52 protein-coding genes, 1 tRNA gene and 1 riboswitch are annotated in these 56621 nt (G+C 70.2%); of the genes, 38 read left to right on the top strand and 15 right to left on the bottom strand.

Going from position 1 to position 56621, the window contains the following annotated elements; translation table 11 throughout:
- Window positions 1-202: 202 nt before the first annotated feature.
- From OKJ99_RS26060 to OKJ99_RS25995, 14 genes are all read left to right on the top strand, one after another.
- Window positions 203-820 (top strand): hypothetical protein, encoded by a 618-nt coding sequence (locus OKJ99_RS26060; RefSeq protein WP_326019966.1) that lies wholly within the window; start codon window positions 203-205, stop codon window positions 818-820.
- 62 nt (window positions 821-882) lie between these two features.
- On the top strand, window positions 883-2361 hold the full coding sequence (locus OKJ99_RS26055; protein WP_326019985.1) for a serine/threonine-protein kinase: 1479 nt from the start codon (window positions 883-885) through the stop codon (window positions 2359-2361).
- A gap of 145 nt (window positions 2362-2506) precedes the next feature.
- Window positions 2507-3166, top strand: coding sequence for a SurA N-terminal domain-containing protein (locus tag OKJ99_RS26050; RefSeq protein WP_326019965.1), 660 nt, complete (start codon window positions 2507-2509; stop codon window positions 3164-3166).
- 46 nt (window positions 3167-3212) lie between these two features.
- A complete protein-coding gene (locus tag OKJ99_RS26045; protein WP_326019964.1) occupies window positions 3213-4214 on the top strand; it encodes a nucleoside triphosphate pyrophosphohydrolase in 1002 nt (333 codons plus the stop codon).
- Window positions 4215-4241: 27 nt separating this feature from the next.
- On the top strand, window positions 4242-5486 hold the full coding sequence (locus OKJ99_RS26040; RefSeq protein WP_326019963.1) for a cytochrome P450 family protein: 1245 nt from the start codon (window positions 4242-4244) through the stop codon (window positions 5484-5486).
- A gap of 191 nt (window positions 5487-5677) precedes the next feature.
- On the top strand, window positions 5678-7645 hold the full coding sequence (locus OKJ99_RS26035) for a recombinase family protein (protein WP_326019962.1): 1968 nt from the start codon (window positions 5678-5680) through the stop codon (window positions 7643-7645).
- Window positions 7646-7884: 239 nt separating this feature from the next.
- Entirely contained in the window at window positions 7885-8931 is a 1047-nt protein-coding gene (locus OKJ99_RS26030) for a transglycosylase family protein (protein WP_326019961.1), read from the top strand.
- Between the two features lie 180 nt (window positions 8932-9111).
- Window positions 9112-9270: riboswitch (cyclic di-AMP (ydaO/yuaA leader) on the top strand.
- A 4-nt stretch (window positions 9271-9274) separates the two neighbouring features.
- Window positions 9275-9994, top strand: coding sequence for a transglycosylase family protein (locus OKJ99_RS26025; protein ID WP_326019960.1), 720 nt, complete (start codon window positions 9275-9277; stop codon window positions 9992-9994).
- Window positions 9995-10471: 477 nt separating this feature from the next.
- Complete coding sequence (gene eno, locus OKJ99_RS26020) at window positions 10472-11752, top strand: phosphopyruvate hydratase (RefSeq protein WP_326019959.1); 1281 nt, start codon at window positions 10472-10474, stop codon at window positions 11750-11752.
- A 93-nt stretch (window positions 11753-11845) separates the two neighbouring features.
- On the top strand, window positions 11846-12337 hold the full coding sequence (locus OKJ99_RS26015) for an FtsB family cell division protein (RefSeq protein ID WP_326019958.1): 492 nt from the start codon (window positions 11846-11848) through the stop codon (window positions 12335-12337).
- 26 nt (window positions 12338-12363) lie between these two features.
- On the top strand, window positions 12364-12906 hold the full coding sequence (locus OKJ99_RS26010; protein ID WP_326019957.1) for a DUF501 domain-containing protein: 543 nt from the start codon (window positions 12364-12366) through the stop codon (window positions 12904-12906).
- Window positions 12903-13847, top strand: a complete 945-nt coding sequence (locus OKJ99_RS26005) for a Ppx/GppA phosphatase family protein (RefSeq protein ID WP_326019956.1) — start codon at window positions 12903-12905, stop codon at window positions 13845-13847. The genes OKJ99_RS26010 and OKJ99_RS26005 overlap by 4 nt, the downstream gene beginning before the upstream one ends.
- 425 nt (window positions 13848-14272) lie before the next feature.
- Window positions 14273-15685: an NAD(P)/FAD-dependent oxidoreductase gene (locus tag OKJ99_RS26000; protein ID WP_326019955.1), complete on the top strand. Its 1413-nt coding sequence runs from the start codon at window positions 14273-14275 to the stop codon at window positions 15683-15685.
- Window positions 15686-15895: 210 nt separating this feature from the next.
- Entirely contained in the window at window positions 15896-17215 is a 1320-nt protein-coding gene (locus tag OKJ99_RS25995; protein WP_326019954.1) for a cyclopropane-fatty-acyl-phospholipid synthase family protein, read from the top strand.
- A gap of 70 nt (window positions 17216-17285) precedes the next feature.
- Here OKJ99_RS25995 and OKJ99_RS25990 read toward each other — a convergent pair whose 3' ends face one another.
- Both OKJ99_RS25990 and OKJ99_RS25985 read right to left on the bottom strand, forming a co-directional pair.
- On the bottom strand, window positions 17286-19826 hold the full coding sequence (locus tag OKJ99_RS25990; protein ID WP_326019953.1) for an ABC transporter permease: 2541 nt from the start codon (window positions 19824-19826) through the stop codon (window positions 17286-17288).
- A 58-nt stretch (window positions 19827-19884) separates the two neighbouring features.
- The gene (locus tag OKJ99_RS25985; protein WP_326019952.1) at window positions 19885-20658 is read right to left on the bottom strand and encodes an ABC transporter ATP-binding protein; all 774 of its coding nucleotides are present in this window, start codon (window positions 20656-20658) and stop codon (window positions 19885-19887) included.
- A 379-nt stretch (window positions 20659-21037) separates the two neighbouring features.
- On the opposite strand from OKJ99_RS25985, the gene OKJ99_RS25980 reads away from it, so the two are divergent.
- The 3 genes from OKJ99_RS25980 to OKJ99_RS25970 all read left to right on the top strand — a co-directional run bounded on the left by OKJ99_RS25980 (window position 21038) and on the right by OKJ99_RS25970 (window position 23612).
- Window positions 21038-21120, top strand: a tRNA-Leu gene (locus OKJ99_RS25980).
- A 265-nt stretch (window positions 21121-21385) separates the two neighbouring features.
- Window positions 21386-22561, top strand: a complete 1176-nt coding sequence (locus OKJ99_RS25975) for a 4-hydroxybenzoate 3-monooxygenase (protein WP_326019951.1) — start codon at window positions 21386-21388, stop codon at window positions 22559-22561.
- A gap of 145 nt (window positions 22562-22706) precedes the next feature.
- Window positions 22707-23612: a Bax inhibitor-1/YccA family protein gene (locus tag OKJ99_RS25970; RefSeq protein ID WP_326019950.1), complete on the top strand. Its 906-nt coding sequence runs from the start codon at window positions 22707-22709 to the stop codon at window positions 23610-23612.
- Between the two features lie 98 nt (window positions 23613-23710).
- Here the strand turns inward: OKJ99_RS25970 and OKJ99_RS25965 are convergent, their stop codons facing one another.
- Window positions 23711-23941: a DUF4287 domain-containing protein gene (locus tag OKJ99_RS25965; RefSeq protein ID WP_326019949.1), complete on the bottom strand. Its 231-nt coding sequence runs from the start codon at window positions 23939-23941 to the stop codon at window positions 23711-23713.
- An 87-nt stretch (window positions 23942-24028) separates the two neighbouring features.
- On the opposite strand from OKJ99_RS25965, the gene OKJ99_RS25960 reads away from it, so the two are divergent.
- Entirely contained in the window at window positions 24029-24340 is a 312-nt protein-coding gene (locus OKJ99_RS25960; RefSeq protein ID WP_326019948.1) for a hypothetical protein, read from the top strand.
- Between the two features lie 98 nt (window positions 24341-24438).
- Here OKJ99_RS25960 and OKJ99_RS25955 read toward each other — a convergent pair whose 3' ends face one another.
- The 3 genes from OKJ99_RS25955 to OKJ99_RS25945 form a co-directional block, all read right to left on the bottom strand.
- Window positions 24439-25266, bottom strand: coding sequence for a hypothetical protein (locus OKJ99_RS25955; RefSeq protein ID WP_407700761.1), 828 nt, complete (start codon window positions 25264-25266; stop codon window positions 24439-24441).
- Between the two features lie 234 nt (window positions 25267-25500).
- Window positions 25501-26721 carry an acetyl-CoA C-acetyltransferase gene (locus OKJ99_RS25950; protein ID WP_326019947.1) on the bottom strand — a complete coding sequence of 407 codons (1221 nt, stop codon included), beginning with the start codon at window positions 26719-26721 and terminating at the stop codon, window positions 25501-25503.
- Window positions 26722-26962: 241 nt separating this feature from the next.
- Window positions 26963-27985: an SGNH/GDSL hydrolase family protein gene (locus OKJ99_RS25945; protein WP_326019946.1), complete on the bottom strand. Its 1023-nt coding sequence runs from the start codon at window positions 27983-27985 to the stop codon at window positions 26963-26965.
- Between the two features lie 157 nt (window positions 27986-28142).
- Between OKJ99_RS25945 and OKJ99_RS25940 the strand changes: the two genes are divergently transcribed.
- Window positions 28143-29534, top strand: coding sequence for a cystathionine beta-synthase (locus OKJ99_RS25940; protein ID WP_326019945.1), 1392 nt, complete (start codon window positions 28143-28145; stop codon window positions 29532-29534).
- A gap of 302 nt (window positions 29535-29836) precedes the next feature.
- Here the strand turns inward: OKJ99_RS25940 and OKJ99_RS25935 are convergent, their stop codons facing one another.
- Both OKJ99_RS25935 and OKJ99_RS25930 read right to left on the bottom strand, forming a co-directional pair.
- Window positions 29837-30718: a MurR/RpiR family transcriptional regulator gene (locus OKJ99_RS25935; protein ID WP_326019944.1), complete on the bottom strand. Its 882-nt coding sequence runs from the start codon at window positions 30716-30718 to the stop codon at window positions 29837-29839.
- A 97-nt stretch (window positions 30719-30815) separates the two neighbouring features.
- Entirely contained in the window at window positions 30816-32279 is a 1464-nt protein-coding gene (locus OKJ99_RS25930; RefSeq protein ID WP_326019943.1) for an aromatic amino acid ammonia-lyase, read from the bottom strand.
- Window positions 32280-32458: 179 nt separating this feature from the next.
- On the opposite strand from OKJ99_RS25930, the gene OKJ99_RS25925 reads away from it, so the two are divergent.
- From OKJ99_RS25925 to OKJ99_RS25900, 6 genes are read left to right on the top strand one after another with little or no spacing between them, the layout of a single operon-like run.
- Window positions 32459-33553, top strand: a complete 1095-nt coding sequence (locus OKJ99_RS25925) for an ABC transporter ATP-binding protein (protein WP_326019942.1) — start codon at window positions 32459-32461, stop codon at window positions 33551-33553.
- On the top strand, window positions 33550-34206 hold the full coding sequence (locus OKJ99_RS25920; protein WP_326019941.1) for an ABC transporter permease: 657 nt from the start codon (window positions 33550-33552) through the stop codon (window positions 34204-34206). The genes OKJ99_RS25925 and OKJ99_RS25920 overlap by 4 nt, the downstream gene beginning before the upstream one ends.
- Before the next feature lie 6 nt (window positions 34207-34212).
- Window positions 34213-34890, top strand: coding sequence for an ABC transporter permease (locus OKJ99_RS25915; RefSeq protein WP_326019940.1), 678 nt, complete (start codon window positions 34213-34215; stop codon window positions 34888-34890).
- 20 nt (window positions 34891-34910) lie between these two features.
- Complete coding sequence (locus OKJ99_RS25910) at window positions 34911-35846, top strand: ABC transporter substrate-binding protein (protein ID WP_326019983.1); 936 nt, start codon at window positions 34911-34913, stop codon at window positions 35844-35846.
- Window positions 35847-35858: 12 nt separating this feature from the next.
- Complete coding sequence (locus OKJ99_RS25905; RefSeq protein WP_326019939.1) at window positions 35859-37274, top strand: purine-cytosine permease family protein; 1416 nt, start codon at window positions 35859-35861, stop codon at window positions 37272-37274.
- A gap of 11 nt (window positions 37275-37285) precedes the next feature.
- Window positions 37286-37717 carry a hypothetical protein gene (locus OKJ99_RS25900; RefSeq protein ID WP_326019938.1) on the top strand — a complete coding sequence of 144 codons (432 nt, stop codon included), beginning with the start codon at window positions 37286-37288 and terminating at the stop codon, window positions 37715-37717.
- Window positions 37718-37764: 47 nt separating this feature from the next.
- Here the strand turns inward: OKJ99_RS25900 and OKJ99_RS25895 are convergent, their stop codons facing one another.
- Genes OKJ99_RS25895 through OKJ99_RS25880 form a run of 4 tightly spaced genes read right to left on the bottom strand, consistent with a single transcriptional unit; the run spans window position 37765 to window position 39899 of the window.
- A complete protein-coding gene (locus tag OKJ99_RS25895) occupies window positions 37765-38139 on the bottom strand; it encodes a roadblock/LC7 domain-containing protein (RefSeq protein ID WP_326019937.1) in 375 nt (124 codons plus the stop codon).
- Between the two features lie 43 nt (window positions 38140-38182).
- Window positions 38183-38686 carry a roadblock/LC7 domain-containing protein gene (locus OKJ99_RS25890; protein ID WP_326019936.1) on the bottom strand — a complete coding sequence of 168 codons (504 nt, stop codon included), beginning with the start codon at window positions 38684-38686 and terminating at the stop codon, window positions 38183-38185.
- A gap of 44 nt (window positions 38687-38730) precedes the next feature.
- On the bottom strand, window positions 38731-39489 hold the full coding sequence (locus tag OKJ99_RS25885; RefSeq protein ID WP_326019935.1) for a transcriptional regulator: 759 nt from the start codon (window positions 39487-39489) through the stop codon (window positions 38731-38733).
- Window positions 39486-39899 (bottom strand): hypothetical protein, encoded by a 414-nt coding sequence (locus OKJ99_RS25880; RefSeq protein ID WP_326019934.1) that lies wholly within the window; start codon window positions 39897-39899, stop codon window positions 39486-39488. Before OKJ99_RS25880 ends, OKJ99_RS25885 begins: the two co-directional genes overlap by 4 nt.
- A 284-nt stretch (window positions 39900-40183) precedes the next feature.
- On the opposite strand from OKJ99_RS25880, the gene hutU reads away from it, so the two are divergent.
- The 4 genes from hutU to hutI all read left to right on the top strand — a co-directional run bounded on the left by hutU (window position 40184) and on the right by hutI (window position 45757).
- The gene (gene hutU, locus OKJ99_RS25875) at window positions 40184-41842 is read left to right on the top strand and encodes a urocanate hydratase (protein ID WP_326019933.1); all 1659 of its coding nucleotides are present in this window, start codon (window positions 40184-40186) and stop codon (window positions 41840-41842) included.
- Window positions 41843-41904: 62 nt separating this feature from the next.
- Complete coding sequence (locus tag OKJ99_RS25870) at window positions 41905-43116, top strand: allantoate amidohydrolase (protein ID WP_326019932.1); 1212 nt, start codon at window positions 41905-41907, stop codon at window positions 43114-43116.
- Window positions 43113-44468, top strand: coding sequence for a formimidoylglutamate deiminase (locus OKJ99_RS25865; RefSeq protein WP_326019931.1), 1356 nt, complete (start codon window positions 43113-43115; stop codon window positions 44466-44468). Before OKJ99_RS25870 ends, OKJ99_RS25865 begins: the two co-directional genes overlap by 4 nt.
- 113 nt (window positions 44469-44581) lie before the next feature.
- Entirely contained in the window at window positions 44582-45757 is a 1176-nt protein-coding gene (gene hutI / locus OKJ99_RS25860; RefSeq protein WP_326019930.1) for an imidazolonepropionase, read from the top strand.
- A 97-nt stretch (window positions 45758-45854) separates the two neighbouring features.
- Here the strand turns inward: hutI and OKJ99_RS25855 are convergent, their stop codons facing one another.
- Window positions 45855-46259 carry an ATP-binding protein gene (locus tag OKJ99_RS25855; RefSeq protein ID WP_326019929.1) on the bottom strand — a complete coding sequence of 135 codons (405 nt, stop codon included), beginning with the start codon at window positions 46257-46259 and terminating at the stop codon, window positions 45855-45857.
- 83 nt (window positions 46260-46342) lie between these two features.
- On the opposite strand from OKJ99_RS25855, the gene OKJ99_RS25850 reads away from it, so the two are divergent.
- The 3 genes from OKJ99_RS25850 to OKJ99_RS25840 all read left to right on the top strand — a co-directional run bounded on the left by OKJ99_RS25850 (window position 46343) and on the right by OKJ99_RS25840 (window position 48304).
- Complete coding sequence (locus OKJ99_RS25850) at window positions 46343-47155, top strand: helix-turn-helix domain-containing protein (RefSeq protein WP_326019928.1); 813 nt, start codon at window positions 46343-46345, stop codon at window positions 47153-47155.
- Complete coding sequence (locus OKJ99_RS25845) at window positions 47152-47352, top strand: DUF397 domain-containing protein (RefSeq protein ID WP_326019927.1); 201 nt, start codon at window positions 47152-47154, stop codon at window positions 47350-47352. The genes OKJ99_RS25850 and OKJ99_RS25845 overlap by 4 nt, the downstream gene beginning before the upstream one ends.
- 211 nt (window positions 47353-47563) lie before the next feature.
- On the top strand, window positions 47564-48304 hold the full coding sequence (locus OKJ99_RS25840) for a hypothetical protein (protein ID WP_326019926.1): 741 nt from the start codon (window positions 47564-47566) through the stop codon (window positions 48302-48304).
- Between the two features lie 3 nt (window positions 48305-48307).
- Here the strand turns inward: OKJ99_RS25840 and OKJ99_RS25835 are convergent, their stop codons facing one another.
- Together OKJ99_RS25835 and OKJ99_RS25830 are read right to left on the bottom strand one after the other, a co-directional pair.
- On the bottom strand, window positions 48308-49924 hold the full coding sequence (locus tag OKJ99_RS25835) for an RICIN domain-containing protein (RefSeq protein WP_326019925.1): 1617 nt from the start codon (window positions 49922-49924) through the stop codon (window positions 48308-48310).
- Between the two features lie 200 nt (window positions 49925-50124).
- Window positions 50125-51036, bottom strand: a complete 912-nt coding sequence (locus OKJ99_RS25830; protein WP_326019924.1) for an RNA polymerase sigma factor SigF — start codon at window positions 51034-51036, stop codon at window positions 50125-50127.
- A 243-nt stretch (window positions 51037-51279) separates the two neighbouring features.
- Here OKJ99_RS25830 and OKJ99_RS25825 point away from each other — a divergent pair, with 243 nt between their 5' ends.
- From OKJ99_RS25825 to OKJ99_RS25800, 6 genes are all read left to right on the top strand, one after another.
- Window positions 51280-51663 carry an STAS domain-containing protein gene (locus OKJ99_RS25825; protein WP_326019923.1) on the top strand — a complete coding sequence of 128 codons (384 nt, stop codon included), beginning with the start codon at window positions 51280-51282 and terminating at the stop codon, window positions 51661-51663.
- A gap of 283 nt (window positions 51664-51946) precedes the next feature.
- A complete protein-coding gene (locus tag OKJ99_RS25820) occupies window positions 51947-52438 on the top strand; it encodes an ATP-binding protein (protein WP_326019922.1) in 492 nt (163 codons plus the stop codon).
- A 156-nt stretch (window positions 52439-52594) separates the two neighbouring features.
- Window positions 52595-53287, top strand: coding sequence for an LPXTG cell wall anchor domain-containing protein (locus tag OKJ99_RS25815; protein WP_326019921.1), 693 nt, complete (start codon window positions 52595-52597; stop codon window positions 53285-53287).
- 114 nt (window positions 53288-53401) lie between these two features.
- Window positions 53402-54262: a COG1470 family protein gene (locus OKJ99_RS25810; RefSeq protein WP_326019920.1), complete on the top strand. Its 861-nt coding sequence runs from the start codon at window positions 53402-53404 to the stop codon at window positions 54260-54262.
- Window positions 54259-55404, top strand: coding sequence for a hypothetical protein (locus tag OKJ99_RS25805; RefSeq protein ID WP_326019919.1), 1146 nt, complete (start codon window positions 54259-54261; stop codon window positions 55402-55404). Before OKJ99_RS25810 ends, OKJ99_RS25805 begins: the two co-directional genes overlap by 4 nt.
- 38 nt (window positions 55405-55442) lie before the next feature.
- Window positions 55443-56621 (top strand): hypothetical protein (locus OKJ99_RS25800; protein ID WP_326019982.1); only part of this gene is annotated, 1179 nt, incomplete at its 3' end.

The raw sequence follows: 56621 nt of genomic DNA, 5'->3' as shown, positions 1-56621 counted from the left end.
CAGCGGGGTCCGGGGCAGAGCCCCGTGGCGTAGGAACGGACCGGCGACACCCGGAGGCAACCGTTCCGCCGAACCGGGTGTGAGCGGAGCGACATCCGTTCCGTACAACCCCGGGCCCGTTGTCCGAGTCCGCCTATACGCTCGAAGGAACCGGCATCGCCTTGCCGTGTGTTCTACCCCGGACAAGTGACCAGGAGCTGCCATGTACGGGCCCGGCGCGGTGCCGCCCCGACGCGATAGCGACGGAGCGGCCATCACCCTGAGGGTGCTGTTCCCCGCGCTGTCCGTGCTGACGTGCGGCCTGCTCTCCTGCGCGCCGCTGTTCCGCATCGCGGCGCTGCGGCGCAGGCCGCTCGACTGGGCCCTGGCCATCGCCTCGCTGCCGGTCAGCATCACGCTGTTCGCCATCGTCGGCTCGCTGCCGGAGGAGGACACGCGCACCGACGTCGCCCTCGCCCTGCTGCTGCTCCTCGCGCTGGGCAGCGCCGTGTACTTCCTCGTCTACGACATACGCAGGCTGCCCACCGGACCCCCGCCGAGCGGGTACGCGCCGAGGGCACCGTCCGGGCCGTCCGCCTACGGACACCCGCAACCACAACCGCGGCAGCCCTGGCCCACCGCACCGCCGCAACCCCACGCGATGCCCACACAGACCATGGGCACGCCGACACCCGCGCCCCCGCCCACACCCGCGCCCACACCCGCCCCGCCGCCCGCGCCGCCGCAGAACCAGGCCCCGCCGCCGCACCGCATCGACCAGGTCCGCGCCGAGCTCGACGAGCTGAGCGACTACCTGCGCAAGCAGGACGGCGGCCAGTGACCGGGCCCGCTCCCTCCTCGGCGGAGGGCGGCCGCGTCGTCGCCGAGCGCTACGAACTGTCCATGCTCATCGGCCAGGGCGGCATGGGCCAGGTCTGGACGGCGTACGACCAGCGCCTCGACCGCCGCGTCGCCGTGAAGCTCGTGCGCCCCGACCGCGTCGCCGGCGCCGAGGCCGACGAACTGCGCCGCCGCTTCCTGCGCGAATGCCGGGTCACGGCACAGGTCGACCACCCCGGCCTCGTCACCGTGCACGACGCGGGCGCCGAGGGCGAAGAGCTCTACCTCGTCATGCAGTACATCGACGGGGCCGACCTCGCCGACCACCTCGCCGAGCACAGCCCCTTCCCCTGGCCCTGGGCGGTCGCGGTCGCCGCGCAACTGTGCGCCGTGCTCTCCGCCGTGCACGCGGTGCCGATCGTGCACCGCGACCTCAAGCCACGGAACGTCATGGTCAAGCAGGACGGCACGCTCACCGTCCTCGACCTCGGCGTCGCCTCCGTCCTCGACACCGACACCACCCGCCTCACCCACACCGGATCACCCATCGGCACCCCCGCCTACATGGCGCCCGAACAGGCGATGGGCGGCGCCGTCGGCCCGCACACCGACCTGTACGCGCTCGGCGTGCTGCTGCACGAACTCCTCAGCGGCGACGTCCCGTTCGCGGGCAGCACCGCCCTCGGCATCCTCCACCGCCACCTCTACGAGGCCCCCGTCCCGGTCCGCCAACTGCGCCCCGAAGTACCGCAGGCCCTGGAACACCTGGTGCTGCGCCTGCTCGCCAAGGACCCGCAGGACCGCCCCGCCTCCGCCCAGCAGACGTACGAGGAACTGCTCCCGCTGCTGCCCGCGCGCGGCGTGCCCACCGGACATCCGCTCGACCCCACCCGCCCCTTCCTGCGCCCGCACGCCCCCTGGCCCGACCGCGCCGTCACCCCGGCACCGCAGCCCGCCGGAACCGACCTCCAGGGCGACCGCCCCGACGTGGCACGCGCCGTCGACGAGGTGAAGGTGCTGCTCGGCGAGGGCCGCATCACGCAAGCCGTCGACATCCTCGGCGCGATCCTGCCCGCCGCGGCCGCCCAGCACGGCGAGCACTCACCCGTCGTCCGCACCCTGCGCAAGCAGTACGCGGCCACCCTCATGGACGACGGCCAGTACCGGCGCGCCCTGCCCGAACTGCGCCGACTCGCCGACGAACGCGCCGCCGAGGCCGGCCACGCCGATCCGCAGTCCCTCCAGTTCCGCTACGAGGCCGCGCAATGCCTGGAAGCCCTCGGCGAACCCGCCGCGGCGCTCGCCGAATACCGCTCCCTCCTCCCGTACTACGAGAACCAGTACGCGACCACGGACCTCAGGCTCGCCCTCGAAGTACGGCGCCGCATCGGCCAGTTGCTGCTCTCCGTAGGCGACCGGGGCGCGGCCCACGAGACGCTGACCCGGCTGCTGCACGACGCCGAACGACTGCACGGACCCGGCCACCCGTTCCCCGCGGAAGTGCGCCGCACACTGCAGTGGCTGGGACAGGTCAGAGGCTGATCCGCCGCGGCTTCCCGTACGTCCGGTACCTCAACTCATGGCGAATCGTTGTCGAAACGGTGGCCGCGCAAGCGGTCACTGCCTAACATCGATCATCGCCGGACTTTGTGCACCGACGCACAAACTCTTCGCAGGGAGGCCCACCTTGCACCGCCGCACCGTAGTTGCCCTTTCAGCCGCCGCCATCGCCGCCGTCCCCGCCCTCACCGCCTGCGGCAACGAAGCGCACCCCGGTGCCGCGGCCGTCGTCGGCGGCCAGCGGATCACCGTCTCCCAACTGGAGAACCGGGTGAACGAGGTGCGGGACGCGCAACAGACCGCCACCAAGGACACCGCCCAGTACGAACAGGCCATCGCCAAGACCGGCGGCCTCACCCGCAACACGCTGCACACGATGGTCCTCGACCGGGTCCTGCACCGCGCCGCCACCGACGCGGGCATCTCCGTCACCCGCAAGGAGATGCAGAGCATGCGCTCCGGCCTGGAGCAACAGGCAGGCGGCACCAAGGAGTTGGAGGTCGCCTGGCTGCAGCAGTACAACATCCCGCCGCAGCGGCTCACCGAGAGCCTGCGCACCGAGATCGAGGCACAGAAGCTGTCGACCGCGCTCGGCGCCGACATGCAGACCCCCCAGGGCAAGGCCGTCTTCTGGAAGGCCCTCTCCAGCGCCTCCAAGGAACTGAACGTCGACCTCAACCCCCGCTACGGGACCTGGGACGTCACCAAGAACAGCCGGGTCGACGCGAAGACGCCGTGGCTGAAGCAGATCACCAAGGAAGCCCCGGCCGAGCAGCAGACCACGTAGGCCCGGGGGAGGCGGGGTTGTCAGTGGCTTGGGTTACGTTCGAGGGGTGAACGAACCCGAGGCGCACGACCCCCACGCCCCCGCCGACACCGCCGGCCGCGTCGTCCTGCTCACCACCAGCCACCGGGTCGCCCCCGGCCTCCTCTCCTGGCAGGCATGGCAGGCGCTGCGCACGGCCGACGAGGTGCTGTGCGCCGAGGCCGCGCACCCGCAGCTGCCGTATGTGAAGGACGCGGGAGTCCAGGTCACGGTCGCCTCGCCCACCGCCCGTGAGCTCGTCGACCGCTGCGCCGACGGCGGGCGCACGCTCGTCGTCCTCGCCACGGCCGAGGGCGACCGGCAGCTCACGGACGGCCTGGCGCGCCTCGCGGGCTCGGGCCGCGAACAGATGCCGAACCTCGAACTGCTCCCCGGCTCCTACGACCTGCCCGGCGCCCGCCTCCTCGACCTCGTCCAGGTCATGGACCGCATCCGCCGCGAATGCCCCTGGTCGAAGCAGCGCACCCACGAGGACCTCGCCAAGTACACGATCGAGGAGGCGTACGAGCTCGTCGAGGCCATCGAGACGGATGACCGGGACGAGCTGCGCGAGGAGCTCGGCGACGTACTCCTCCAGGTCGTCTTCCACGCGCGCATCGCCGAGGAGGACGCCGACGAGCCGTTCTCGGTGGACGACGTGGCGGGCGGCATCGTCGACAAGCTCATCCACCGCCACCCGCACGTCTTCGGCGACGACACCGCCACGACGCCCGAAGAGGTCAAGGAACACTGGCTGCGCACCAAGGCGGAGGAGAAGCGCCGCGCCTCGGTCACGGACGGCGTCCCGGTCGGCCAGCCGGGCCTCGCCCTCGCCGCCAAGCTCGGCTCCCGGGTGCGCACGGCGGGCCTGGACGTACCGGTCCCCACCGGAGAGGGCATCGGCTACGAACTCCTGACCCTCGCCCTGCGCGCCGAGTCCGAGGGCGTCGACCCGGAGGCGGCACTCAGAGCCGCCGCCCGCGCCTACCGGGACGCGGTGCGGACCACCGAGGGGCTCACCGACGAGTAGGGGCCCGGGGCCGGTTACGGTCAGGTGGTGACCGAGAGCCCCACCCCCTCCAGCGCCCCCGAACTCTTCAGCTGGGAGTTCGCCAGCAACCCGTACCCCGCCTACGCCTGGCTGCGCGAGCACGCCCCCGTGCACCGCACCACGCTGCCGAGCGGCGTCGAGGCCTGGCTGGTCACCCGGTACGCCGACGCCCGCCAGGCGCTCGCCGACCCACGGCTCAGCAAGAACGCGGACCACCACGACGAGCCGAGCCACGCCAAGGGCAAGACGGGCATCCCCGGCGAACGCAAGGCCGAGCTGACGACCCACCTCCTCAACATCGACCCGCCGGACCACACCCGCCTGCGCCGCCTCGTCTCGAAGGCGTTCACCCCGCGCCGGGTCGCCGAATTCGCACCACGCGTCCAGCAGTTGACGGACGACCTCATCGACGCCTTCGCGACCAAGGGCGAAGCCGACCTGATCCACGACTTCGCCTTCCCCCTCCCCATCTACGCCATCTGCGACCTGCTCGGCGTCCCCCGCGAGGACCAGGACGACTTCCGCGAGTGGGCGGGCATGATGATCCGCCACGGCGGCGGACCGCGCGGCGGGGTGGGGCGGGCGGTGAAGCGGATCCGCGCGTACCTGGTGGACCTGATCCACCGCAAGCGCGGCGCCCTCACCGACGACCTGATCTCCGACCTGATCCGCGCCTCCGACCACGGCGAACACCTCACGGAGAACGAGGTGGCGGCGATGTGTTTCGTGCTTCTGCTGGCTGGGTTTGAAACCACGGTCAACCTGATCGGCAACGGCACGCATGCCCTGCTGAGAGACCAAGAGCAGATGCGGAAATTCCGGGCGGCGGCCGCCCAGGGAGATACTTCGGTCCTGGATGCGGCGGTCGAGGAACTGCTGCGCTATGACGGCCCAGTGGAATTCGCCACCTGGCGCTTCGCGACCCAGCCCTTGGAGATCGGCGGGCAGCGCATCGCGACGGGGGAGCCTGTACTGGTGGTATTGGCTGCGGCCAACCGTGATCCAGCTCGCTTCGAGCACCCGGACGTACTGGATTTGGACCGGCGCACCAATCCCCACCTCGGCTACGGCCATGGCATCCACTATTGCCTCGGCGCCCCGCTCGCCCGCCTCGAAGCGCGCACCGCCTTGGCGACCCTCATGGACCGCTTCCCCGACCTGAAACTCGCCGCGGACCCCGCGGAGCTGCGCTGGCGCGGAGGCCTGATCATGCGTGGGCTCAGAAGTCTGCCGGTGTCCTTCACTCCGTAACAGGGTCATATGGGGTGAAGTGGCCGGACCAAAAGGGGAGTTGGGGGTAATTCCCGATCCCACCACATGTGTGCACGACGTCACGTAGCGTGAGCGACGTGAACCGGCCCCGGAGTGAGCACTCCGGGGCCGGACAGATCCCGGCGGTGTCCTACCACCCCGAGATTGGAACAGTCGCGAGAGGACTGCACATGGCCATTGTGGCATCCCTGTTTTCCGCCGGTGAAGAACGATTGAGGGTGGTCACGTACCGCCGTGTGTCCACACCGGGCCAGTTGGAAGGGTCCGGCCTGGAGGAGCAGGGCGGACACTGTAAAGCCTGGCTCGCCGCCCATCCGGATGCCGATGTTTTCGGTGAGTACACGGACGAAGCCGCGTCCGGCGTGCAGCGACTTCGGCCGGGCCTGGAGCAGTTGGTGCGCGATGCCCGCTCCGGCAACTTCAATCGGGTCCTCGTCTCGAGCGTGGATCGGGTGGGAAGGACGGCCCGAGCTGCTTATCAGTGGGCCTGGGACATGGCGGACCTGGGCGTCCACGTCGTATCGGTTCTGGAGGAGATTGATACGAGCACCGAAGCGGGGTGGGCCGAGTTCCGTCGGCACGTCTCCTACTCGGACATGGAATGGCGCCGGATCCGGCAACGCACCGTAGCGGGCCGTGAGTCGACGATCTCCTACGGAGGCTGGCCCGGCGGGCCGGCGCCCTACGGGTACCGGATCGCCTCCGATGTGGTGGACGTCGACGGTGGGCGCAGGGCTCTGTCCGTTCTCGTCACGGACGAACGGGAGTCGGCGGTGATCAGCGTCGCGGCCGCGCTGCTGATCGACCAAGGCATGAACTGTGGTCAGGCCGCAGCCGAGCTCAACGAAAGAGGAATGCCGACGCGGAGCGGTCGGCCCTGGGAAGCGGCGAACCTCCGTGCCCGGCTGAGCGGCGAGACCATCCACCAGGGATACGTGGTGTATCGGAAGACGAGCCGCGGGGCCTCGCGCAGCAACACCCGGCGGACGGAGAGCGGCGATCCGCTGCACGGCACCCCGGTCAGGATCGGGGTGCCGCCCATCCTGACGCAGAAGCGGGCGCGACAACTGATGGAGGCGCTCCGGAGGACAGGTTTCCAGAACGGCCGCCGCAGCAACCGCGCCTACCCCCTTTCCGGTCGGCTCCACGGGGAGTGCGGTGAGACGTACTTCGGCGCGACCGAGGGGGACCGCCGGGTGTACCGGTGCCGAGGGCGGCTGACGGGGCTGTGCTGCGAACCCAATCTTCGGGCCGACGAAATCGAAGCAGCTGTCCTGGGTGGGTTGTTCGGTCTGCTCCGCGACAAAGAGTGTCTGGCTGGCGGCGCGATCCGGGACCGGTATGCGGCTGCGTCCGGTGACCGTGTGCAGTACGAGCGACGGATGCGAGAGATCGACCAGGCAGTCGCGTGCCACGAGGAGCTACTGCTGCGCGAGATGCCGGAGTACGTTGCGGCAGGAGTCGCTCCGGTCGTCCTGCAGGCGGCTGCTGAGCGCATGCAGGAGGAACTCGACGATCTGCGCCGCCAGCGGGTCGTGGCAGCAGAGTGGCTTGCCGGGCGGGAAGCGCACGACGCGCGGCGTGACGAGCTGCTGGACACCATCGCAATCGGAGCCTCCTGTATCGCGGCCCTAGGGCCTGTACAAGTACGTGAGCTGTTCGAGGCGTTCGATGTCGAAGTGCACTGCTCGACGCGCGAGGATCTCTACAAGAAGGGATCCAGATGCCCAGTCGGCGCGTGGCACGAAGAGACCGGCACGCTGGTGCCGCCGGATCCCACGGATGAGGAATGGCTGGAGGTTCTCGCAGCGCTCCGCCCCTTCTTCACCAAGCGCCACTTCACGAGCAAGTACGACATCCGCCAGCAGTTCAACGGCATGTTGCACCGGCTGCGGAACGGGCTGAGCTGGACGGACCTGCCGCCTACCTGGGGGCCGACGTGTGCGATCCGGGAGCGTCAGCTGTCCTGGTGGAAGAAGGGGGCGTGGCCTGCGGTCATGGCGGTGCTCCACGCGGCGGAGCGGGGCGAACCGGTGTACAGGCGTTCCGTTGTGCCTCCCTTCCGGATCATCACCAGCGTCGGTGAGGGCGGTACGGATTCCTCCGGTATGCGGGTCGGTGGTGGGGCGGCCGCCTGAAAGCGGGTGGCCTGGATTGCCGCGAACTGTGTGGATTCGTCGCACAGTTCGCGGGGTGCAGAACATTCCGGAACTGACGGACCGTCAACAATGTGACTTTCACGTGATCTACGCTGCATCGACTTGTGACAGGAGTTCGAGTGCCGCTACGTTCACGGATCATCGCGACACATGCACAACCCGCACCACTTGCACCACCCGTCGCGCGTAGCAGCATCAGTCTCGCGAAAGGCAACCGCATGCTCTCCGGGAACGGTCGACACCGTCGCCCCCGTCAGGCCCCTGCTCTCGTCGTCGCCGCCGGAGTCGCCGGCAGCGCCATCGCGATCCCGCTGTTCGCCGCGAGCGGCGCGAGCGCCGCGACCACGCAGGCGTGGGACAAGCTCGCCGAGTGCGAGAGCGGTGGGCAGTGGAGCCTGGACGCCGGTAACGGCTACTACGGCGGTCTCCAGTTCACGCAGGAGAGATGGGAGCAGTACGGAGGGCTCGACTACGCCCCGCGTGCCGACCAGGCCAGCCGCTCGCAGCAGATATCCGTCGCCGAGAAGGTCCTCGACGCCAAGGGCGTGAGCGCCTGGCCGATGTGCTCGCTCACGTCGGGTCTTACCAACGACGACGACTCGGCGAACGTCGACCCGGGTGTGTCCGCGTCGCCGCAGCCTTCCGAGTCGTCGTCCGACACCGATGCCGGCGACAAGGCGGACGAGGGTGTCGACGAGAGCGCCGACAACACCGGCTCCACGGACGCGACGGATTCGGCGGATTCGGCGAACCCGGAGGACTCGACGGATTCCGCGGATTCGGGAGACAAGGGTCACGACGACCCCGAGGGCTCCGACCCGTCGGACGCCCCCTCGGCGGGCGAGTCGGGCGATACCTCCGGTAACCAGGGCGAGGACTCTCCGAGCCCGTCAAGTGACAAGTCCCACGCGCCTTCTGACGACGCCGCCTCCGAGACGGCCTCGCCGTCCGCCTCCCCCTCCGGTGAGGCCCCGGACGACGCCACGTCCGGCCGTCACCGCGGCGATCGCGCCGCCGACGACGACGGTGGCGGCTCCGACTCCCGTACGGGAGAGGGCCGTCACGCCTCGCGCGACGACAAGCGCGCCGGCGACACGTACGAGGTCCACGCCGGCGACAGCCTCTGGGGCATCGCGAAGGCCCAGGACGTGCACGGCGGATGGGACGCGCTCTATGAGCGGAACAAGGAGACGGTCGGTACCGACCCAGACCTCATCCTTCCTGGTCAGAGCCTGGATCTTGGGGACGGATCGGACAAAAGGTAGCGGGAGTTCGGGCCGGTTCGAGGGGCTTTGTCCGATGTCGAGCGAGTGAGACATGGGTCTCAAAGCCCCTGATCGACTTTGAAATCGGACGGATCGACCGCTTACGTTCGTGACCGCTCGCTTCAGCGGGCCCCGATGGACGTCACGCCGAATCCTGCCAACGTCCGTACGGGAACAGTCGACGCGTAAGCGCCGTAGGCAGGAGCGGGGGACCCAGGTAAGCCGCCTTTCCGGGAGACCGGACGGGCTTGGGGTTAAGCAGCGCACAAGGATGCGTCTGCCGGGCACTCACTGGTCCGAACCCGACAGCTCACCTCGCAGGCGTCGGTGAGGAGATATCTCCATGCTGTTTTCCGGCAAGAACAAGCACCGCCGCCCGTCCAAGGCCGTTCGCGTCGCCACGCTCGGCGGAGTCGCCGCTGCCGCCGTCGCCGTGCCGCTGATGGGTGCCACGTCCGCCTCCGCCGCGACCACGTCCGAGTGGGACCAGGTCGCGCAGTGCGAGTCCGGTGGCAACTGGTCCACCAACACCGGCAACGGTTTCTACGGTGGCCTGCAGTTCTCGTCCTCCACCTGGTCCGCCTACGGCGGCGACCAGTACGCCTCCACCGCCGACCAGGCCTCCAAGGCGCAGCAGATAGCCGTCGGCGAGAAGGTTCTCGCCTCGCAGGGCAGCGGTGCCTGGCCGAACTGCGGCTCCGGCCTGTCCTCCACCCCGAACGAGGGTGGCGCGGACGACTCGTCCTCGCAGCAGCAGGACACCCAGCAGCGTGCGGACCGCTCCGAGCAGCGCGAGCAGCCGCAGCAGCAGGAGGCCCCGAAGCAGGAGGCCCCCAAGCAGGAGGCTCCGAAGCAGGAGGCTCCGAAGCAGGACACCGTCACCACCCCGACCGGTAACAAGGTCGAGAAGGGCGACGGCGAGTACAAGGTCGAGTCCGGTGACACCCTCAGCAAGATCGCCGAGGCGCACGACACGACCTGGCAGCAGCTGTTCGAGAAGAACAAGGACATCGTCAAGGACGCCAACCTGATCTACCCGGGTCAGCAGCTGCACCTCAGCTAAGCGTCCGGTCCGCGCAGGACCGACCCAGGCACGGGCTCGGCATCGGCGGACGCCGAGCCCCGCCTCCGGGCCCTTCTGACGGATCCTGCCGGAGTCGCGTGGTCTGGCACGCGCATCTGCTGCGTTGTCGTTGGTTGCCGACGCTCCGCGTCGTCGCCCTCCTCCGCCTTGCAGCTGCACGTACCAGACCCCGCTCGCGGAGCCGACCGGACACGGCACTCCGAGTCCGGCCTGATCCGTCAGAAGGGCCCGCCCCCCGTCCCCACGGGCCGCTCACTTCGGCGACCTCCTTTCCGGCACAGCCGGGACGGAGGTCGCTGTTTTTGTTCCGTTAAGGAACATTTCGCTCAGGGCGTTGTCCACGAGGCGGGCGTTCGGATGGCCGATGCCCGCGAGCCGGTTACGCTCAGGGGTGCGGGCCCACGTATCCAAGCAGCCGCCCGCATAGCCTGCGTCACATCCCAGAAGGAGATGCTCGTGCCGTCCATCGACGTCGTCGTAGCCCGGGAAATCCTGGACTCCCGAGGCAACCCCACGGTCGAGGTCGAGGTCGGCCTCGACGACGGGAGCACCGGCCGCGCGGCCGTCCCGTCGGGTGCCTCCACCGGTGCCTTCGAGGCCATCGAACTCCGCGACGGTGACCCGAACCGTTACCAGGGCAAGGGCGTCGAGAAGGCCGTCCTCGCCGTCATCGAGCAGATCGGCCCGGAGCTCGTCGGTTACGACGCCACCGAGCAGCGCCTGATCGACCAGGCGATGTTCGACCTGGACGCGACCGACAACAAGGGCTCGCTCGGCGCCAACGCGATCCTCGGCGTCTCGCTCGCCGTGGCCCACGCCGCCTCCGAGGCCTCCGACCTGCCGCTGTTCCGCTACCTCGGTGGCCCGAACGCGCACCTGCTGCCGGTCCCGATGATGAACATCCTGAACGGTGGGTCCCACGCGGACTCCAACGTGGACATCCAGGAGTTCATGATCGCCCCGATCGGCGCGGAGTCCTTCTCCGAGGCCCTGCGCTGGGGCGCCGAGGTCTACCACACGCTGAAGAAGGTCCTGAAGAGCAAGGGCCTGGCCACCGGCCTGGGCGACGAGGGCGGCTTCGCCCCGAACCTGGGCTCGAACCGTGAGGCCCTCGACCTGATCCTCGAGGCCATCAAGGAGGCCGGTTACGTTCCCGGCCAGCAGATCGCCCTCGCGCTCGACGTCGCCGCCTCCGAGTTCTACAAGGACGGCAAGTACCAGTTCGAGGGCAAGGAGCGCTCCGCCGCCGAGATGACGGAGTACTACGAGGAGCTCGTCTCCGCGTACCCGCTCGTCTCCATCGAGGACCCGCTGTACGAGGACGACTGGGCCGGCTGGAACGTCCTCACCGAGAAGCTCGGCGACAAGGTGCAGATCGTCGGCGACGACCTGTTCGTCACCAACCCGGAGCGCCTGGCCCGCGGCATCGAGGAGAACTCGGCGAACGCCCTGCTCGTGAAGGTGAACCAGATCGGTTCGCTGACCGAGACCCTGGACGCCGTCGAGCTCGCGCAGCGCAACGGCTTCAAGTGCATGATGTCCCACCGCTCCGGCGAGACCGAGGACGTCACCATCGCCGACCTGGCCGTCGCCACCAACTGCGGCCAGATCAAGACCGGCGCCCCGGCCCGCTCCGAGCGCGTCGCCAAGTACAACCAGCTCCTGCGCATCGAGGAGATCCTGGACGACGCGGCGGTCTACGCCGGTCGCTCGGCCTTCCCGCGCTACAAGGGCTGACCTCACCGAGGTAGCAGTTACGTACGTCCCCGCACTCGGTCCCGTACCGTGTGCGGGGACGTACGTACGTGAGCGGGGAGGCGGGAGCAGGCGATGCCCGGAAAGGTACGGGACAGGGACTCCAGAGATCGCTTCTCGACGGCCACCCGCCTGCGTGTCCTGGGTGAGCAGACCGCCGAGCGCGTCTACCGCTCGCAGAGCAAGCGGCAGGCCCGCCGCTCGCGTCTCACGGGCCGCGCGGCCCTGCTCGCCCTCGTTCTGTGCACCCTCGTGGTCGCGCTCGCGTACCCGATAAGGCAGTACGTCTCGCAGCGCGGCGAGATCGAGGACCTGCGGCGCCAGCAGCAGGAGGCCAAGGAGCGGGTCGACAAGCTGCGCGACCAGAAGGCCCGCTGGCAGGACGACGCGTTCGCCGAGCAGCGGATCCGGGAGCGCCTGCACATGGTGATGCCTGGCGAGACCGGCTACGTGGTGCCGAGCGAGCGCACCTCGGCCGCCGAGCGCGCCGAGCAGGGCGCGGAGGACCGCCCCTGGTACTCCAACGTCTGGGACGGCGTCGACAAGGCCGACCAGGCGGACAACTGACAAAGACTGAAGGAATCACCCGAGCGATGGATACCCCCCCGCCGCAGACCGAGCCCACCGCGCCCACGGACGCCGACATCCAGGCGTTCAAGGAGCAGCTGGGGCGCCCGCCGCGCGGCCTGCGCGCCATCGCGCACCGCTGCCCCTGCGGCAATCCGGACGTGGTCGAGACGGCCCCGCGCCTGGAGGACGGCACCCCGTTCCCGACGACGTACTACCTCACGTGCCCGCGTGCGGCGTCGGCGATCGGCACGCTCGAGGCGAACGGCGTGATGAAGGAGATGACGGAGCGCCTCAAGACGGACCCGGAGCTGGCCCGTCAGTACCGCGCGGCCCACGAGGACTACATCGCCCGCCGCGACGCCATCGAGGTCCTGGAGAACTTCCCGAGCGCCGGCGGCATGCCGGACCGGGTGAAGTGCCTGCACGTCCTGGTCGGCCACTCCCTGGCCGCGGGCCCCGGTGTGAACCCGCTGGGCGACGAGGCGATCGCGATGCTGCCGGAGTGGTGGAGGAAGGGCGCGTGTGTGGGCGCGTCCACCGGGTCCGCCACGGAGGTGGCCGAGTGACGCGCGTCGCCGCCATCGACTGCGGTACCAACTCGATCCGGCTGCTCGTCGCGGACGCGAACCCGGAAACGGGCGAACTCGTCGACCTGGACCGTCGGATGACGATCGTCCGGCTCGGTCAGGGTGTCGACAAGACGGGCCGGCTCGCGCCCGAGGCCCTGGAGCGGACGTTCGCGGCGTGCCGCGAGTACGCCGAGGTCATCAAGGAGCACGGTGCCGAGAAGCTCCGCTTCGTGGCGACGTCGGCGTCCCGTGACGCCGAGAACCGCGAGGACTTCGTGAGCGGTGTCCTCGACATCCTGGGGGTCGAGCCCGAGGTCATCACCGGTGACCAGGAGGCGACGTTCTCCTTCACGGGTGCGACGAAGGAACTCACCGGGCGGGCCGACCTGGACAAGCCCTACCTGGTCGTCGACATCGGCGGCGGTTCCACCGAGTTCGTCGTCGGCGACGACACCGTGCGTGCCGCCCGCTCCGTGGACATCGGTTGCGTACGGATGACGGAGCGGCACCTCGTCGCGGAGGACGGCACGGTCACCGACCCGCCCTCCCCGGCGCAGATCGAGGCGATCCGCCAGGACATCGGCGAGGCCCTCGATCTGGTCAACCAGACGGTGCCGCTGGCCTCGGCCCGCACGCTGGTGGGCCTCGCGGGTTCGGTCACCACGGTGGCCGCGCTCGCCCTCGGGCTGAGCGAGTACGACTCGACGGCGATCCACCACTCCCGGATCTCCTTCGACAAGGTCGCCGAGCTCACCGACTGGCTGCTGGTGTCCACGCACGACCAGCGCGCGCTGAAGCCGGTCATCCACCCCGGCCGGGTCGATGTCATCGCCTCCGGCGCGCTCGTGCTGCGTCTGATCATGGAGTGGATCGGGGCGCGCGAGGTGGTCGTGAGCGAGCACGACATCCTCGACGGGATCGCCTGGTCCATCGCCTGATTTCACGGCGATTCGCGTCTCTCCTGAGCGCCTCGCACGGCGTCTGAGCGCCGTGCGGGGCGCTTCCGACACCCCGCCGCGACACGCCGTCGGGAAAGTTCGTGAACTTCTTCACAAGGAAATCGGCCCACTTGGAGGCTGTTACGCGCTCTCGGGCCCGTTCGGGGGCTCGCGGGGGCTCTCGCGCGGGTCGCGCGTGAGGTTGCCGCAGTGTTGCGAGCCGATTGCGGACCGAAGTGGTCCAGTACAGCCAAATGCTCACTATGGCTGCTCAAGAGGGGTGAGCAACGTCTGGGGCGATGCGGTGGTTCCCCTGGAGTGTCATGACATGGGTCACGTGAGCGGCGCAGTGTAGCAGAGCCCCCCTACAAGCTTGTGAAGGGGCGCACGAGCGACCCCCGCCAGTCGGGTGGATACTCGATGGCATGAGCACCACGGAGCGTCCCAGGATCCTCATTGTCGGGGGTGGGTACGTAGGCCTGTACGCGGCGCGACGCATCCTGAAGAAGATGCGTTACGCGGAAGCGACCGTCACGGTCGTCGACCCGCGCTCGTACATGACGTACCAGCCCTTCCTCCCCGAGACCGCCGCCGGCAGCATCTCGCCGCGCAACGTCGTCGTCCCCATGCGACGCGCTGTGCCGGGCGCCGAGATCCTCACCGGCCGCGTCACCTCCATCGACCAGGACCGCAAGGTCGCCTCCGTCGCGCCGATCGTCGGCGAGGCGTACGAGGTTCCCTTCGACTACCTGGTGATCGCGCTCGGCGCGGTCTCCCGCACCTTCCCGACGCCGGGCCTCGCCGAGGCCGGTATCGGTATGAAGGGTGTCGAGGAGGCCGTCGGCCTGCGCAACCACGTACTCGAGCAGCTCGACAAGGCCGAGTCGACGACGGACGAGGAGATCCGCCGCAAGGCGCTCACCTTCGTCTTCGTCGGCGGTGGCTTCGCGGGCGCCGAGACCATCGGTGAGGTCGAGGACCTGGCGCGCGACGCGGCCAAGTTCTACAAGAACGTGAAGCGCGAGGACATGCGCTTCGTGCTCGTCGACGCCGCCGACAAGGTGCTGCCCGAGGTCGGCCCGGAGCTCGGCCTGTACGGCAAGAAGCACCTGGAGTCCCGCGGTATCGAGGTCTACCTCGGCACCACGATGCCGTCCTGCGTCGACGGCCACGTCGTCCTCAGCAACGGCCTCGAGGTCGACTCCAACACGATCGTGTGGACCGCCGGCGTCAAGCCGAACCCGGCCCTCGCCCGCTTCGGTCTGCCGCTCGGCCCGCGTGGTCACGTGGACACGCAGGCCACCCTCCAGGTCGCCGGCAGCGACTACATCTGGGCCGCGGGCGACAACGCCCAGGTTCCGGACCTCGTCGGTCGCGCCAACGGCAACCCGAACGCCTGGTGCCCGCCGAACGCCCAGCACGCGATGCGCCAGGCGAAGGTCCTCGGCGACAACGTGGTCTCGGGCATGCGGGGCTTCCCGCAGGGCGACTACAAGCACGCCAACAAGGGTGCGGTGGCGGGTCTCGGCCTCCACAAGGGCGTCGCGATGATCGTCATGGGCAAGGTGAAGATCAAGCTCAAGGGCCGTCTCGCCTGGTACATGCACCGTGGCTACCACGGGCTCGCCATGCCGACGTACAACCGCAAGATCCGTGTGATCGCCGAGTGGACGATCAACATGTTCCAGAAGCGCGACATCACCGCGCTCGGCGCCCTGGAGACTCCGCGCGAGGAGTTCTACGAGGCCGCCAAGCCGGCGCCGAAGCCCGCGGCCGAGGCGCCGAAGGCCGACGACAGCGCGACGAAGAAGGTCGAGGAGAAGGCCAAGGCCTCCTGACCTGCAGTTAGCTCATCCCGAAGGGGCCGCTCGCCATCCGTGGTGCGGGCGGTCCCTTCGGCGTTTCCGCCCCGATGTACGTGGTGGCTACAAGTATTTTGCCGTTCCGTGACTCGATATCGGGACTGCGCAGGCGCCCTGTCGGTGTTTACGTGGTGTTGAACCGTCCCGGGATTTCCCGGAATCCGTCTCGTCACGGAGGTGTCCGCCATGCAGAACGCCGCACAGCGGCTGAAGAATCTCGCCGAGCAGTTGTTCGGCGTCGAGCTCCCGGTGCGCCTGCGCGCCTGGGACGGCTCGGAGGCGGGCCCGCCGGACGCGCCCGTGCTCATCGTCCGGAACCGTCGCGCCCTGCGCCGGCTGCTCTGGAAACCGGGAGAACTGGGCCTCGCCAGGGCCTGGGTGGCCGGTGAACTCGACGTTGAGGGCGACCTGTACGCGGTCCTCGACCGGGTGGCAGGGCTCATCTGGGAGCGGGACCCCGACGGGGACGCCGAGGAGTCCAGGAGCCTCGCGCAGGCCCTCAAGGACCCCAAGGTGCGCTCCGCGGCCAAGGAGCTGGTGAAGCTCGCCGGCGCCCCGCTGCCGCCCGCCCCGCCGCCCGAGGAGATGCGCAGGGGTGGCCGCCTCCACCTGCACACCAAGGGCAGCGACAAGCAGGCCATCAGCCACCACTACGACGTGGGCAACGACTTCTACGAGCTGGTCCTCGGCCCGTCGATGGTCTACTCGTGCGCCTACTGGGAGTCGCCCGAGGCCGGTCTCGAATCGGCCCAGCGCGACAAGCTGGAGCTGATCTCCCGCAAGCTGGCGCTGAAGCCCGGCATGCGGCTGCTCGACGTGGGCTGCGGCTGGGGTTCCATGGCGATCCACGCCGCGCGTGAGCACGGCGTGAGCGTCGTCGGTGTCACGCTCTCCCAGGAGCAGGCCGCGTATGCCAGGAAGCGGGTCGCGGACGAGGGTCTGACCGACCGCGTCGAGATCCGCGTCCAGGACTACCGCGACGTGCGCGACGGCCCGTACGACGCGATCTCGTCCATCGGCATGGCCGAGCACGTCGGCTCCGAGCGGTACCTGGAGTACGCGTCCGATCTGTACGCCCTCCTCAAGCCCGGCGCGCGGCTGCTCAACCACCAGATCGCGCGGCGGCCGCAGCGGGACGAAACGGCGTACGAGGTCGACGAGTTCATCGACGCGTACGTCTTCCCCGACGGGGAGCTCGCGCCGGTCGGCTCCACCACGGGGCAGCTGGAACGGGCCGGTTTCGAGGTGCGGGACGTCGAGGCGATCCGTGAGCACTACGCGCTCACGCTGCGCCAGTGGGTCAGGAACCTGGAGGCCCGCTGGTCCGAGGCCCTGAAGCTGGTCAGCCCCGGCCGGGCCAGGGTCTGGCGGCTCTACATGGCCGCGTCCGCGCTCAGCTTCGAGCGCAACCGCATCGGGGTCAACCAGATCCTCGCGGTGAAGACACCGGAGAGCGGGGCCTCGGAGATGCCGCTGCGGGCACGTACCTGGAACGTCGTCAGCTAGCCCGTCCCGTAAGCGAGTTGGGGCGCATCCGCCGTCGCGGATGCGCCCCAGTTTCGTCACTCGGGTCCTGCTACTCGGACTTGATCGCGTCGAGCATGTTCAGTCGGGCCGCGCGGCGGGCCGGCCACAGGGCCGCCAGGATGCCGACGACCGCGGCGAGCGCGAGGAAGAGCCCCATCCGGCCCCAGGGCAGGATCAGTTCGTACGTCGACATGGAGTTGCCGATGAGCTGACCGGCCGCCCAGCCGAAGAACACGCCGAGGCCGATGCCGAGCACGCCGCCGAACAGGGAGATCACCAGGGACTCCAGGCGGACCATCCGCTTGATGCCCTTGCGGTCGATGCCGATCGCGCGGAGCATGCCGATCTCCTGCTGGCGCTCGAAGACCGACATCGCCAGGGTGTTGATGACGCCGAGCACGGCGACGATCACCGCCATGGCGAGCAGGCCGTAGAGCATGTTCAGCATCAGCGTGAAGACCTGGGCGACCTGGTTGGTGATGTCCTGCTTGTCCTGGACCTGGATCGCCGGGTTCTCGCCGAGCGCCTTCGTGAGCTTGTCCTTGGTGGCGTCGGACGCGCCGCCGGACGTCTTCAGCATGACCTGCATGTCACCGGAGTCGGCGCTGAGGTGCGGGGCGAGGGTCGGGGTGTCGATCATGATGCCGCGCATCATCTCGTTGGCCTCGTAGACGCCCGCGACGGTCAGCTTCTGCCGCTTGCCGTCCTCGTAGTGCGTGGTGAAGGTCGAGCCCGTGGTCCAGTCGTGCTCCTTCGCGGTCTTGTCGTCGACGACGACCTGGCCGCCACCGACGGTGAACTTGCCGCTGTCCAGCGGGAGTTCGGCGAGCTGCGTGATCGTCTTTCCGTTGACGCCGGTCAGGAACTCGGTGCCGCCGTCGATGCGCGCGGGCGAGTTGGTCAGTCCGCTGACGGCCGTGACACCGGGCGTCTTGTCGAGGGTCTTCACGACGTCGGGGGAGAGCTGGTTCCCGTTCGACATGGCGACGACGTAGTCCGCCTTGATCGAGTCGGCGGCCATCTTGTTGATCGCCGACTGCACGCTGCCCGCGATCACCGTGAGGCCGGTGATCAGGGTCAGGCCGATCATCAGCGCCGACGCGGTGGCGGCGGTGCGGCGCGGGTTGCGCACCGAGTTGAGGCGGGCCAGCTTGCCGGAGATGCCGAAGGCGCGCAGGACCGGGGCCGCGAGCGCGATCAGCGGGCGGGAGAGCAGCGGCGTGAGGATGAAGACGCCGATGACCAGGAGCGCGGCGCCGAGGCCCATCGGGGCCTGGCCGCTGTCGCCGCTGAGGGTCGTCGCGTAGAGCACGGCCGCGATACCGGCGGCGGAGACCAGGGCGCCCAGCGTGTTGCGCAGTACCAGGGACTTGGCGGTGGGCGCGGCGTGCACCGCGTTCATCGCGGCGACCGGCGGGATCTTCGCGGCGCGGCGGCCGGGCAGCCAGGCGGCCAGCATCGTGATCAGGATGCCGACGACCAGCGCGGCGACGACGGTGCCGGGGGAGACGACGAGCGGCCCGTCCGGCATGATCGCGCCGGTCGTGCCCATGAGCGCCCGCATGCCCGCACCGATGCCGATGCCGACGGCGAGACCGGCCACCGCGGCGACCGCGCCCACGACGAAGGCCTCAAGGAGTACGGAGCGGGTGACCTGACGCCGGGAGGCGCCGACGGCCCGCATCAGTGCCAGCTCCTTGGTGCGCTGGGCGACCAGCATCGTGAAGGTGTTGGCGATGATGAAGATGCCGACGAAGAGCGCGATGCCCGCGAAGACGAGCAGCATCGTCTTCATGGAGCTCATCGACGACGAGATCTGCTCGGCCTGGTCGTCGGCGAGCTGCTGCGCGGTGGTGGTCTTGGTCTGCCCGGTGGGCAGCGCCTTGTCCAGCGCGGACTTCAGCCGGTCCTGGCTCGTCCCGGCCGCGGCCGTCACATCGATCTCGTCGTACGCGCCCGGCTTGTGGAAGAGCTGCTGCGCGGTCGGGGTGTCGAAGAGGGCCAGCGAGCCGCCCGCCGAGACGTTGCCGTCGTCGGTGGTGAAGATGCCGGTGAGGGTCGGGGTCAGCACGGGGCCGTCGACGGACATCCGCACCTGGTCGCCGACCTTGTAGCCGGCGCGCTGCGCGGTCTTCGCGTCGAGGGCGACCTGGTCCGCGCCGTGCGGGGCGGTGCCCTTCTTCAGCGGGTACCGGGAGTCGGGCTTCCCGGAGGAGCCCCAGTAGTTGCCGCCCTTGGTGGAGAAGCCGTTGCCGACGAGCTTGCCGTCCTGGTCGGCGACGGCGGCGTAACCGCTGACGACGCCGTAGGCGGAGCCGGCGCCCCGGGTGTCCCGAGCCGCCTTGAGGGTGGCGTCGGTGAGGGCGGCCTCCTTGCCGACGGTGTTGCCCTTGTCCTCGGAGCGCTGGGCGGTGACGGCCACGTCGACGTGGCTGAAGCCCTTGGCGGAGGACTTCTCCATGGCGCCGGAGATGGTGTTGGTGAAGACGAGGGTGCCGCTGACGAAGGCGACGCCGAGCATGACGGCGAGCACGGTCATCAGGAGCCGGGCCTTGTGCGCGAACACGTTGCGCAGGGCGGTACGGAACATGGGTCTACTCAGTCCTGGGTGGGTGGCTTCCAGCGGGGCGCGTGGGTCGTGTGGCCGGTCAGGTCGTCCGGCCCTTGGCGTCGAAGCGCTTCATGCGGTCCAGGACCGAGTCCGCCGTCGGGTCCCGGAGCTCGTCGACGATGCGGCCGTCGGCCAGGAAGATCACCCGGTCCGCGTAGGCCGCGGCGACGGGGTCGTGGGTGACCATGACCACGGTCTGCCCCAGTTCCCGCACGGAGTTGCGCAGGAAGCCGAGGACCTCGGCGCCGGAGCGCGAGTCGAGGTTTCCGGTCGGCTCGTCACCGAAGATGATCTCGGGCTGGGAGGCGAGCGCGCGGGCCACCGCCACGCGCTGCTGCTGTCCGCCGGAGAGCTGCGCGGGCCGGTGTCCGAGGCGCCCGGAGAGGCCCACCATCTGGATCACGTTCTCCAGCCACTGCTTGTCGGCCTTGCGGCCCGCTATGTCCATGGGGAGCGTGATGTTCTCCAGGGCGGTCAGCGTCGGCAGCAGGTTGAACGCCTGGAAGATGAAGCCGATCTTGTCCCGGCGGAGCTTGGTGAGCTGCTTGTCCTTCAGGGAGCCCAGCTCGGTCTCGCCGATCCGGGCGGACCCGGAGGAGAACGTGTCGAGGCCCGCGACGCAGTGCATCAGCGTCGACTTGCCGGAGCCGGACGGGCCCATGATCGCGGTGAACTCGGCCTGCCGGAACTCGACGGAGACCTGGTCGAGCGCGACCACCTTGGTCTCGCCCTGTCCGTAGATCTTGGACAGATCCGTGGCGCGGGCCGCTGCCGTGGTGGTGGGGCGGCCCGCGAGCGGGGTGGTGGTCACGGGAGGGTGCTCCTGTCGGTCTGTGCTGCTTACGGGGACGCTTCCATCGTCGCCGCGGATCGGGCCGGGAAAGTCAGCCGCAGCTCTCGTTCCGGAGGGCGACTTCGGAGGGACCGGGGGAGCCCGAGTCATACCTGGGGATGACCCCGGCCCCTGAGAGGTACCGGACCGGGGTGCGCCGGCCGGGCGGTGAAATTCCGTCAATCCGTGGGAACCCGTCCCGGGAGGCCGCAGGGCTCCCGGCAGGTGCTGATGGGCCCCGGCGTGTGCTGATGCACCCTCAGACGTCAATAAAATAAGACAACGTGGGGACGTGGTTCCGCTGATCGGGGGACGCTGCCGGATAGGCTCGGAACGTCGATGCGGAGCCCCACAGCCTGCCCGGATGGTGGAATGCAGACACGGCGAGCTTAAACCTCGCTGCCCTTTGCGGGCGTACCGGTTCAAGTCCGGTTCCGGGCACCTCCGAACTTCCTCTGCGCTTCGCGTCGCGGCCCCCAACTTCCTTCTCCCTCAGGAGCGTTGGCGCGCCCTCTCGCAGCTCCCGCGTCGGCTCCCGTGTGGCCCTCTGGGCCCGGGGGTCATCGAAACCATTGACACCTGCCCTGCGCGGGGCGAGGATCCGCACAGAACTTGATGAACGAAAGTTCACCAGGCGAACACGGCGCCACGCGGCACCACACGACACCACAGGCGAACGAACGCAATGACGCGAGAGGGATCCCGTATGCGCACCACCGTCGGCATCATCGGAGCGGGCCCGGCCGGGCTGCTCCTGGCCAGGCTCCTGCACAACGCCGGCATCGAATCGGTCGTCCTGGAGGGCCGTGACCGCGCCTACGTGGAGCAGCGCCAGCGCGCCGGGATCCTGGAGCAGGGCACCGTGGACGTGCTGCGCGAGGCCGGTGTCGGCGCGCGCATGGACCGCGAGGGCCTGCCGCACGACGGCATCGAGCTGCGCTTCGACCGGCGCCGCCACCGCGTCGACTTCCCCGCCCTGACCGGTGGCAAGCAGGTCATGGTGTACGCGCAGACCGAGGTCTGCAAGGACCTCATCGCGGCCCAACTGGCCGACGGAGGGCCCCTGTTGTTCGAGGCGGAGGCGCTGGCGGTCGAGGGCGCCGACACCGCGGGCCCCCGCATCCGCTTCCGCCACGAGGGCCGCGAGCAGACCCTCGACTGCGACTACGTGGTCGGCTGCGACGGCTTCTGGGGCGTGGCCCGCAAGGCGGTCCCCGAGGAGCTCGTCCGGACGTACGAGCGCACCTACCCGTACGCCTGGCTCGGCATCCTCGCCGACGTGGCGCCCTCCCACGACGAGCTGATCTACAACCGCTCCGACCGCGGCTTCGCCCTCATGTCCATGCGCTCACCGCACGTCACGCGCGCGTACCTCCAGGTTCCGGCCGGCACCGAAGCCGAGTCCTGGTCCGACGACGAGATCTGGGCCGAGCTCGACCGCCGCCTCGAGGTCGACGACCCGACCTGGCGCCTCGCCCGCGGCCCCATCACGTCGAAGTCCGTCACCCCCATGCGGTCGTACGTCCACGAGCCGATGCGGCACGGCCGCCTCTTCCTCGCCGGGGACGCGGCGCACATCGTCCCGCCGACCGGTGCCAAGGGCCTCAACCTCGCCGTCGGCGACGTCATCACCTTCGCCCGCGCCCTCACCGCGTACGTGGAGAAGGGCGACACGGAAGCGCTCGACACGTACTCCGAGACCTGCCTGCGGCGCGTCTGGCAGGCGGAGCGCTTCTCGTACGCGATGACGACCATGCTGCACCGCGCCCCCGACGCCACGGCCTTCGACGACAAGATCCAGCTGGCCCAGCTGGACCGTGTGACCACCTCGAAGGCGGCCGAGACGGATCTTGCCGAGGCGTACACGGGATTCCCCGTATGAGGGGCCGGAAGGCGGAACACAGAGGGTGCACGGGACGTTCCTCGTAACAGGATGGGAAAGATCCTCCCTGAGCACTAGGGTCGGATCTTTGCCAGACCATTACTCTTGATGGCAAGGCCATACAGGGTGGCCATGGAGGAGTGAAATGAGGAGCAGCAACCCGGTCTTCTCGCGACGGGGGTTCAGCCGCGACAACGGCTACGCGCAGTTCAACGCGAACGCGCAGCAGCCGCAGGCCGGGGGCCCCGCTGTCGGCACGGCGCAAGGCAATCCTTACGGCCAGGCCCCCGCCGGCAACCCGTACGCGCAGAACCCCTACGCACAGCAGGACGTCCAGTACGGGGCTCCGCAGGCGCCCGCCACCACCGGCCGCATGACGATCGACGACGTCATCATGCGGACCGCCACGACGCTCGGTCTGCTGATCGTCACGGCGGCGCTCGCCTGGGCGCTGCTGCCGGTCGACGACGCGAACATCGGCAAGTCGATGGGCATCGCGGTCGGCGCGGGCCTCGTCGCGATGGTCCTGGGCTTCGTCCAGGCCTTCAAGCGCAAGGCGTCCCCGCCCCTGATCCTGGCGTACGCCGCCCTTGAGGGCGTCTTCCTCGGCGTGCTCTCCAGCGTCGTCGACAACCGCATCGCCGACGGCGCGGCCATGCAGGCCGTGCTCGGCACGATGGCCGTGTTCGCCGGTGTCCTCATCGCGTACAAGGCGGGCTGGATCCGCGTCAACCGTCGCTTCTACGGCTTCGTCATGGCCGCGGCGCTCGGCTTCGTCCTGCTGATGGGCATCAACCTGCTGTTCGCCGTCTTCGGCGGCGGTGACGGCCTCGGCTTCCGCAGCGGTGGCCTCGGCATCGTGTTCGGCATCCTCGGCATCCTGCTCGGTGCCTGCTTCCTGGCCCTCGACTTCAAGCAGGTCGAGGACGGCATCGCGTACGGCGCCCCGAAGGAAGAGGCGTGGCTCGCCGCGTTCGGCCTGACCATGACGCTGGTCTGGATCTACATGGAGTTCCTGCGGCTCATCGCGATCCTGCAAGGCAACGACTAGGCGTACTGGGCGTAACAGCCGCCCGACGTCAGGGGCCCGCACACCTTCCGGTGTGCGGGCCCCTTGCCGTGAGGTGAGGGTCGTGACGGGGAGTGGCGCTAGCGGAATCGCCGTGCGGCGCGCCTCAGGTCGTACTCGTGGATGATCGCTTTCGCGTGGCCGTACGCGAGATCGTGCTCGCCACGCAGCCAACTGACCTTCTCTTCGAAGCGAAGGAAGCAGGGGCCTTCTTCGACGGTCCGCATCCAGTCGCCGAGTTCACGACCGGTGCAGTGGGGGATGCGAGCCAGCAGATTGCGGTGGGTCTCCTCGGAGAAGACTTGGGACATCGGCGCCTCCGGAACGCTTCGATGTGGCCGGTCCTTCACGCCACCGTGCCTGAGCGTTGGGGCCTTGTAAACAGCTACAGTCGGCGCGTGCTTGATACGACGCCTTTGACCGCAGCAGTGGATCAGTTCGCCGATCGGCTCAGGGCCGCGCCGCAGAGCAGATTGCAGCGGGGTGCTGCCGCGGAGGCGCTGGCGCTGGCCAGGGAACTTTCGGCGTGGGCCCAGAAGTTGGATGCGCCCGACGCGCCCGTGCGGGAGATGCCCGATGCGGGGATGTTCGCCGCGGCGGACCAAGTGACGGTCGCGGGGCGGGACTTGGCGGTTTCCCTCCGGGAGGCGGGGGAGGTCGCACAGGCCGTGGAACTGGTCGAGGTGGCAATGAAGCGAGCCGGCATCTAGCTCGTATTTCCAGCCCCGCCAGGGGGTCCCCCCGGACAGAGTCTGGGGGAGTTTGAGGCGCGGGGTCCGGGGCGGAGCCCCGGGGGTGCGACCACGGCTCAGGCCGAAGCGATGACCCGGTCGGCCAGGATGTAGACGCTGCCGTCGCCGCACTCAAAGGTCAACGCATACGCACCGGAGACGCCCGAGCCGCCGAGCAGCACCGGGGTCTCGCCGGCGCGCAGCGCGGACGCCAGCTGCTCCGCCGTCTCCCGGTGGCCGGGGGTCATGCAGAGCGTCGTGCCGTCGGTGAACACGTACACGTCGAGCGTGCCGAGTGGGCCGGGGCGGACGTCGGCGAGGGCGGTGCGGGTCTGCGCCAGCTCCTCAAGACACTGCACCGTGCGCTCGTGGTCGCCCACGACCGGTGACTGCACCGGGACGAAGTCGGGGTGCGAGGGGTGCCTGCGGCGGGCGGCGGCCAGCTCGGGCGACTCCTCGACGACCTCGTCGAGGGCGGCCGTGCCGGCGAACTCGTCCTCCGGCTCGAACGAGGGCTCCCCGAAGGGCTCCAGGCCCACGAGGTCCGCCTGACGCGGCAGGAACATGTCGTCGCCGAGCGCGCCGCCGGCCAGGAACGGCGGCAGCTCCGAGCTGTCCCGTGCCTCCTGGGCGGCCCAGAACGCCCGGGCCTCCGCCAGCTCGCGCTCCCGCTCCTCGGCGAGGGCGTCGGCGACGGCGTTGCGTATCGCCTCGGCGTCCGGCGTGGTGCGTGCGGCGGGGATACCGGGAAGCGCCTGGGTGGCGCGATCCCTGCTCAGCTCGTCGCGCAGCTCCGAGACCTGTCGGCGCAGACCCCTGACGTGCTGCAGGGTGGCGGCACCGACGGCCGTGGCAGCGGCCGTGGCGAGCACGAGGACACTTATGGCGGCAGGCATGGCGCTCACTGACGTACTCCCGGTTTCAAGTCGACCCCCGACTTCCTACATCAGCTTGAAGCCTGAATGAACAGGCTGTCAGTGCATTACGTCACGAAACGGACAGGTCTTTTGTCCGGGTGTTTAGCCCCGATATGGCCTGGGCATGGGCTGACCTGCAAAAACCAAAAACCCCCGAGATGCACGTCACATCCTGGGGGAGATTGGATCACGAACGGATAGACCGCTTCGGGCCGACCCGGATCAGCTCAGGCGCTCGATGACCATCGCCATGCCCTGGCCACCGCCCACGCACATCGTCTCCAGACCGAACTGCTTGTCGTGGAACTGGAGCGAGTTGATCAGCGTGCCGGTGATCCGGGCGCCGGTCATGCCGAAGGGGTGGCCGACGGCGATGGCGCCACCGTTCACGTTCAGCTTGTCCTCGGCGATGCCCAGCTCACGGGCGGACGGGATGACCTGCGCGGCGAACGCCTCGTTGATCTCGGCCAGGTCGATGTCGTCGATGGTCAGACCGGCCCGCTTCAGGGCCTGCTTGCTGGCCTCGACCGGGCCGAGGCCCATGATCTCGGGGGAGAGGCCCGAGACGCCGGTGGAGACGACGCGGGCGAGCGGGGTCAGACCCAGCTCGCGCGCCTTGGTGTCCGACATGACCACGAGCGCGGCGGCGCCGTCGTTCAGCGGGCAGCAGTTGGCGGCCGTGACGAGGCCGTCGGGGCGGAAGACGGGCTTGAGGCCCGAGACGCCGTCGAGCGTGACGCCGGCGCGCGGGCCGTCGTCCTTGCTGACGACCGTGCCGTCGGGGGTCGTCACCGGGGTGATCTCGCGCTCCCAGAAGCCGTTCTTGATGGCTTCCTCGGCGCGGTTCTGCGAGCGCACGCCGAAGGCGTCCATCTCGGCGCGGGTGATGCCCTTGATGCGGGCCAGGTTCTCGGCGGTCTGACCCATCGCGATGTACGCGTCCGGGACCAGGCCGTCCTCGCGCGGGTCGTGCCAGCTGGTGTTCTCCTGCGTGGCGACCTCGGCGGTGCGGGCCTCGGCCTCGGCGAAGAACGGGTTGCGGGTGTCGGGGAGGGAGTCCGAGTTCCCCTTCGCGAAGCGGGACACCATCTCGACGCCGGCCGAGATGAAGACGTCGCCCTCGCCCGCCTTGATGGCGTGCAGCGCCATGCGGGTCGTCTGGAGCGAGCTGGAGCAGTACCGGGTGACGGTGCAGCCCGGGAGGTGGTCCATGCCCATCTGTACGGAGACGATGCGGCCGAGGTTGTTGCCCTGCTCGCCGCCGGGGAGGCCGCAGCCGAGCATCAGGTCGTCGATCTCGCGCGGGTCGAGCTCGGGGACCTTGGCGAGGGCGGCCTGGATGATCGTGGCGGTCAGGTCGTCCGGGCGGAGGTCCTTCAGCGACCCCTTGAAGGCGCGGCCGATGGGGGAACGGGCGGCTGAGACGATCACTGCTTCGGGCATCACGCGGCTCCAGAGTTCGATACGGCTGACCGTGAGGGAAGTTACCCGTACGTACCGCTCGGGTCACCGGGTGAGGTGTGTGACCCGCACCGCATTTTACTAAGCGCTTGCTCAGGGCTCCGCCCCGGACCCCGCGCCTCAAACGCCGGCGGGGCTGGATATGCGGCGGTCCGGGCATTTCAAGCCCCTGCGGCGATTGAGCAGCGGGGTCCGGGGCGGAGCCCCGGGAGCGTAACGGCGGTCAGGCGCTTGATTGAGGTACCGGCTCCTGCACGGTGACCCGCCGGCGCCGGCGCCGCTTAAGAAGCGCCCACGGCCCCCGGGGACCGGTCGGCATAGCGGCAGCGACTTCCGTGCCGCCCTCCTGCGCCGCCCTCGCCGCCGCGCGGGCGACCGGGAGGAAGCCCTCGGCGCGGGAGGCGTCCGGGCGCTCCTCCTCGGGCCACAGGCCCAGGGAGGCGCAGAGCGTGGGCAGGACCGCCATCGCCGCGGTCGCGTAACCCTCCATGGACGGGTGGTAGTTGTCCGGGCCGAACATTTCGCGCGGGTTCGCCGAGAACTCGGGGCCGAGCAGGTCGCCAAGGGACACCGTGCGGCCGCCCTGCTCCACCGTGCCGATGGTCTGCGCCGCAGCGAGCTGGCGCGAGGCGCGGCGGGCCAGCCAGCGCAGCGGCTGCTGGACCGGCTCCACCGACCCGAGGTCGGGACACGTGCCGACCACCACCTCGGCACCGGCCGTGCGCAGCCGGCGTACGGCCGCCGACAGGTGCCGTACGGACGTGGTCGCCGGCATGCGGTGCGTGACGTCGTTCGCGCCGATCATGATCACGCAGACGTCGGGCTGCCAGCCGGGGTCGGCGAGACCGAGCGGCACCTGGCGGTCCAGGTCGTCGGAGCGCGCCCCCGGCTGCGCCACATTGCGCAGCTCCACCGTCCGCTCGGCGACCGCCGCGAGCCCGGACGCCAGCAGCGCGCCCGGCGTCTGCCCCGCCCGGTGCACGCCCTGCCCCGCGGCCGTCGAATCGCCCAGCATCAGGAAGCGCAACGGTTCGCCGTCGCGGGGGCCGTACATCCGGCGCCCGTACACACCGTCCGCGGCCGGTACGTGCACCGGTTCGGGACCGTGGTTGCCGACCTGGCGTCGCGCGATGTGTACCTCGGCGAGCACCACGCCGACCGTGGCCGCGCCCAGCAGCCCGATCCCGCCGCCGCCGTACGCCGCGCCCGCTGCGATCCGCCGTGCCACCCTCGCCCTGCTCGACATGTTCCGCGGCCACCTGCCTCTGCGTTCTATTACGGCTACAAGAAGTCCTTGCCCCGTTATCCCTGTCGGCCAATCGCAACGCCGGATGAAGCGACACGGTCCATGGTGTGCGCCTTACCCTGGCGGCACCATTACGGAGGAGAACCCGGAGACCACGGTGCGCATCCACGAATCGATGATCGACCTCGTCGGCAACACCCCGCTGGTGAGGCTCAACAAGGTGACCGAAGGGCTGCGGGCGACCGTCCTGGCCAAGGTCGAGTACTTCAACCCCGGCGGCAGCGTGAAGGACCGCATCGCGCTGCGCATGATCGAGGCGGCGGAGAAGAGCGGGGAGCTGGAGCCCGGCGGCACCATCGTCGAGCCGACCAGCGGCAATACCGGTGTCGGCCTCGCCATGGTGGCCCAGCAGAAGGGCTACAAGTGCGTCTTCGTCTGCCCGGACAAGGTCTCCACGGACAAGATCAATGTGCTGCGGGCGTACGGCGCCGAGGTGGTGGTCTGCCCGACGGCGGTGGATCCCGAGCACCCGGACTCGTACTACAACGTCTCGGACCGCCTCGTCCGTGAGACGCCCGGTGCCTGGAAGCCGGACCAGTACAGCAATCCGCACAACCCCGAGTCGCACTACCACTCCACCGGGCCGGAGCTGTGGGAGCAGACGGACGGGCGGATCACCCACTTCGTCGCGGGCGTCGGGACCGGCGGCACCATCTCCGGGACCGGGCGCTATCTCAAGGACGCGAGCGAGGGGCGGGTCAAGGTCATCGGCGCCGACCCCGAGGGCTCGGTGTACTCCGGCGGCTCCGGGCGCCCGTACCTCGTCGAGGGCGTCGGTGAGGACTTCTGGCCGACCGCCTACGACCGTGAGGTCGCCGACGGGATCGTCGCGGTGTCCGACAAGGACTCGTTCCAGATGACCCGGCGCCTCGCCAAGGAGGAGGGGCTCCTCGTGGGCGGCTCCTGCGGGATGGCCGTGGTGGCGGCGCTGCGGGTCGCGGAGGGCCTTGGTCCTGACGACATCGTGGTCGTGCTGCTGCCGGACAGCGGGCGCGGATACCTCTCGAAGATCTTCAACGACGACTGGATGGCGGACTACGGCTTCCTGGAGGACTCCGGGCCCAGCGCGCGCGTCGGCGACGTGCTGAAGGACAAGGAGGGCGGCGCGCTGCCCTCGCTCGTCCATATGCACCCGGAGGAGACGGTCGGTCAGGCCATCGAGGTGCTGCGCGAGTACGGGGTCTCGCAGATGCCGATCGTGAAGCCGGGCGCGGGACACCCGGACGTCATGGCCGCCGAGGTCATCGGGTCGGTCGTCGAGCGGGAGCTGCTCGACGCCCTGTTCGCCCAACGGGCCTCGCTGCACGACCCGTTGGAGAAGCACATGTCGGCGCCGCTGCCGCAGGTCGGTTCCGGGGAGCCGGTGGCGGACCTGATGGCCGTGCTCGGCGTGGCGGACGCGGCGATCGTGCTGGTCGAGGGCAGGCCGACGGGTGTGGTGAGCCGTCAGGACCTGCTGTCGTTCCTGGCCAGGGGCGCCGCGAAGTAGGCCGCTTTCCCGGGTTCGCGAAAACGGTACGAGCGCGACACGTGCGCGCAGCACCGGCTTAACACGGGTCCGGCAGATTGGAGGTGTCGGAAAGGGGCGGGAGCGGCTCCCCGCCCCAGCCGGCACCGAGCGGCGTCAAAGGAACCTCCGGAGCGGCTCCCGGACCTCCACGGACGCCCTGGGTGTGCACCTGGCCTGACCCGGTGCACGCCCTTCGCGGGGACCGCCGTCGTCCCGCCCCCCGTTCACGGGGGTGCGGCGGTCCCCGCGCAACTCACTTCTCCCGTACGGGGATTGCCCGTCTACTCGACGAAGAGGCCGCGCTCCGCCGCCCGTACGTCGAACTCTTCGAGGCGCGCCTGTGCCTGCGGCAGCCCGTCGCACATCGCCTCCAGGAGCACCCGGCCGAGCAGCATCGGCGAGCACGCCGTGTCGAAGGCGAGGCCCGTGCCGACCGCGGCGGGCAGCAGCAGGTCGGAGTGGCGGGCGACGGGGGCGAAGGCGGAGTCGGCGACCGTGACGACGGTCAGCCCCGCCTCCTTTGCGTACGCGAGGGCGTCGACGACCTCGCGCGGGTGGCGGGGGAGCGCGAAGCAGAGCAGCGTCGTGGCACCCGCGCGGACGGCCGCGTCGATGCGGTCGGCGAGCATGGTGCCGCCCTCGTCGAGGAGTCGTACGTCGGGGTGGACCTTCGCGGCGAAGTACGCGAAGCCGAACGCCTGGGACGCCGCCGCGCGCAGTCCCAGGACGAGCAGCGTCGGTGAGGCGGCGAGGAGTCGGCCCGCCCGCTCGACCGGCTCCGGGTCGGCGAGCAGCTCGGCGAGGTGCCTGAGGTTGGCGATCTCGGCTTCCACGGCCTGCTGGTACTCGTTGGCCAAGGCACCGGTGGCCGGTTCGGAGGGGGCCGTCTCGCGCAGGTGCTTGCGCAGCGCGGGGTAGCCGTCGAAGCCGAGCGCCACCGCGAACCGGGTCACGGAGGGCTGGCTCACGCCCGCGAGCTCGGCCAGCTCCACGGACGACAGGAACGGCACCTCGGCCGCGCGCCGCACCATGCAGTGCGCGATGCGGCGCTGGGTGGGGGTGAGCCTGTGCCCCTCGAAGAGGCTCTGGAGGCGGGCGGAGGGGCTGTGCGCCCCCGCGTCGTTTTCCGTCCCGCTCCGGGTGCTGTCCGTGCGTTCGCTCATGTCTCCCGCCGGTCCATTCAATGGTCCCGAATTTTGCATGATTCTATTCAGAGGGTCGGTGGGGGCGCCAGACCTCGCGGCCGGCGCCCTTGTTCCGTCACTGCTCGACGAACCGTCCCAGCAGGGCCGCCGCCCGTTCCACGTCCCCGGTCAGCGACCGGTCCGCCACCTCCGTCGGAAGCTCCTGCGCCGCCAGCTCGAAGGCCCGCCCCACCGGAAGCTCCGGGTCGAGGGGGAGGTCGCGCAGCCGCAACGCCCGGACCGCCGCGACCAGTTCGCAGCCCACCACCTGACGGAGCGCCGCACACACGCGCAGCGTCTGACGGGCCGCCAGGGAGGCGAAGCTGGCCTGCTCCTCGACGCCGCGGGAGAGGACGGCGTGGCCGAGGGACGCGGGGGCGGAGAAGGCGCACAGGTCGGCGAGGGCGCCACCGGCCGCGTACTCCAGGATCATCACGCCGGACGAGGCCGGTTCGCCGTCCGCGAGGAACGGGCGAAGGCGGGTGAAGTTCGGTTCGTTGAGCGTGGAGAGGCGGGACGTGGAGAGGCGGGCCACCTGGCTGATCGCGAGGCGGAAGTGGTCGAGCGCGAGGGCGAGTTGGGCCATGTAGAAGCCGCCGTGGTGGTAGGCCGCCATCTCCGTGTACGAGATCAGGGGGTTCTCCGCCGCCGCGTTGATCTCCACCGTGAGGATGTCCTCCAGGGCGTTCGCCGCGTCCTGCGCCGGGCCGTGGATCTGCGGCACGCAGCGGAAGCCGTACGGGTCCTGGATCCGGCCGAGCGGGGGCGTGGGGTGGTCGTCGGCGCCGAGGATCCCGCGCATCCGGGCCGCCACCTCGAAGCTGCCCTTGTGGGGGCGGGACTCGTGCACGGGCAGGGCGTACGCCTCGTAGGAGCCGTCGACCGCGAGCAGGCTCATGGCCGCCACCAGGTCCGTCGCCGCCAGCAGGTCGCGCAGTTCGTGCAGGGCGAGGGCCGCCTGGCCGAGGGTGAGGGCGTTGGAGGAGATCAGGGCCAGGGCGTCGTTGTTGTCCAGGGGCTGCGGCTTGGGCGGGGTGCCCTTGCCGCGCCACGGGTGTTCGCCGGCCAGGGCCAGGCCCATCTGGGACAGGGGTGCGATGTCGCCGGTGCCGACCGAGCCGTGCTCGTTGACCGACGGGTACGCGCCCGCCTCCAGCGCCTCGCAGAGCGCCGTGACGACCGTGGGGCGCAGGCCCGCGCCACCGGCCAGGAGCTGGTTCGCGCGGACCGCGAGCATCGCCCGCACCTCGCGCTCGGGCAGCTCGTCGCCGATCGCGCCGGCGTGGCTGCGCAGCAGGCGCAGGCCGTGGTCGGCGGCGGCCTCGGTGGGCACGTCCTCGCTGCGGTTGGCGCCGACGCCGGTGGAGCGGCCGTAGACCCTGCCCCACGCGGCGATCTCCCGCGCCGCGTTCCAGGACTCCTCCACGCGCTTCATGGCGTCCGTGCCGGGGACCGGTCGGGCGCTCGCGTGGGCGAGGCGGACCACGTCGGCGACCGGGAGACCGTGGCCGTCGAGCACGACGACCGGCTGTGACACCATGTGCTGTTTCCCCTTTGAACGATGTTCAAATGCCCCAAATGGGGCGCCCGCGTCTCATGTATCGGTCTCCGGCTCTGGATTTACCGACGATTTACGCGGAGGCATTGACAAGTTATTCACTCACCGAGAACTCTGCATGACGATATGCAGGGCGGGCAAGAGGACTCCAGAGGCGCTCCATGATCCAGTTCGAAGCGGTCCACAAGCGATTCCCCAATGGCACGACAGCGGTACACGATCTCTCGCTCGACATGCCGGAAGGGGGTGTGACCGTCTTCGTCGGGTCGTCGGGCTGTGGCAAGACGACCAGCCTCCGGATGATCAATCGTATGGTCGAGCCCTCCTCGGGCACGATCCGGGTCGGCGGGCGCGATGTTCTGGAGCAGGACGCCGCTGAGCTGCGGCGCTCCATCGGATACGTGATCCAGCAGGCCGGGCTCTTCCCGCACCGCACCGTCCTCGACAACGTCGCCACGGTGCCGCTGCTGCTCGGCTGGGGGCGGAAGAAGGCGCGGGCCGCGGCGAGTGAGCTGCTCGATCGGGTCGGCCTCTCCGCGGAGATGGGCAAGCGGTACCCGCATCAGCTGTCCGGTGGCCAGCAGCAGCGGGTGGGGGTGGCGAGGGCGCTCGCCGCGGATCCGCCGGTGCTGCTCATGGACGAGCCGTTCGGGGCGGTCGACCCGGTCGTGCGTACCCAGCTTCAGGATGAACTGCTGCGGCTCCAGAAGGAGTTGAACAAGACCATCGTCTTCGTCACGCACGACATCGACGAGGCGGTGCGGCTCGGTGACCGGATAGCCGTGTTCCGGGAGGGCGGGCACCTCGTGCAGTGTGCTCCGCCGGAGGAGCTGCTCGCGCGGCCCGCGGACGAGTTCGTGGCGGACTTCCTCGGTGTCGAGCGGGGGCTGAAGCTGTTGTCGCTGACGACGCTGGGGGGTGTCGGACAGGGCGCGTACCCGGCGGACACCGGCTGGGAGCTGGCCCTGGACGAGGCCCGCAAGCCGCTGCACTGGCGCGACGAGGGCACCGGCGCCACGGTGCCGATCCGGCCGCTGCGGGAGACGGACTCGCTCCTGTCGGCGCTGAACGAGTCGATCGCGGCACCGGGCGGATTCGTGGCCCGGGTGGACGCCGACGGCATCCTGACCGGAGTCTCGTCCCGGTCCGAGATCCACGACCGGGCGGGCCTCGCCCACGCCACCGCTGGGACGCGCGCGGGCACCGGGAAGACCGAGCCGGCCGAGGCCGTCGAGGACACGGACGTGACGTCATGACCATCGACTGGGAATGGATCGGCTCGCACGGGTCCGACCTCACCACCCTCACCCTCTCCCACCTCCAGGCCGCCCTCAGCGCCGTGCTGTTCGGGCTCGTCATCTCGCTGCCGCTCGCCGTCGTCGCGCACCGGGTGCGCGCTCTGCGCGGGTTTCTGCTCGGGATGTCGAACGTGCTGTTCACGATCCCGTCCATCGCCGTCTTCGTGCTGCTGCTGCCCATCTCCGGGCTCACCCGCACCACCACCGTCATCGGCCTGACGATCTACACGCTCGTCGTCCTCCTGCGGAACACCGTCGAAGGCCTCGACTCGGTGCCCGCGAAGACGAAGGAGGCCGCGAAGGCCATGGGGACGCGGCCGATGCGGACCCTGCTCACCGTCGAGCTGCCGCTCGCGCTGCCCGTGATCATGGCGGGCGTGCGGATCGCCACCGTGATGGCCATCTCGCTCGTGTCCGTCGCGACGTACATCGGGGACGGCGGGCTCGGCCAGCTGTTCACCGACGGGTTCCAGCGGAACTTCCCGACCCCCGTGATCGTCGGCGTCGTCCTGACCCTGCTGCTCGCGCTCGTCGCGGACGCGCTGCTCGTCGGCGTCCAGCGGCTGCTCACGCCGTGGGCCCGTACCCGTACTCGGACCCGGAAGGCCTGAACCCCCATGTTCGAACTCTTCAAGAACCTCGGGGCCTGGCTGGTCGGCGGGGAGCAGTGGGCGGGCAGCGACGGCATCGCGACGCGCATCGCCGAGCACCTCCAGTACTCGCTGCTCGCCACGCTCGTCGCCGCCGCGATCGCCCTGCCGGTCGGACTGCTCATCGGGCACACCGGGCGGGGCGCCTTCATCGCCATCAACCTGTCGTCGTTCGGGCGGGCCCTGCCCACCGTGGGGCTCGTCGTGCTCGTGTTCCTGGCGAGCGGTCTTTCCATGTGGCCGGTCTACATCGCGCTCGTCGCGCTTGCCGTCCCGTCCATCGTCACCAATACGTACGCCGGGATGACCGCCGTCGATCCCGAGGTGCGGGATGCCGCGCGCGGGCAGGGCATGAAGGCCCATCAGGTGCTCTTCCAGGTCGAGTTGCCGCTCGCGCTGCCGCTCATCATGACCGGTCTGAGGCTCGCGCTCATCCAGGTCGTCGCCACCGCCACCATCGCCGCGTACGTGTCCTTCGGCGGGCTCGGCCGCTACGTCTTCGACGGGCTCGCCCAGCGCGACCTGGTGCAGGTGCTCGGCGGGGCCGTGCTCGTCGCGGTGGTCGCCATCGTTCTCGACCTGGCCCTGTCCGGGCTTCAGCGCCTGCTGTTCCGCCACCGCCCCACCACTCTCAAGTCCGCCTAGGAGCACGCCAGATGAGCACCATGAACCGACGTACTCTCCTCGGCGGCCTGGCCGCCGCGGCCTCCGTCCCCGCACTCGCCGCCTGCTCCAGCGGCATCACCTCGCTCGACCAGCAGGGGGGTTCGGTCTCGGGCGGCGGCTCCAGCAAGAAGGGTGTCACCATCGGCACCGCCAACTTCACGGAGAACCAGGTCCTCGGCTACCTGTACGCGGCCGCGCTCGAAGCGGCCGGCGTGAAGACGAGCGTGCGGCCCAACCTCGGCACCCGCGAGATCCTCATCCCCGCCCTCAAGAGCGGCGACATCGACCTGCTGCCCGAGTACCAGGGCGCCCTCCTGCACTACCTCGACACCAAGGCGAAGGCCACCGAGGAGGGCGAGATGCAGAACGCCCTCGCCATGGTGCTCCCGGCGGGCCTGCAGATCCTCCCCTACGGGATGGCCGAGGACTCGGACGCGTTCGCGGTGACCCGCGAGACCGCGAAGAAGTACAAGCTGAAGTCGCTCGCCGATCTCGCGAAGCACAACGGGAAGCTGATCATCGGCGCCGCTCCCGAGGTGAAGAAGCGTCAGGTCGGTGCCGTCGGGCTCAAGGACGTGTACGGCGTCGAGTTCAAGGAGTTCAAGTCCCTTGATTCGTCCGGGCCGTTGGTGAAGGGCGCGCTGAAGAAGGGCGACGTCGACGTCGCCAACCTCTTCACCACCGACACCGACATCGCCGGCAACGACTGGGTCGTCCTCACCGACCCCAAGAACCTGGTCCCCGGTCAGCACATCGTCCCGCTGATCGCCGACCGCAAGGCCGACTCGACCGTCCGCAAGGCGCTGGCCCGCCTGGGCAACGCGCTGACGACCGAGGACCTCACCGAGCTCAACCGGCTCGTGGACAAGGACAAGAAGGACCCCGAGGACGTGGCGAACGACTACGCGCGCCGGCACGGGATCAGCAAGAAGTAAGGAGGCCATCGCATGGCCGCAGCGGTAGTGGAGAAGCACTCCATCGACGTGGTGCCGGACAGCGAACGGCACGGCGGCGCGTTCAACCAGTTCACCCTCTGGCTCGGCGCGAACCTCCACATCACGGCCGTCGTCACCGGCGGGCTCGCCGTCGTCTTCGGCGGCGACGTGGTCTGGTCGCTGATCGGGCTCGTGCTCGGCAATCTGCTCGGCGGCGCCGTCATGGCGCTGCACTCGGCGCAGGGGCCGAAGCTCGGGCTGCCCCAGATGATCCAGTCCAGGGCCCAGTTCGGGGTGAAGGGCGCCGTCGTCCCGCTGCTCCTCGTGATCCTGATGTACGTCGGGTTCTTCGCGAGCGGCACCGTGCTCGCCGGTCAGGCCACCGCGCAGCTGACGCACACCAACGACACGACGGGCATCATCGTCTTCGCGCTCGTCACGGGGATCGTGGCGACGGTCGGCTACCGGGTCATCCACCTCCTGGGGCGGGTGGCGAGCGTGGTGTGCGCGCTCGCCTTCGTCTACCTGGCCGTGCGGCTCTTCGACCGGGCCGACGTCGGCGCGCTGCTCTCCGACGCGCACTTCTCGCTGCCGATGTTCCTGCTCGCCGTCTCCCTGTCGGCCTCCTGGCAGCTCGCCTTCGGCCCGTACGTCGCCGACTACTCGCGCTATCTGCCGCGTACGACCAGCGGCAAGGCCACGTTCTGGTGGACGCTCGCGGGCTCCGCGCTCGGCTCTCAGTGGTCCATGGCCTTCGGTGTGCTGGTCGCGGCGAGCGCGGGCGAGAAGTTCATCGACAACCAGGTCGGGTACGTCGTGTCGCTCGGCGGGGCGGGGCTCGTCGCCTCGTTCTTCTACTTCGTGATCGCGCTCGGCAAGCTCACCGTCAACGTGCTCAACACGTACGGCGGCTTCATGTCGATGGTCACCGGCATCAGCGGGTTCCGCGGGCAGCGGGCCCTGTCGCAGCGTGGCCGGGCCCTCTACATCGGGATCATCATGGTCGCGGGCACGGTGGTCGCGCTGGCGGGCAAGGACAGCTTCCTGACCTCGTTCAAGGACTTCCTGCTGTTCCTGCTGACGTTCTTCACGCCGTGGTCCGCGATCAACCTGGTCGACTACTACCTGATCTCGCGCGAGCGCTACGACCTCCCGGCCCTCTTCGACGTGAACGGCCGCTACGGCGCCTGGCGTTGGGACGCGCTCGTGGTCTACGGGGTCGGCGTGCTCGCCCAGCTGCCGTTCCTGGCCACCGCCTTCTACACGGGCCCGCTCGTCGAGCCGCTGGGCGGGGCGGACGTGTCGTGGATCGTCGGGCTCGTCGTCCCGGCCGTCCTCTATTGGCTGCTCGCCCGGCGCGGTGCGGGGGCGTGGCCCACCGAGAAGACGGGGGATAGCCCTACTGCGGTGGGGGCCTCGGCTCCGTAACGTCGAGCGGTATGGAAGCCCGCGAACGCGCACGCGACGCCGAACTCAAGAAGGAACTCGACGCCACCCTGCACGCACGCAGGGAACTGGGTGACGAGTACGAGCCGGCGCTCGTCGACTCCTTCCTCGACAAGGTCGAGCAGCGACTCGACTCCGTCGTCGACCGCAGGGTGCGACGACAACTGGCCGAGCACCGGATCACCGTGGCCCGCGGGGCCCGCGACTCCGGCGCCGAGAACTGGGGCGAACGCTTCGGCTTCGCCGTGGTCTCCCTCGTCCTCGCCATCCCGCTGTCCGCGATCGCCGTGGTCAACGCCGGACTGCCCGGGCTCTTCGTGGCCTGGGCGGGCATCGTCGGGGTGAACGGGCTGCACGCGGTGCGGTGGGGGCCCGTCCGCAGGCGGGAGCGCGGGGACCGCGAGGAGTCCGACTGGGAGGGGTAGCCGTAAAGGGCGCCGCGCTTCACGAAGCGCGGCGCCCTTTCACGCGCTCAGACCTCCAGCTCGCCCTCGATCTTCTTCAGCTGGTGGCGGGCCATCGCCAGGTTGGCGCGGGCCTTGTCGAGCACCAGGTACAGGAACAGGCCGTTGCCGCCGCGTCCCTTGATCAGGCGGATTAGGTGGTACTGGTTGCCAAGGGTGATGAGGATGTCCTCGATGCTCTCCTTGAGTCCCAGTTGCTCCATGGTGCGCAGCTTGGAGCGGACGACGTCGGTGTTGCCGGCCGCCGCGACCTCCAGGTCGAAGCTCTTGGAGCCACCGATGGTGCCGAGGGCCATGCCGCTCGTGTAGTCGACGAGGGCCGCGGCGGTGGCGCCTTCTATGGAGGCGAGGGCGTCCTTGAGGGCTGTCTCGGTATTGGCCATGATGCTGGGTTCCTTTCGTGCTTCTTCGCGGGTGTGCCGGTGGTCAACGCGTGGGCTGGGGCGGCACATTGGTGGTCGGCCGGACAGGGAGTCCGGTCTCGGTCGTGGTGGTGGACGCCGTGCGGGCGCGGGCCCGGCCGCGGGTGCGGGGGGCCGGCTCGGGCGGCGCTTCCTCCTCGGCGGGAGCGGTGAGTTCCCCGATGCGGGTGCCGGAGCGGCGCCCTTCGAGGTGCAGGCGGCCGACATTGACCCGGTCCTGCGCGAGGAGCGTGAGGACGGCGGTGTCCCCGGCCGCGTAGGTGGCGATGTAGCCGTCGGCGCCGCGCACCAGGAGCTCGCGGAAGGCGCCCTGCGCGGTGGCGTCGGCGAGGCGCTGGGCGACGCCGAGTGCGGTGGCGGTGAGCGCGGCGACGCCCTCCGGTTCGATGCCAGGAGTGTCCTGGGCGAGGACCAGGCCGTCGACGCTGGCTGCGAGGGCGCCGGTGACCTGGGGCACGCGGACTCTCAACCGTTGCAGTTCGGCGAGGAGTTCGCCCTTGTCGACCATCGGAGGTCTCCTTTCGGGGGTACGTGAGGAACGCAGCAGGCGTCTCACAGGGCCTCCAGACCGGCGCGCAGCCGCCGCAGCAGGGCCACGTCGGGGTCCTCGACGACGGCGAGCCCGAACCACTCGGGCGGAGCCGGGGCGGGGGCCGTGGCCACCAGGCCGCACGCGGCGAGACGCCGCAGGTCGACAAGGGTGTGGAAGGCGGGCCTGCCCAGGGTGAGCGCTATCTGGGAGGCCGTCCGCGCGCCGTCGACCAGGTCGAGGACGCGGCGCCTGCGCGGGGGTACGCACGCCTCCGCGCGCCGGATGATCCGGCTGAGCGGCGCCGTGTCCGTGTCCGGCTCCGGCCAGATCCGCTGGAGCAGCTCGCGCCTGCGCAGCGTCTCGCGCTCGACCGTCGCCACCGGCACGGGCCGCACCGTCCCGAACCAGTGGGAGACGCCGTACCGGAACCGGGAGGGGCCGCTGCTGGGGGCGAGCGTGAAGTACGAGGCGTCGAACAGGGCGCCCAGATGGCACAGTTCGAGGGCGCCGTCCGAGAGGCGGCCCTGCTCCACCAGGTAGCGGCCGACGCGCTGCCTCGCCCCGGCCCGGTCCACCGCCTCCGACCAGCCCTCGGCCCGCACCGCGCCGCCCGCCATGAGCAGCACGTCCATGCCGGGGGTCGCGGGCGACTCGGCGTGCACGACCCGCCCGTCCTCCAGGTAGAGGGTGCCGTGTTCGCGGATCAGGGCGCCGGTCGCCTGCTCGTCGGCGAGGCGGCTGAGCATCGGCGAGACACCGGCGCGGGCTTCGGTGCTCATCCCAGGACCATCCGGTCGGCCATGTCGGCGAGCCGCAGTCGGGCGAGCGCGAGATTGCCCTCGTCCCGGCCCAGCCACAGGTGGACGAAGACGCTGCTGTCGAAGGTCGTGCGCACGAAGCGCAGCAGGTGGTAGCTGTCCCGGTTGGTGACGATGACGTCCTCGACGGGGGGCGCCTTGTCGCTGACGGACCCCTGGGACCAGTCGCTGCCGTCGGCGGGGGCGAAGGTGTTGTGTTCGGCGGCGAGCCGGGCCAGTTCGGCGGACTCGGCGGCATCCGCCTCGTGATCCCCGTTGCGCGACGCGCCGACGGTGCCCAGGGCGAGTCCGCTGGTCCAGTCGACGACGGAGGCGCCGCGCGCACCCGGCAGTCGCATGACCTCAAGGAGGCACTCGTCAATTCCGGGCACGCCTCGGACCCCCATCCGATCGCCATGTATGTGTCCCTGGTGCGTGTGTGACGACGAAGCTACGGACAGTGCGGAGAGCAGGTGAGGCTTCTGGCATTTCCCGGTGAAACATTCACGAGCCGTCTAAAATGCGCCACCCACTCGCGGGGGGTGGCGAGTTCGGGCCGTCGCGCCGCGCCTCGACGCCTCGATCCCGCGGCAGCTCTTGACTAGACCTATTCATGTAGCCAGGATGTGAATAGAAGGCTGAACAGCTGATTGATTCCCACCCCAGGAGGCCGTCGATGTCAGGACCCCGCCCCGTACGAGCCCCGCGCGGCACCGAGCTCAACACCCTGGGGTGGCAGCAGGAGGGCGCCCTGCGGATGCTCATGAACAACCTCGACGGCGAGGTGGCCGAGCACCCCGACAAGCTCGTCGTCTACGGCGGCACCGGCAAGGCGGCCCGGTCCTGGGACGCGTACGACGCGATCGTGCGCACGCTGAAGACGCTGAAGTCGGACGAGACCCTCCTCGTCCAGTCCGGCAAGCCGGTCGGCGTGATGCGGACCAACGAGTGGGCGCCGCGCGTACTCCTCGCGAACTCCAACCTGGTCGGCGACTGGGCCAACTGGGAGGACTTCCGCAAGCTGGAGGCCGAGGGCCTCATGATGTACGGCCAGATGACGGCCGGCTCGTGGATCTACATCGGCTCGCAGGGCATCGTCCAGGGCACGTACGAGACCTTCGGCGCGGTGGCGCGGAAGAAGTTCGACGGCACGCTCGCCGGGACCATCACGCTCACCGCCGGCGTCGGCGGCATGGGCGGCGCCCAGCCGCTGGCCATCTCGATGAACGAGGGCGTCGCGATCTGCGTCGACGTCGACGAGACCCGCATCGACCGCCGCATCGGCACCCGCTACCTGGACGTCAAGGCCGACAACCTCGACCACGCCATGGAGCTTGCGGTCCAGGCCCGCGACGAGCGCCGCGCCCTGTCCATCGGCGTCGTCGGCAACGCCGCCGAGATCTTCCCGGAGCTGCTGCGCCGCGGCGCCCCGATCGACATCGTCACGGACCAGACCTCGGCCCACGACCCGCTCGCCTACCTCCCCGTCGGCATCTCCGTCGAGGACTGGGACAAGGAGCGCGAGGCCGACCCGGCCGGCTTCACGGAGAAGGCCCGCCAGTCGATGCGCCTGCACGTCGAGGCCATGGTCGGCTTCCTGGACGCGGGCGCCGAGGTCTTCGACTACGGCAACTCGATCCGCGACGAGGCCCGCAAGGCGGGCTACGACCGCGCCTTCGACTTCCCCGGCTTCGTCCCGGCGCACATCCGCCCGCTGTTCGAGGAGGGCCTCGGCCCGTTCCGCTGGGCCGCCCTGTCCGGTGACCCGAAGGACATCGCCGCCACCGACAAGGCGATCAAGGAGCTGTTCCCCGAGAACAAGCACCTGCACCGCTGGCTCGACATGGCCGCCGACCGCATCGCCTTCGAGGGCCTCCCGGCCCGCATCTGCTGGCTCGGCTACGGCGAACGCCACCTCGCGGGCCTGAAGTTCAACGAGATGGTGGCGAGCGGCGAGCTCTCCGCGCCCGTCGCGATCGGCCGCGACCACCTCGACTCCGGTTCGGTCGCCTCCCCGTACCGCGAGACGGAGTCCATGAAGGACGGCTCCGACGCGATCGCCGACTGGCCGCTCCTGAACGCCCTGGTCAACACGTCCTCCGGCGCCACCTGGGTCTCCATCCACCACGGCGGCGGCGTCGGCATGGGCCGCTCCATCCACGCGGGCCAGGTCTGCGTCGCGGACGGCACGGAGCTCGCTGCCGCGAAGATCGAGCGGGTCCTCACGAACGACCCGGCGATGGGTGTCATCCGCCACGTCGACGCGGGCTACGAGCACGCCGCCGACGTCGCCGCCGAGCGCGGGGTACGCGTCCCGATGACGGAGGGGGAGTGACGGCCGCGGGGCTCCGCCCCGGACCCCGCGCCTCAAACGCCGGCGGGGCTGGTTTTTTGGAGATGTGGCACGACCTGAAGCCCATCGGCCGCAACGCCGACACGGGTGGCTACCGCCGCTTCGCCTGGACCGCGGCCGACGCCGACTGCCGCACCTGGTTCAAGGCACAGGCCGAATCCCGCGGACTGACCTACGAACTGGACCGCAACGGCAACCAGTGGGCCTGGCTCGGCGACCCGGAGGCCGGCGACGCCGTCGTCACGGGCTCGCACCTGGACTCCGTCCCGGACGGCGGCGCCTTCGACGGCCCCCTCGGCGTCGTCTCGTCCTTCGCCGCCCTGGACGAACTCCGCCGCAGGGGAGTGGAGTTCACCAAGCCCCTCGCCATCACCAACTTCGGCGACGAGGAAGGCGCCCGCTTCGGCCTGGCCTGCGTCGGCTCCCGCCTCGCCGCGGGCGTCCTCACCCGCGACGCGGCCCACAAGCTCACGGACGCCGACGGGGTCACCCTCCCGCAGGCGATGGAGCGGGCCGGTTACGACCCGGACGCGATCGGCGCCGACCGTGAACGCCTCGACCGCATCGGCGCGTTCATCGAGCTGCACGTGGAACAGGGCCGCGCCCTCGACCTGTCCGGCGACGCGATCGGCATCGCAAGCTCCATCTGGCCGCACGGCCGCTGGCGCTTCGACTTCCGGGGCGAGGCCAACCACGCGGGCACGACCCGCCTGGTCGACCGCCGCGACCCGATGCTGAGCTACGCGGAGACGGTCCTCGCGGCCCGCCGCGAGGCCCAACTCGCGGGCGCGGTCGCCACGTTCGGCAAGATCTCCGTCGAGCCGAACGGCGTCAACGCCATCCCCTCCCTCGTACGCGGCTGGCTCGACTCCCGCGCCGCCGACCAGGAGTCCCTGGACGCGACGGTCACCGGGGTCGAGAAGGCGGCACGCGAGTACGCGCAGGCGCACGGCATCGACGTATCGCTGACCCGCGAGTCGTTCACGCCGATCGTCGAGTTCGACGACGCGCTCCGCGACGAGCTGGCCCGAATCCTCGGCACGCAGGACTCGGCAGCGGATCTGAAGGTCCCCGTCCTCGGAACGGGAGCGGGACACGACGCGGGAATCCTCGCCCAGTCGATCCCCACCGCCATGCTGTTCGTACGCAACCCGACAGGCGTCTCGCATTCCCCGGCCGAGTCCGCGGCCGAGGACGACTGCCTCGAAGGGGTGCGCGCACTGGCCGACGTACTCGAAGGGCTGGCCTGCAAGTGACGACGACGTACTGGTTGGAACACGCCTGGCTCGGCACGCATGTCGAGCCCGGCGTGGCCGTGGACGTGTCGGACGAGGGCCGCTTCACCGCGGTCCGCACGGGGGTCGGCGCACCCCCGCCCGGCGCGACCGCGCTGCGCGGACTGACCCTCCCCGGCCTCGCCAACGCCCACAGCCACGCCTTCCACCGGGCGCTCCGCTCGACCGTGCAGGTCGGGTCCGGGACGTTCTGGACGTGGCGCGAGGTCATGTACTCGGTGGCGGACCGCCTCACACCGGACACGTACCACGCGCTCGCGCGGGCCGTGTACGCGGAGATGGCGCTCGCGGGCATCACGGCGGTGGGGGAGTTCCACTACCTCCACCACGCCCCCGGCGGCACCCCGTACGCCGACCCGAACGCGATGGGCGAGGCGCTGATCGCGGCGGCGGAGGAAGCGGGCATCCGCATCACCCTCCTCGACACGGCGTACCTGTCCTCGGGCTTCGGCAAGGAGCCGGACCACCACCAGCGGCGGTTCAGCGACGGCACGGCCGAGGCGTGGGCGGAGCGGGCGTCGCTGCTGAAGGAGCGTCCGGGCGTGCGGATCGGTGCGGCGGTGCACTCGGTGCGCGCGGTCCCGGCGGCGCAGCTGTCGACGGTCGCGGAGTGGGCCTCGGCCCGCCGCGCGCCCCTGCACGTACACCTCTCCGAGCAGACGGCGGAGAACGACGCGTGCCAGGCGGCGCACGGCTGCACGCCGACCCAACTCCTGTCCGACAACGGCGTGTTGGGTGCGCGCACGACCGGTGTCCACAACACCCACCTCACGGACGCCGACATCGCGCTGCTCGGCGGCTCGGGCACGGGAACGTGCATGTGCCCCACCACCGAGCGCGACCTGGCCGACGGCATCGGCCCGGCGGTGGCCCTCCAGAAGGCGGGTTCCCCGCTCTCCCTCGGCTCCGACAGCCACGCCGTCATCGACCTGTTCGAAGAGGCGCGGGCCATGGAGCTGAACGAGCGCCTGCGCACCCGTACCCGCGGCCACTGGACGGCGGCGGCCCTGCTGCGCGCGGCCTCCGCCGAAGGACACGCCTCCCTTGGCTGGGACGACGCGGGCACGATCGAACCGGGCGCGCTCGCGGACCTGGTCACGGTCACCCTCGACTCGGTCCGCACGGCGGGCCCCGAGCCCCGCTTCGGCGCGGAAACGGCGGTCTTCGCGGCGACCGCGGCGGACGTCTCCGATGTGGTGGCGGGCGGCCGCGTGGTGGTCCGCGACGGCGAACACGTCCGGGTGGGCAACGTGGCGGACGCCCTGACGGAGGCGATCGCGGCACTGCACGCCTCCAGCCCCGCCGGCGATTGAGGCGCGGGGTCCGGGGCAGAGCCCCGAGTCGTTGACCACCGGCGCGTAGCGCCAACTTTCGGGAAGGGGTGGGTTGGGGGAGAAAAAACCCCACCCGCCCACGGAGAGGACCCATGACGAACCGCACGACGGCCATCACCAACATCGGCACCCTGGTCACGAACGACCCGACCCTCGGCGAGGGCCCCCTCGGCCAGATCCACAACGCCGCGCTGGTCATCGAGAACGACAAGATCGCCTGGGCCGGCCCGACCACGAAGGCCCCGGCCGCCGACACCACGCACGACGCGGCCGGCCGCGCCGTGATCCCCGGCTTCGTCGACTCCCACTCCCACCTGGTCTTCGCGGGCGACCGCACCGCCGAGTTCAACGCCCGCATGTCGGGCCAGAGCTACTCCGCGGGCGGCATCCGCACCACGGTCGCGGCGACCCGGGCGGCCACGGACGAGGCCCTGGAGGCGAACCTCAAGCACCACCTCGCCGAGGCCCTCCGCCAGGGCACGACCACGTTCGAGACGAAGTCGGGCTACGGCCTCACCGTTCAGGACGAGGAACGCGCCCTGCGCATCGCGGCGGCGCACACCGACGAGGTCACCTACCTCGGCGCCCACATCGTGTCCCCGGACTACGCGGACGACCCGGCGGCATACGTCGAATTGGTGACGGGCGAAATGCTGGACGCCTGCGCCCCCCACGCCCGTTGGGTCGACGTGTTCTGCGAGAAGGGCGCCTTCGACGGCGACCAGGCGCGCGCGATCCTCACGGCGGGCAAGGCCAAGGGCCTCCTGCCCCGCATGCACGCGAACCAGCTCAGCTACGGCCCCGGCGTCCAACTCGCCGTAGAGCTGGACGCGGCGTCGGCCGACCACTGCACGCACCTCACGGACGCGGACGTGGACGCCCTGGCGAACGGCAACACGGTGGCGACGCTCCTCCCCGGCGCCGAATTCTCGACCCGCGCCGAGTGGCCGAACGCCCGCCGCCTCCTGGACGCGGGCGCGACGGTGGCCCTCTCCACGGACTGCAACCCCGGCTCGTCCTTCACGTCCTCGGTCCCCTTCTGCATCGCTCTCGCGGTACGGGACATGGGCATGACCCCGGACGAGGCCCTCTGGTCGGCCACGGCAGGCGGCGCGAAGGCCCTCCGCCGCACGGACGTCGGCTACCTCTCCCCGGGCGCGAGGGCCGACCTCACGTTCCTGAACGCCCCGAGCCACGTCCACTTCGCCTACCGGCCGGGCGTGCCACTGGTCTCGGAGGTGTGGCGCCGCGGCGTCCGTAACGGATGAGGTGAGCGGAAGAAGACACCCCTGCCCAGAAAAATGTCGCACTGATACGAGTCAGTGCGACATTTTTCTGGGCAGGGGTGTCTCCGATTGCTTGCGATCACGTCGGTGAACCGGCGAGCCGCGCCCAGACCAGCTTCCCGCCACGCGTCGGCAGCACACCCCACCGGTCGGCCGTCGCCGCGATCAGGAACATTCCGCGCCCCGACTCCGCCTCCCAGTCGGGCTCCGCGCACGGCACGGGCAGCACGGGCGAGCGGTCGGCCACGGACACCTGTACCGCGCCGGCCTCCGCCAGCACCCGCAGTCTCACCTCGCACTCGGGGACCGCCACGTGCCGGTGCACGTTCGCCAGTATTTCCGTCACGCAGAGCTGCGCCGCGTCGACGAGGGCGGGGTGCCCCCAGGCGCGTAGGTGGGTGGCGACCGTTCGCCGTACGTCCGAGAACTGCGCGGGTTCCGCCCGGAGTTGGATGACGACTTCGGGTGGAGATTGCGTCTTCATGCCCTCACAGTGAGTGACCGCTGGCTAGCCTGACCAGGACTGCGAGCTGCACACAACGAAGTGTGCAAGCGAGGGGGTTCCTTGTGCAGGACTGTGTCGACGGGTCGCCGAGCATGCGGATGTTCGGGGCGGTGGTGCGGGCCCTGCGCGAGGCGCGGGGCGGTTCGCGAGAGGACTTCGGGGTGTACGTCGGGTATTCGGCGTCGCAGGTGGCGATGGTCGAGCGCGGCGCGCGGATGCCGAGCGCGCGGTTCGTGGCGCGGGCGGGGGAGTTCCTGGGCGCGAGGGAGGCGGTGGAGGCGGCGGCGGAGCACCTGGAGCGGCGGCGTTATCCGGCGTGGTTCGACGACTACGTGGAGAAGGAGTCGGCGGCGGTCAGCCTGTGGGCGTACGACTCCCACGTGCTCAAAGGGCTGGTGCAGACCGAGGACTACGCCCGGACCGTGCTTGGTGCGCGCGTGCCGATGCTGGACGACGACGAGATCGAGCGGCGCGTACAGGCCCGCCTGGAACGGCAGGTGCTCCTCACCCGCGTACCGCCGGTGTCGCTGTCGCTGGTCATCGAAGAGTGGGTGCTGAGGCGTCCGGTGGGCGGGGTGGCGGTCCTGCGCTGTCAGCTGGAACGCTTGCTGGAGCTGAGCGAGAAGCGCAACATCTCGATCCAGGTCATGCCGACCGCCATCGAGTCACATGCCGGGTTCACCGGGCCGTGGACGCTACTGGAGACGCCTGAACGGGAATGGGTCGCGTACGTCGAGGGCCAGGCGGGCGGCCTCGTACTCCAAGACCGCACGGAGGTAAGCGAGTTGTTCCAGCGGTTTGGCATGATCCGGTCCCAGGCCCTCACACCGGGGGACTCCGCGAAGCTCATCGAGAGGATGGCGAGCGAACTATGACCACCGCAGACCTCACATGGTTCAAGTCCAGCTACAGCGGCGACTCGGGCGGCGACTGCCTGGAGGTCGCCCACGCCTCCGAGGTCCACATCCGCGACTCGAAGAATGCCAAGTCCAACTCCAGCCCCACGCTGGCCATTTCGGCCGACAGCTGGACCGCTTTCGTAAACTTCGCCGCGAAGTCCGCGCTACAGTAATCGCGCCATCACGTTCCGTATGCGAATACGGAGCGGCCCCCAGCGGTGCTGCGAACACCAATCTGAGGGCCTTCACCGACGAGTGGATAGGACCTCCACCGCGATGCTCAAACATGCTATCCCGCCTGCCCGTTTCTTCTCTCAGGTTCCGAACGAGATCATCCGGAACCCGCGCCTGAACGGCACGGCCGTACGACTTCTCCTCTGGGCCTTGTCCCTGCCCGAGGGCTCCCGGGAAACCGTCCAGTCCCTCGGCGAGAAGATGCCGGAAGGCCGCCTGGCCGTACGCAAGGCCAGGCGGCAGCTGGAGGAGGAGGGGTACCTCCACACGCGCCGCAGGCAGGACCCGGAGACCGGTCGCTGGACGACCCAAGTCCTCGCCTCCAACGTGCCGTTGACGTCACCCGAAGAAGTCGCCGCCGTCTTCGGCCCGAGTGACCAGGACCCGCCCGCCGGTGACGCGACCGGGCAGGCCCTCGGCGCATACCCCTTGGGCGAAACCCCGAAGGACAACACCCCCAACCGTGGGGCGGCGTTCCTGGAACGCCTCGCCGACCGCGAACCGACGCTGCGCCTGGGCGCCCGCGACGTCGAAAGCCTCGCGCCGCTCATCGACGGCGCACTGGCGACCGGCGTCACCGAGACCGACCTCCGCCGCTGCCTGACCACGGACCTGCCCCGCGCACTCCGCTCCGCCGCCGCCCTTGTCCGGTACCGCCTGGAGAACCGGCCGCCTACGGCCGCGCCGACTCCCGTCGCGCACAAGCACGTGGCTCCCCTCGGCGAATGCGCGGAGTGCCGCGACCCGCTGCCGCGAGGAGTCGGGAAGGGGATCTGCCGCACGTGCGCCGGGCTGGCAGCGAAGCCGACGCCGGCACCGGTGCCCGCCCAGGGCCAGGGCCTGCGTGACGTGATCGCCCTCGCGAGGGCCGCCCTGCGCCCCGTCGACTAGCGGCTACAGGCTCTTCCCCGCCCGCCACCGCTGCTCGGCCCCACCGTGGAACTTGCGCTGCCCGAGGCGGAAGGACCCGTCGTCGAGCGGCGTGACGGCGGTCTTCCAGTCCGTGCCGGGGCGGATCGAGCCGTCGGCATGGACGGAGAAGGCCAGGTTCGCCCCGTGGGTGTCGTCGTCGACGGCCGCGCAGTGCCAGAGGCCGATCGTGCGGTCGGTGTCGCCGCGGTTGTCCAGGCAGAAGTCGGGGTTGGCGGCGGACTGGATGACGCCGCGGTCGGCGTCCACGCGCCACTGCTGGCTGCCCGTGAGGTCGCACTTCGCGGCCACGACGTCGTCGCCGTCCGTCATCGGCGTGCGGGAGATGTCGAGGCACAGCCCGGAGGCGACGTCGATCACCTCCGCGTACTCCTCGCCGGGCGGGCGGAAGGGCGGCGGCTTCGGCTTGTGGGCGGACGAGGACGGCTTCGGGGTCGGAGTGGCCTGCGGGGGCGGCGGCACCGTGACCGTCTCCGTGCTGCGCGCGGTCGTCGTCGCGGTGGCGGTCGACGTGGTCGTGGTGGTGGCGGTCGTCGTCGCCGTGACCGTCACCCGGACCGGCGGCGGCGTCGAGGGCGTGGCGCCCATGCCCTGGCCCACCGCCGACAGGTCGGGACGGCCCTCCGTCAGCGTCAGGATCAGCAGCGGTACGAGCGCCACGCCGACCGCCGCCGAGGCGAGCGCGAAGCCCATCGGGGTCGCGCGCACGGGCGTGTGGCGACGGGGGGCCTTCCGGCGGTCGGCCCTCGTCGGCGGCTTCGCGCGGTGGCGGCGCGGGGCGGGGCGCTGCGGCACCGGCGCCGGGGCCGTCGGGGCAGGCGTCTCGGTCAGTACGTAGTCCGTGCCGCCCCACGGCAACAGGCCCTCCGCCAGCGCGCGGCGCGGGTCGTCCCGCAGGGCCGTCAGCTCCAGGTACGCGGCGGTGCAGCTCGGGCAGCGGGCGAGGTGGGCGTCCAGGTCGGCGGTGCCGCGCGGGCGGCCCGGTCTCGTAGCCCCCTCGATGAGACGCCCGTAGGCGCGGCAGTGCGTGCCCTGTCGCGCCGTGAGGCAGGCGCCGCGCAGTGCGTCGAGCGCCGCGCCCCGCGCCTGCGCCACGTCCCGCGCGGGCGTTCCGGTGACGATGCCGGTGGCGGCGTCGGAATCCTGGTCCACCACGGAGTGCCAGAGCAGCGTCTGGGTGCGCGACGCCAGCGTATGGAAGGCGGAGAGCAGCGCGGGCGCCCGGTGGGCGTCCGGCGTGCCGAGGGTGGCAAGGAGGCCGGGAGCGAGGCGTGTGCGGCGCTCGTCGGCGGCCCACTCGGCCGCGGTGCGGTGGACGAGCAGCAGCGCGTGGTGGCGCCAGGAGCCGCGCGGCTCGCCGCCGCGCGCGACCTCTCGTGCGGCGCGTGCGAAGGCCTGCGCGCCCAACTGCCGCGCGGCGTCCGTGTCGTTGGCGCACACCCGCGCGTAGGCCAGGAGGGCGTGCCGGTGCCTGCCGCGCAGCTCGCCGAGCGCCGGGTACGCGGTCGGGGTGTCGGACCGCAGCAGGGCGACGAGCCGGTGGTCGGGCTCCATGGCATGGACGCCCCCGTTCGCAGACACCGTGTCCTCCTGTCACCGGGTCCCAGATGGGTGCTCATAGTGGTGCAGGAGAGGTGCCACGGATAGGTGTTTCTCGCGGTAACCGGGCGCGGAGGCGCGGGAGTTGGCTCAAACACACCGAGGGGGCCGACCGTGTGACGGTCGGCCCCCTCGACGTGACAGGGCGTTACGGGTATTGCCGGTGTGACGGATCCGCGTGATTACTCCTCGAGCGTCAGACCCTTGCGCAGGCGCACCAGCGTCCGCGACAGCAGCCGCGACACGTGCATCTGCGAGATGCCCAGTTCCTCACCGATCTCGGACTGGGTCATGTTGGCGACGAAGCGCAACGAGAGGATCTTGCGGTCGCGCGGGGGGAGATCGGCGATCAGCGGCTTCAGCGACTCGACGTACTCGATGCCCTCGAGTCCGTGGTCCTCGTAGCCGATGCGGTCCGCGAGCGCGCCTTCGGAGTCGTCCTCCTCGGGCTGGGCGTCGAGCGAACTGGCGGTGTAGGCGTTGGACGCCGACATGCCCTCGACGACCTCTTCCTTCGACAGGCCCAGGCGTTCGGCGAGCTCGCCCACCGTGGGGGCGCGATCGAGCTGCTGGGCGAGTTCGTCGCCCGCCTTGGCGAGGTCGAGACGGAGTTCCTGAAGACGGCGCGGTACGCGCACGGACCAGGAGGTGTCGCGGAAGAAGCGCTTGATCTCGCCGACGATGGTCGGCATCGCGAAGGTCGGGAACTCGACGCCGCGGCTCAGCTCGAACCGGTCGATCGCCTTGATCAGGCCGATGGTGCCGACCTGAATGATGTCTTCCATCGGTTCGCTGCGGGAGCGGAACCGGGAGGCCGCGAACTTGACCAGGGCCAGGTTCAGCTCGACCAGCGTGTTGCGGACGTACGAGTATTCGTGTGTGCCTTCGTCGAGCGACTCGAGCCGCTCGAAGAGGGTCTTGGAGAGGGCTCGGGCGTCGAGCGGTCCCACCTCGTCGAACGGAGGGATCTCCGGAAGACCTTCGAGGCCCTCAAGGCCCTCGGCCTCGACGTCGATGGGGGTTTCCTGGGGGAGTGTCGACGCCGCCTGGTCAGGGCGCGATTCGTCGAGCCGGGCTGACATGATGTCCTCCATGCGTTCTCGGCATATGGCTGCCGATGCCAATGCGTGCACTGCTTCTAAGTGCGGCGCCTCCAAAGCCGGCCGTGGTCGAATGTTGTCCTTACTAGGCCTACCCGTTTTCCACACCCGGTCGCAAGTGCGTTCTGTGGTGAAATGTCCGAATTCTAGAGGTTGTTCGGGTGTCGGCGGACAGTTGGAGGGCGTAGTGTTCGAGGGCGTCAATCGGCACGTCGTAGGCAGCGAGAGAGAGACGTCATGGACCGCGGGACAGTCGGCAGTGCGCATCGGGGCCGGCTTCTGGTCGAGGTGCGACAAGAGGGCTTCAGTGCCGTCGTGACCCCGGCCGGTGAATTGGATCACCATACGGCCGACCTGCTGCGCGAACCCCTGGATGAATGCCTCAGCAATGGACATTCCCGGCTGGTGATCGACTGTTCTCGCCTCGAATTCTGCGATTCGACGGGGTTGAACGTGCTGCTCGGGGCCCGACTCAAGGCCGAGGCGGCCGGTGGCGGAGTGCACCTCGCGGGCATGCTTCCGGTGGTTGCCAGGGTGTTCGAGATCACTGGCGCGGAGGCCGTCTTCACGGTGCACGCGTCGCTCGACGAGGCGCTCGCGCCGGACCCCTCAAGCGACTGACAGGCACCGGAAGGCCGCGTGCTGTGGCCAATCGCAGAAGTTACGCTCCAGTTGTCCTTGTGTGATCGCAGCGTTACCAGGGTCACAGGAGCCGTTCTGAACAAGTGGGTGTTTCCGTCGTTCCCCCGGGCAGGAGACCCCTCGAACACGACCCCGACCCTGCGACTCCGATGACCCTCCGACCCCGATCCGCGACCCGGACTTCTTGGCCGGGCAGTGGGCACTCGGACCCTGAACCCTGAATCCTGAAGCTGAATTGGTGAATCGGTGAGGTGAAGTGCTGATGAGCACCACCCGGCCTTACTCGCCGGGCGACCACGGCCCCGAGTCCGGTGAAGTACCGGTCGTCGCGGGTGCGCGGGTCCGCAGGCTGAGCCTCAGCGGCGCGAGCGGAATCGTGCCGCTCGCCCGTGACTTCACCCGCGAGGCGCTGCATGCCTGGGGCTGGCTGCCGGCGGCGACCGCGGACCGCAGGGCGGCGGCGGAGGACGTACTGCTCGTCGTCTCCGAACTCGTCACGAACGCGTGCCTGCACGCCGAGGAGCCCGACGAGATCATCCTCTACTTCGGCGACGCCCCGGCCAACAAGGTGCTGCGCATAGAGGTCGCCGACCGCGGGGCGGGCCAGCCCGCGCCGCGTACCCCGCACCGGGCCGGCCGCCCCGGTGGGCACGGCATGTTCATCGTCCAACGCCTCTGCCTCGACTGGGGAGTTGTCCGCACCCCGGGCGTCACGGGCAAGGTCGTGTGGGCGGAGGTCGGCGCCCCCGCGTAGCCCCTTTTGTGCCTTCTTCGGAGCACGCCGGATCGACTTCGATCCGGCGTGCTCTTTGTCTTCCCTCGACAAGGTCCCGGGCGTACCTTGAGCCACCCAGATCTGATGAACCGTCAGTAACCTTCGGTTTGAAGGGACTTCGAGGTGACGTACCGGATGTACCAGAAACGAACCGCCGCGTTCGCGCTCAGCGCGGCTTTGGCAGGCTCGGCGGTGCTGATGGCCGCCCCCACCGCCTCGGCCACGGTGCAGAACGTGAACTACCAGTGCAAGACCCCGATCGGGAACAAGGCAGCCGTCTCCCCGATCGACATCAAGAGCGCCAAGAGCGGCGGCGGCTACAAGATCACGATGTCCTTCCAGAAGGGCGTCTCCTCCAGCCCCGTCGAGCTCGGCAAGGGCGCCATGCACCCGAGCGCGGTGATCAAGGTGGGCGGCGCGGACAGCGGCCAGTTCACGGCCACAGGGCCGCCGAACGACAAGGCGATCCCCGCCAACACCCCGATCAAGATCAGTGACTTGACGGGTACGTACACGCCGAAGAAGAGCGGCAAGGTGAACTTCACCGCCGGCGTCCTCACCATCAAGGCGCTCGGCACGAACACCACCTGTACGCCGTCCAACAGCCCGAAGCCGTCCCTTGAGATGGACGTGAAGGCTGCCGCGGGGGGTGGCGGGGCCGCGGACTCGGGTTCGTCGGCGTCCGCGCCGTCCGGCGGGGAGCTTCCGCAGACCGGTCCTGAGGATTCGGCGATCGCGCTCGGCACGCTTGGCGGAACGGTGCTTCTTGCCGGTGCGGCGGGGGTGTTGTGGTTGACCCGGCGCAATCAGGCGGGGGCGTCCCGCTAAGGGGCGGGCGTAGGCAGGATGACGTTGCGCTTGTCGATGGAAGGTGGAGCCCCGCGGCGTTCCGGCCGCGGGGCTCCGCCCCGGACCCCGCTGGCTCTCGTCCGAAGGCGGGGCTTGATTGTTGCTGCCCTGGCGCTCGTTCTGGTCGGTCCGGGCTGGACCGTCGCGCCCTCGTCCGCCGGTGGCACCCGGCCGGCCGATGGTGATGGGCGGCCGTACATCTACGCCGAGGGGGCGCCCGGTTCCGTGCTGGAGGACAAGGTGGCGGTCACGAACCCGAGTGACAAGCCGCTGAAGGTCTCGCTGCGCGGGGCCGACCCCGAACGCAAGAAGGCCACGGACACCGGGGCCTGGATCCGGTTCGCCGAGACGACCGTGAAGATCCCGGCGCGCACCCGCGCCGAGGTCCCCTTCACGGTCTCCGTGCCCACGGGCGCGACCCCCGGCGACCATCCGGGCACGGTCGTGGCACGGGCGGGCGGGCGCGACGCCGGGGTCAGCGTCCATCTGCGGGTCAGCGGCCCCACCCTGTCCGCGCTCACGGTCGAGAACGTACGGGTGAACAAGGGCTCCATCGCCTACGACGTGGTGAACCGCGGCAACACGACGCTCTCGCCGCGCCTCGCGGTGAAGGCCGACGGGATGCTCGGCGCCGCCCTCGACAGGAGCCGGGCCCTGCCGGTGCAGCTGCTGCCGGGCCGCAGGGTCAGCCTCACCGAACCGTGGAAGAACGCCCCGGCGCTCGACGCCGTCGACGTGAAGGTGACGGTCACCGCGGGCGGCGGCGCGGCGGACTCGGCCACGGCGAGCGCCCGGTTCGTGCCGTGGGCGGCGGTCGGCGGGATCCTCGCCGTGCTGGCGGGGGCGGGGTGCGCCGCCTTCTGGTACCTGCGCCGCCGACGGCCCTCCTGGCCCGTACCGCCGCACCTGCTCCGACTGCTCCGCCGACAAGGGAACGTAAGGAGTGCGCCATGAACCGCCGCCGCAGCAGTGCTCGCGCCTCGCGGCTGCTGACCGTCCTCGCCCTCGTGGGCGCCCTGCTCGCGGGGACCGCGCCCTGGGTGGCCACCGCCTCCGCCGCCGACAAGCCGTCCGTGAGCCTCTCCAAGTCCCAGGCGGGGACCGGGGGTTCGGTCACCGTGAAAGGTGCGGACTGGCGGCCCGACACGCTGCTGATGATGCTGATCTGCGGGCAGTCCAGCCCGTCGCGCGGCGTCATCGGCGGCACCAACTCCTGCGCCAACTCGGAGGGGCGCGCGGTCACCACCGACTCCAAGGGAGCGTTCAGCAAGTCGCTTCCGGTCGCCGAGCCGCCGAATCCGTGCCCGTGCGTCGTCCATGTCGCCACGGTGACCGGAGAGAAGGCGCAGTCGGACGCCGTGTTCCAGGTGGCGGGGCATCCGGTGAAGGCGCTGCCGAAGACGTCAGGCAGCGGGCAGCTGTCCATGGTGGCCGACACCCGGCTCGAAGGATCGAGTGGCCTGCTGACCTGGTTCGGTGCCCCGCCGTCGCGGTCCTTCACGTTCACCGTGGGCAACGTCGGCTCGACCCCGGTCAAGAACCCCATCTTCCAAGTCGGCACCTCCCACGGCGTGTTCGCGCCGCAATGGGAGGACCAGCAGTGGCGCGGCACGATCAAGCCGGGGCAGAAGGCGCGGATCAAGCTGCCCGTCGAGCTGTCGGCGGGCGCGCACGGCGACTATCTCGTCTCGCTCAAGTACGACGGGAAGGTGCTGGCCGAACAGCCCTGGGGCGTGGGCCGTCCCTGGGGCGTCACCCTCTTCTGGCTCCTGCTCTGCGTCGTCGTGCCGGCCGCGGTCTTCCGGATCGGCATGGCGGTCGTGGACCGCGTACGACCGCGTGATCGCCGGTCGAGGTCCAGGGGGCCCAGGGCGGCGGGCGGGCGCACCGTACGGCTTCCGAAGGTGCGGCTGCCGCAGCAGAAGCCGAAGCAACCGGCGCCCGGAGACGCGCCCACCGCGCCCACCGGCGCGACACAGACCACGACCCTGCCCTGGTTCACCCCGGACACCGGTCCCACCGGTCCGGAGCGTCCCGCGGCCGGTCAACTCTCCGCACCGCCCGAGAACAGTCCGACGACGAAAGGAAATTCGTGAGCACCCAACGGAGAGTGAGCGCGGCCGGTGTCGCCCTGATGCTGGGCGGGGCGGGCCTGATGTTCGCGACCGCGGCTCCCGCGCAGGCGGCCGAGAGCTCGTACAAGACGGAGTGCATACCGCCCTCGATCTCCGGGCTCGACCCGGTGCAGGGCACCACGATCACTCAGCTCACGGCGCCCGCCACGGCGAAGGTCGGCGACACGGTCAATGTGACCTGGAAGTTCATCCAGGGCGCGTCTAAGAACCCCGACGTCCTCGACCTCGGCGAGAACACGGTCCAGCCCACCGGCACGCTCAAGGCGGCCGGCGCGCAGACCGGTGACATCGACATGCAGGGGCCCCGCGAGAACCCCGCGATCCCCAAGAACAGTCCGATGAAGCTGTCCACGATGACGGGCAAGCTGAAGCTGGAGAAGCCGGGCGAAGTGAAGCTGACCCCGGACAAGTACAACATCAACGTCAGCAAGCCGATGTCGACGGACACGAAGTGTTCTCCGAAGGAGGCTGTGGACCCGGGTGCGGTCATCAAGGTCGTTGAGGGGGCCGCGAGTTCGGGCGGTTCGAGCGGCTCGGGGGGTGCCATCGGCGGTCTGCCGGGCACCTCGACGGGCGGCTCCTCGGGCGGCTCTTCGAGTTCCGGTGGTAGCGACTCGGGCGGTTCCGATGACACCGGTGGCACCACGGGCGGCGGCGGCAGTGGCGGGCAGAGCGACTTCACCGGCAAGGAGGTCAGCGTCCCCTACTCCTGCAAGACGCCCATCGGCGACAAGAGCGCCACGTCTCCGGTGCAGATCAACGCCAAGAAGGACGGCGGGAACTTCGGCCTCACGGTGAAGTTCAAGAAGTCCGTGATGGACAGCCCAGCCGACATCCCGGCCGACTCGGTGAAGCCGTCGATGCAGGTGAAGCTGGGCGGCTCCGACAAGGGCACCGTCCCCGTGGAGGGCCCGACCAACAAGAAGCCCTTCAAGTCCGGCGACCCGATCACGATCCCGGACCTGACCGGCACGTACAAGCCGGGCGCGGACGGCAAGTCCACGCTCTCGCCGGGTGTCCTCACGGTGAAGGCGCTGGGCACGACCACCACCTGCACGCCGAACAAGGCTCCGGTCTCCCTGGAGCTCGACACGTCGAAGCAGGCGGGCGGCGCGGCCGGCGGCACGGGTTCGGCGGGCGGCTCGGCGGGCGGCGGCGGTGGCTCGGCCGCGACCGGC

It is taken from the genome of Streptomyces endophyticus, assembly GCF_035798155.1.
GTDB lineage: Bacteria > Actinomycetota > Actinomycetes > Streptomycetales > Streptomycetaceae > Streptomyces > Streptomyces endophyticus.
This window is presented reverse-complemented; position numbering and strand designations above follow the sequence as displayed.

What these genes read in the sequence shown, in the direction of transcription:
- OKJ99_RS26060 (WP_326019966.1), top strand. Translation starts at nt 203, where the DNA reads ATGTACGGGCCCGGCGCGGTGCCGCCCCGACGCGATAGCGACGGAGCG.
- OKJ99_RS26055 (WP_326019985.1), top strand. Translation starts at nt 883, where the DNA reads ATGCTCATCGGCCAGGGCGGCATGGGCCAGGTCTGGACGGCGTACGAC.
- OKJ99_RS26035 (WP_326019962.1), top strand. Translation starts at nt 5,678, where the DNA reads ATGGCCATTGTGGCATCCCTGTTTTCCGCCGGTGAAGAACGATTGAGG.
- OKJ99_RS26030 (WP_326019961.1), top strand. Translation starts at nt 7,885, where the DNA reads ATGCTCTCCGGGAACGGTCGACACCGTCGCCCCCGTCAGGCCCCTGCT.
- OKJ99_RS26025 (WP_326019960.1), top strand. Translation starts at nt 9,275, where the DNA reads ATGCTGTTTTCCGGCAAGAACAAGCACCGCCGCCCGTCCAAGGCCGTT.
- OKJ99_RS26015 (WP_326019958.1), top strand. Translation starts at nt 11,846, where the DNA reads ATGCCCGGAAAGGTACGGGACAGGGACTCCAGAGATCGCTTCTCGACG.
- OKJ99_RS26010 (WP_326019957.1), top strand. Translation starts at nt 12,364, where the DNA reads ATGGATACCCCCCCGCCGCAGACCGAGCCCACCGCGCCCACGGACGCC.
- OKJ99_RS26000 (WP_326019955.1), top strand. Translation starts at nt 14,273, where the DNA reads ATGAGCACCACGGAGCGTCCCAGGATCCTCATTGTCGGGGGTGGGTAC.
- OKJ99_RS25995 (WP_326019954.1), top strand. Translation starts at nt 15,896, where the DNA reads ATGCAGAACGCCGCACAGCGGCTGAAGAATCTCGCCGAGCAGTTGTTC.
- OKJ99_RS25990 (WP_326019953.1), bottom strand. Translation starts at nt 19,826, where the DNA reads ATGTTCCGTACCGCCCTGCGCAACGTGTTCGCGCACAAGGCCCGGCTC.
- OKJ99_RS25975 (WP_326019951.1), top strand. Translation starts at nt 21,386, where the DNA reads ATGCGCACCACCGTCGGCATCATCGGAGCGGGCCCGGCCGGGCTGCTC.
- OKJ99_RS25970 (WP_326019950.1), top strand. Translation starts at nt 22,707, where the DNA reads ATGAGGAGCAGCAACCCGGTCTTCTCGCGACGGGGGTTCAGCCGCGAC.
- OKJ99_RS25965 (WP_326019949.1), bottom strand. Translation starts at nt 23,941, where the DNA reads ATGTCCCAAGTCTTCTCCGAGGAGACCCACCGCAATCTGCTGGCTCGC.
- OKJ99_RS25950 (WP_326019947.1), bottom strand. Translation starts at nt 26,721, where the DNA reads ATGCCCGAAGCAGTGATCGTCTCAGCCGCCCGTTCCCCCATCGGCCGC.
- OKJ99_RS25945 (WP_326019946.1), bottom strand. Translation starts at nt 27,985, where the DNA reads ATGTCGAGCAGGGCGAGGGTGGCACGGCGGATCGCAGCGGGCGCGGCG.
- OKJ99_RS25935 (WP_326019944.1), bottom strand. Translation starts at nt 30,718, where the DNA reads ATGAGCGAACGCACGGACAGCACCCGGAGCGGGACGGAAAACGACGCG.
- OKJ99_RS25930 (WP_326019943.1), bottom strand. Translation starts at nt 32,279, where the DNA reads ATGGTGTCACAGCCGGTCGTCGTGCTCGACGGCCACGGTCTCCCGGTC.
- OKJ99_RS25925 (WP_326019942.1), top strand. Translation starts at nt 32,459, where the DNA reads ATGATCCAGTTCGAAGCGGTCCACAAGCGATTCCCCAATGGCACGACA.
- OKJ99_RS25920 (WP_326019941.1), top strand. Translation starts at nt 33,550, where the DNA reads ATGACCATCGACTGGGAATGGATCGGCTCGCACGGGTCCGACCTCACC.
- OKJ99_RS25915 (WP_326019940.1), top strand. Translation starts at nt 34,213, where the DNA reads ATGTTCGAACTCTTCAAGAACCTCGGGGCCTGGCTGGTCGGCGGGGAG.
- OKJ99_RS25910 (WP_326019983.1), top strand. Translation starts at nt 34,911, where the DNA reads ATGAACCGACGTACTCTCCTCGGCGGCCTGGCCGCCGCGGCCTCCGTC.
- OKJ99_RS25905 (WP_326019939.1), top strand. Translation starts at nt 35,859, where the DNA reads ATGGCCGCAGCGGTAGTGGAGAAGCACTCCATCGACGTGGTGCCGGAC.
- OKJ99_RS25900 (WP_326019938.1), top strand. Translation starts at nt 37,286, where the DNA reads ATGGAAGCCCGCGAACGCGCACGCGACGCCGAACTCAAGAAGGAACTC.
- OKJ99_RS25895 (WP_326019937.1), bottom strand. Translation starts at nt 38,139, where the DNA reads ATGGCCAATACCGAGACAGCCCTCAAGGACGCCCTCGCCTCCATAGAA.
- OKJ99_RS25890 (WP_326019936.1), bottom strand. Translation starts at nt 38,686, where the DNA reads ATGGTCGACAAGGGCGAACTCCTCGCCGAACTGCAACGGTTGAGAGTC.
- OKJ99_RS25885 (WP_326019935.1), bottom strand. Translation starts at nt 39,489, where the DNA reads ATGAGCACCGAAGCCCGCGCCGGTGTCTCGCCGATGCTCAGCCGCCTC.
- hutU (WP_326019933.1), top strand. Translation starts at nt 40,184, where the DNA reads ATGTCAGGACCCCGCCCCGTACGAGCCCCGCGCGGCACCGAGCTCAAC.
- OKJ99_RS25870 (WP_326019932.1), top strand. Translation starts at nt 41,905, where the DNA reads ATGTGGCACGACCTGAAGCCCATCGGCCGCAACGCCGACACGGGTGGC.
- hutI (WP_326019930.1), top strand. Translation starts at nt 44,582, where the DNA reads ATGACGAACCGCACGACGGCCATCACCAACATCGGCACCCTGGTCACG.
- OKJ99_RS25855 (WP_326019929.1), bottom strand. Translation starts at nt 46,259, where the DNA reads ATGAAGACGCAATCTCCACCCGAAGTCGTCATCCAACTCCGGGCGGAA.
- OKJ99_RS25845 (WP_326019927.1), top strand. Translation starts at nt 47,152, where the DNA reads ATGACCACCGCAGACCTCACATGGTTCAAGTCCAGCTACAGCGGCGAC.
- OKJ99_RS25830 (WP_326019924.1), bottom strand. Translation starts at nt 51,036, where the DNA reads ATGGAGGACATCATGTCAGCCCGGCTCGACGAATCGCGCCCTGACCAG.
- OKJ99_RS25825 (WP_326019923.1), top strand. Translation starts at nt 51,280, where the DNA reads ATGGACCGCGGGACAGTCGGCAGTGCGCATCGGGGCCGGCTTCTGGTC.
- OKJ99_RS25820 (WP_326019922.1), top strand. Translation starts at nt 51,947, where the DNA reads ATGAGCACCACCCGGCCTTACTCGCCGGGCGACCACGGCCCCGAGTCC.
- OKJ99_RS25815 (WP_326019921.1), top strand. Translation starts at nt 52,595, where the DNA reads ATGTACCAGAAACGAACCGCCGCGTTCGCGCTCAGCGCGGCTTTGGCA.
- OKJ99_RS25805 (WP_326019919.1), top strand. Translation starts at nt 54,259, where the DNA reads ATGAACCGCCGCCGCAGCAGTGCTCGCGCCTCGCGGCTGCTGACCGTC.